The 57,671-nt window shown below is 68.0% G+C and carries 47 protein-coding genes (2 of these 47 cut by a window edge); 16 read left to right on the top strand and 31 right to left on the bottom strand.

What is annotated here, in order from left to right; genetic code table 11:
• The 3 genes in view from C4B30_RS13655 to C4B30_RS13645 are tightly spaced (at most 29 nt apart) and all read left to right on the top strand, a layout consistent with a single transcriptional unit that may run on beyond the window.
• A protein-coding gene (locus C4B30_RS13655; protein WP_027781652.1) for a cytochrome ubiquinol oxidase subunit I crosses the window boundary here: on the top strand, window positions 1–433 show its final stretch. 989 nt of this gene lie to the left of the window's left edge; 433 of the gene's 1,422 nt are visible here — the last part of the coding sequence; its start codon lies beyond the left edge, outside the window; the stop codon is at window positions 431–433.
• A gap of 29 nt (window positions 434–462) precedes the next feature.
• On the top strand, window positions 463–1,470 hold the full coding sequence (gene cydB, locus C4B30_RS13650; RefSeq protein WP_027781653.1) for a cytochrome d ubiquinol oxidase subunit II: 1,008 nt from the start codon (window positions 463–465) through the stop codon (window positions 1,468–1,470).
• Window positions 1,442–1,621 (top strand): hypothetical protein, encoded by a 180-nt coding sequence (locus tag C4B30_RS13645; RefSeq protein WP_027781654.1) that lies wholly within the window; start codon window positions 1,442–1,444, stop codon window positions 1,619–1,621. The genes cydB and C4B30_RS13645 overlap by 29 nt, the downstream gene beginning before the upstream one ends.
• 123 nt (window positions 1,622–1,744) lie before the next feature.
• Here the strand turns inward: C4B30_RS13645 and C4B30_RS13640 are convergent, their stop codons facing one another.
• From C4B30_RS13640 to C4B30_RS13625, 4 genes are all read right to left on the bottom strand, one after another.
• Window positions 1,745–2,029, bottom strand: coding sequence for a helix-turn-helix domain-containing protein (locus C4B30_RS13640; protein ID WP_027781655.1), 285 nt, complete (start codon window positions 2,027–2,029; stop codon window positions 1,745–1,747).
• A gap of 15 nt (window positions 2,030–2,044) precedes the next feature.
• Complete coding sequence (locus tag C4B30_RS13635; RefSeq protein WP_027781656.1) at window positions 2,045–3,361, bottom strand: type II toxin-antitoxin system HipA family toxin; 1,317 nt, start codon at window positions 3,359–3,361, stop codon at window positions 2,045–2,047.
• Window positions 3,362–3,471: 110 nt separating this feature from the next.
• Window positions 3,472–3,666: a YqaE/Pmp3 family membrane protein gene (locus tag C4B30_RS13630; RefSeq protein ID WP_027781657.1), complete on the bottom strand. Its 195-nt coding sequence runs from the start codon at window positions 3,664–3,666 to the stop codon at window positions 3,472–3,474.
• Between the two features lie 159 nt (window positions 3,667–3,825).
• On the bottom strand, window positions 3,826–5,502 hold the full coding sequence (locus C4B30_RS13625) for an alkaline phosphatase family protein (RefSeq protein ID WP_105132599.1): 1,677 nt from the start codon (window positions 5,500–5,502) through the stop codon (window positions 3,826–3,828).
• 249 nt (window positions 5,503–5,751) lie between these two features.
• Here C4B30_RS13625 and C4B30_RS13620 point away from each other — a divergent pair, with 249 nt between their 5' ends.
• Window positions 5,752–5,973: a hypothetical protein gene (locus C4B30_RS13620; protein ID WP_011548933.1), complete on the top strand. Its 222-nt coding sequence runs from the start codon at window positions 5,752–5,754 to the stop codon at window positions 5,971–5,973.
• Window positions 5,974–6,026: 53 nt separating this feature from the next.
• Here the strand turns inward: C4B30_RS13620 and C4B30_RS13615 are convergent, their stop codons facing one another.
• Window positions 6,027–9,863 (bottom strand): DUF748 domain-containing protein, encoded by a 3,837-nt coding sequence (locus C4B30_RS13615; RefSeq protein ID WP_027781659.1) that lies wholly within the window; start codon window positions 9,861–9,863, stop codon window positions 6,027–6,029.
• Between the two features lie 151 nt (window positions 9,864–10,014).
• The gene (locus tag C4B30_RS13610; protein ID WP_027781660.1) at window positions 10,015–11,451 is read right to left on the bottom strand and encodes a DUF1254 domain-containing protein; all 1,437 of its coding nucleotides are present in this window, start codon (window positions 11,449–11,451) and stop codon (window positions 10,015–10,017) included.
• 484 nt (window positions 11,452–11,935) lie between these two features.
• Here C4B30_RS13610 and C4B30_RS13605 point away from each other — a divergent pair, with 484 nt between their 5' ends.
• The gene (locus tag C4B30_RS13605; RefSeq protein ID WP_105132597.1) at window positions 11,936–14,968 is read left to right on the top strand and encodes a heavy metal translocating P-type ATPase; all 3,033 of its coding nucleotides are present in this window, start codon (window positions 11,936–11,938) and stop codon (window positions 14,966–14,968) included.
• A 150-nt stretch (window positions 14,969–15,118) separates the two neighbouring features.
• Here the strand turns inward: C4B30_RS13605 and C4B30_RS13600 are convergent, their stop codons facing one another.
• The 4 genes from C4B30_RS13600 to C4B30_RS13590 form a co-directional block, all read right to left on the bottom strand.
• The gene (locus C4B30_RS13600) at window positions 15,119–15,598 is read right to left on the bottom strand and encodes a GNAT family N-acetyltransferase (protein ID WP_027781662.1); all 480 of its coding nucleotides are present in this window, start codon (window positions 15,596–15,598) and stop codon (window positions 15,119–15,121) included.
• Between the two features lie 136 nt (window positions 15,599–15,734).
• Window positions 15,735–15,890 (bottom strand): hypothetical protein, encoded by a 156-nt coding sequence (locus C4B30_RS35645; RefSeq protein ID WP_011548928.1) that lies wholly within the window; start codon window positions 15,888–15,890, stop codon window positions 15,735–15,737.
• A 175-nt stretch (window positions 15,891–16,065) separates the two neighbouring features.
• On the bottom strand, window positions 16,066–17,436 hold the full coding sequence (locus tag C4B30_RS13595) for a hypothetical protein (protein WP_027781663.1): 1,371 nt from the start codon (window positions 17,434–17,436) through the stop codon (window positions 16,066–16,068).
• A 92-nt stretch (window positions 17,437–17,528) separates the two neighbouring features.
• Entirely contained in the window at window positions 17,529–18,227 is a 699-nt protein-coding gene (locus tag C4B30_RS13590; protein WP_027781664.1) for an MgtC/SapB family protein, read from the bottom strand.
• Between the two features lie 114 nt (window positions 18,228–18,341).
• Between C4B30_RS13590 and C4B30_RS13585 the strand changes: the two genes are divergently transcribed.
• Window positions 18,342–19,451 (top strand): AGE family epimerase/isomerase, encoded by a 1,110-nt coding sequence (locus C4B30_RS13585; protein ID WP_027781665.1) that lies wholly within the window; start codon window positions 18,342–18,344, stop codon window positions 19,449–19,451.
• Here the strand turns inward: C4B30_RS13585 and C4B30_RS13580 are convergent.
• Entirely contained in the window at window positions 19,424–21,043 is a 1,620-nt protein-coding gene (locus C4B30_RS13580; RefSeq protein WP_027781666.1) for a methyl-accepting chemotaxis protein, read from the bottom strand. The two genes, C4B30_RS13585 and C4B30_RS13580, sit on opposite strands and share 28 nt — an antisense overlap.
• Window positions 21,044–21,322: 279 nt before the next feature.
• Between C4B30_RS13580 and C4B30_RS13575 the strand changes: the two genes are divergently transcribed.
• Complete coding sequence (locus tag C4B30_RS13575) at window positions 21,323–21,766, top strand: PaaI family thioesterase (protein WP_027781667.1); 444 nt, start codon at window positions 21,323–21,325, stop codon at window positions 21,764–21,766.
• Window positions 21,767–21,824: 58 nt separating this feature from the next.
• Here C4B30_RS13575 and C4B30_RS13570 read toward each other — a convergent pair whose 3' ends face one another.
• From C4B30_RS13570 to prpB, 5 genes are all read right to left on the bottom strand, one after another.
• On the bottom strand, window positions 21,825–22,877 hold the full coding sequence (locus C4B30_RS13570; RefSeq protein WP_027781668.1) for a CaiB/BaiF CoA transferase family protein: 1,053 nt from the start codon (window positions 22,875–22,877) through the stop codon (window positions 21,825–21,827).
• 194 nt (window positions 22,878–23,071) lie between these two features.
• A complete protein-coding gene (gene prpF / locus C4B30_RS13565; RefSeq protein ID WP_027781669.1) occupies window positions 23,072–24,262 on the bottom strand; it encodes a 2-methylaconitate cis-trans isomerase PrpF in 1,191 nt (396 codons plus the stop codon).
• Window positions 24,263–24,286: 24 nt separating this feature from the next.
• A complete protein-coding gene (acnD, locus tag C4B30_RS13560) occupies window positions 24,287–26,881 on the bottom strand; it encodes a Fe/S-dependent 2-methylisocitrate dehydratase AcnD (RefSeq protein WP_027781670.1) in 2,595 nt (864 codons plus the stop codon).
• Window positions 26,882–26,964: 83 nt separating this feature from the next.
• Entirely contained in the window at window positions 26,965–28,137 is a 1,173-nt protein-coding gene (gene prpC, locus C4B30_RS13555) for a bifunctional 2-methylcitrate synthase/citrate synthase (protein WP_027781671.1), read from the bottom strand.
• Between the two features lie 40 nt (window positions 28,138–28,177).
• Window positions 28,178–29,071 carry a methylisocitrate lyase gene (gene prpB, locus C4B30_RS13550; protein WP_027781672.1) on the bottom strand — a complete coding sequence of 298 codons (894 nt, stop codon included), beginning with the start codon at window positions 29,069–29,071 and terminating at the stop codon, window positions 28,178–28,180.
• 170 nt (window positions 29,072–29,241) lie between these two features.
• Here prpB and prpR point away from each other — a divergent pair, with 170 nt between their 5' ends.
• Window positions 29,242–31,224 carry a propionate catabolism operon regulatory protein PrpR gene (prpR, locus tag C4B30_RS13545; RefSeq protein ID WP_027781673.1) on the top strand — a complete coding sequence of 661 codons (1,983 nt, stop codon included), beginning with the start codon at window positions 29,242–29,244 and terminating at the stop codon, window positions 31,222–31,224.
• Window positions 31,225–31,239: 15 nt separating this feature from the next.
• Here the strand turns inward: prpR and C4B30_RS13540 are convergent, their stop codons facing one another.
• Entirely contained in the window at window positions 31,240–31,875 is a 636-nt protein-coding gene (locus tag C4B30_RS13540; RefSeq protein WP_227789630.1) for a CGNR zinc finger domain-containing protein, read from the bottom strand.
• A gap of 275 nt (window positions 31,876–32,150) precedes the next feature.
• Here C4B30_RS13540 and C4B30_RS13535 point away from each other — a divergent pair, with 275 nt between their 5' ends.
• A complete protein-coding gene (locus tag C4B30_RS13535) occupies window positions 32,151–32,534 on the top strand; it encodes a VOC family protein (RefSeq protein ID WP_027781675.1) in 384 nt (127 codons plus the stop codon).
• Window positions 32,535–32,722: 188 nt separating this feature from the next.
• Here C4B30_RS13535 and C4B30_RS13530 read toward each other — a convergent pair whose 3' ends face one another.
• Window positions 32,723–33,571, bottom strand: coding sequence for an ureidoglycolate lyase (locus C4B30_RS13530; protein ID WP_027781676.1), 849 nt, complete (start codon window positions 33,569–33,571; stop codon window positions 32,723–32,725).
• 663 nt (window positions 33,572–34,234) lie between these two features.
• Between C4B30_RS13530 and C4B30_RS13520 the strand changes: the two genes are divergently transcribed.
• Complete coding sequence (locus C4B30_RS13520) at window positions 34,235–35,056, top strand: IclR family transcriptional regulator (protein ID WP_027781678.1); 822 nt, start codon at window positions 34,235–34,237, stop codon at window positions 35,054–35,056.
• Window positions 35,057–35,232: 176 nt separating this feature from the next.
• Window positions 35,233–35,784 (top strand): hypothetical protein, encoded by a 552-nt coding sequence (locus C4B30_RS13515; RefSeq protein WP_027781679.1) that lies wholly within the window; start codon window positions 35,233–35,235, stop codon window positions 35,782–35,784.
• A gap of 651 nt (window positions 35,785–36,435) precedes the next feature.
• Here C4B30_RS13515 and C4B30_RS13510 read toward each other — a convergent pair.
• The 5 genes from C4B30_RS13510 to C4B30_RS13490 all read right to left on the bottom strand — a co-directional run bounded on the left by C4B30_RS13510 (window position 36,436) and on the right by C4B30_RS13490 (window position 42,176).
• Window positions 36,436–38,793, bottom strand: coding sequence for a GNAT family N-acetyltransferase (locus tag C4B30_RS13510; protein ID WP_027781680.1), 2,358 nt, complete (start codon window positions 38,791–38,793; stop codon window positions 36,436–36,438).
• A 580-nt stretch (window positions 38,794–39,373) separates the two neighbouring features.
• Window positions 39,374–39,670 carry an H-NS histone family protein gene (locus tag C4B30_RS13505; RefSeq protein ID WP_027781681.1) on the bottom strand — a complete coding sequence of 99 codons (297 nt, stop codon included), beginning with the start codon at window positions 39,668–39,670 and terminating at the stop codon, window positions 39,374–39,376.
• Between the two features lie 102 nt (window positions 39,671–39,772).
• Window positions 39,773–40,045 (bottom strand): hypothetical protein, encoded by a 273-nt coding sequence (locus C4B30_RS13500; RefSeq protein WP_063831192.1) that lies wholly within the window; start codon window positions 40,043–40,045, stop codon window positions 39,773–39,775.
• A 61-nt stretch (window positions 40,046–40,106) separates the two neighbouring features.
• Window positions 40,107–40,634, bottom strand: coding sequence for a BON domain-containing protein (locus C4B30_RS13495; RefSeq protein ID WP_027781683.1), 528 nt, complete (start codon window positions 40,632–40,634; stop codon window positions 40,107–40,109).
• 54 nt (window positions 40,635–40,688) lie between these two features.
• The gene (locus C4B30_RS13490; protein WP_105132596.1) at window positions 40,689–42,176 is read right to left on the bottom strand and encodes a sigma-54 interaction domain-containing protein; all 1,488 of its coding nucleotides are present in this window, start codon (window positions 42,174–42,176) and stop codon (window positions 40,689–40,691) included.
• 316 nt (window positions 42,177–42,492) lie between these two features.
• Between C4B30_RS13490 and C4B30_RS13485 the strand changes: the two genes are divergently transcribed.
• Together C4B30_RS13485 and C4B30_RS13480 are read left to right on the top strand one after the other, a co-directional pair.
• Entirely contained in the window at window positions 42,493–43,896 is a 1,404-nt protein-coding gene (locus tag C4B30_RS13485; RefSeq protein ID WP_027781685.1) for a GntP family permease, read from the top strand.
• 309 nt (window positions 43,897–44,205) lie between these two features.
• Window positions 44,206–44,457: a DUF4148 domain-containing protein gene (locus tag C4B30_RS13480; protein ID WP_027781686.1), complete on the top strand. Its 252-nt coding sequence runs from the start codon at window positions 44,206–44,208 to the stop codon at window positions 44,455–44,457.
• Between the two features lie 48 nt (window positions 44,458–44,505).
• Here the strand turns inward: C4B30_RS13480 and C4B30_RS13475 are convergent, their stop codons facing one another.
• A complete protein-coding gene (locus C4B30_RS13475; RefSeq protein WP_027781687.1) occupies window positions 44,506–46,104 on the bottom strand; it encodes a thioredoxin family protein in 1,599 nt (532 codons plus the stop codon).
• Window positions 46,105–46,359: 255 nt separating this feature from the next.
• A complete protein-coding gene (locus tag C4B30_RS13470; RefSeq protein ID WP_027781688.1) occupies window positions 46,360–46,860 on the bottom strand; it encodes a GNAT family N-acetyltransferase in 501 nt (166 codons plus the stop codon).
• Between the two features lie 549 nt (window positions 46,861–47,409).
• Between C4B30_RS13470 and C4B30_RS13460 the strand changes: the two genes are divergently transcribed.
• The 3 genes from C4B30_RS13460 (at window position 47,410) to C4B30_RS13450 (ending at window position 51,452) form a co-directional block, all read left to right on the top strand.
• Window positions 47,410–49,761, top strand: coding sequence for a phosphocholine-specific phospholipase C (locus C4B30_RS13460; RefSeq protein WP_027781689.1), 2,352 nt, complete (start codon window positions 47,410–47,412; stop codon window positions 49,759–49,761).
• A 271-nt stretch (window positions 49,762–50,032) separates the two neighbouring features.
• Window positions 50,033–50,302, top strand: coding sequence for a hypothetical protein (locus tag C4B30_RS13455; protein WP_006480304.1), 270 nt, complete (start codon window positions 50,033–50,035; stop codon window positions 50,300–50,302).
• A 154-nt stretch (window positions 50,303–50,456) separates the two neighbouring features.
• Window positions 50,457–51,452 carry a DedA family protein/thiosulfate sulfurtransferase GlpE gene (locus C4B30_RS13450; protein WP_027781690.1) on the top strand — a complete coding sequence of 332 codons (996 nt, stop codon included), beginning with the start codon at window positions 50,457–50,459 and terminating at the stop codon, window positions 51,450–51,452.
• Between the two features lie 52 nt (window positions 51,453–51,504).
• Here C4B30_RS13450 and C4B30_RS13445 read toward each other — a convergent pair whose 3' ends face one another.
• The 6 genes from C4B30_RS13445 to C4B30_RS13420 all read right to left on the bottom strand — a co-directional run.
• Complete coding sequence (locus C4B30_RS13445) at window positions 51,505–52,986, bottom strand: OprD family outer membrane porin (protein ID WP_105132595.1); 1,482 nt, start codon at window positions 52,984–52,986, stop codon at window positions 51,505–51,507.
• A gap of 165 nt (window positions 52,987–53,151) precedes the next feature.
• Complete coding sequence (locus C4B30_RS13440) at window positions 53,152–54,171, bottom strand: ABC transporter ATP-binding protein (RefSeq protein WP_027781692.1); 1,020 nt, start codon at window positions 54,169–54,171, stop codon at window positions 53,152–53,154.
• Window positions 54,168–55,160, bottom strand: coding sequence for an ABC transporter ATP-binding protein (locus C4B30_RS13435; protein ID WP_027781693.1), 993 nt, complete (start codon window positions 55,158–55,160; stop codon window positions 54,168–54,170). The genes C4B30_RS13440 and C4B30_RS13435 overlap by 4 nt, the downstream gene beginning before the upstream one ends.
• Window positions 55,161–55,245: 85 nt before the next feature.
• The gene (locus C4B30_RS13430) at window positions 55,246–56,148 is read right to left on the bottom strand and encodes an ABC transporter permease (protein ID WP_027781694.1); all 903 of its coding nucleotides are present in this window, start codon (window positions 56,146–56,148) and stop codon (window positions 55,246–55,248) included.
• 13 nt (window positions 56,149–56,161) lie between these two features.
• Entirely contained in the window at window positions 56,162–57,100 is a 939-nt protein-coding gene (locus C4B30_RS13425) for an ABC transporter permease subunit (protein ID WP_027781695.1), read from the bottom strand.
• A gap of 11 nt (window positions 57,101–57,111) precedes the next feature.
• Window positions 57,112–57,671, bottom strand: the 3' portion of a protein-coding gene (locus C4B30_RS13420) for a peptide ABC transporter substrate-binding protein (RefSeq protein ID WP_027781696.1). 1,054 nt of this gene lie beyond the right edge of the window; only the last 560 of its 1,614 coding nucleotides appear in the window; its start codon lies beyond the right edge, outside the window — the gene reads right to left on this strand; the stop codon is at window positions 57,112–57,114.

Raw genomic sequence — 57,671 nt, 5'->3', positions numbered from 1 at the left:
CGGCCTCGGCTTCGCGATGATCGGTCTCGCCGCGCTCGCCTGGCTGCTGCGCCGCCGCGGCCGCCTGTATGAATCGAAGTGGTTCCAGCGCTTCGCGCTCGTGATGGGCCCGACCGGTTTCGTGTCGCTGCTCGCGGGCTGGGTGACGACCGAAGCCGGCCGCCAGCCGTGGGTCGTGTATGGCGTGATGCGCACCGCGCAGGCCGTGTCGCCGCTGTCGGTGCAGCAGGTCAGCCTGTCGATGATGACGTTCGTGATCGTGTACTTCCTCGTGTTCGGCACCGGCGTGTACTACATGCTGAAGCTGATGAAGGCCGGCCCCGCGCTGCCCGACGTCGAGCACGACGCGACGCACGACCTGCCCGACACGCGCCCCGATCACACCGCGCGCCGCCCGATGTCGGCCGTCGACGAGCTGATCGAGACCGTCTGAGCCCACTCCTTTCGCATACGAGAAAACCTATGGACGTCACCGTAATCTGGGCCGCGATCATCGCATTGGGGCTCTTCATGTACGTCGTGCTCGACGGCTTCGACCTCGGCATCGGCATCGTCTTCCCGTTCTTCCCGGACGAGAAGGAACGCGACCTGATGATGAACACGGTCGCGCCCGTGTGGGACGGCAACGAGACGTGGCTCGTGCTCGGCGGCGCCGGGCTGTTCGCGGTCTTTCCGATCGTCTATTCGACCGTGCTGTCGGCGCTGTACCTGCCGCTGATCTTCATGCTGGTGTGCCTGATCTTCCGCGGCGTGTCGTTCGAGATCCGCGCGAAGGCGCGGCGCACGAAGCAGCTGTGGGATCTCGCGTTCATCGGCGGCTCGGCCGGCGCGACGCTGTTCCAGGGCATCGCGCTCGGCGCGTTCCTGCAAGGCATCGACGTGAAGGACGGCGTGTACGCCGGCGGCGCATTCGACTGGCTCACGCCGTTCAGCCTGCTGACGGGCCTCGGCCTGCTCGTGACCTACGCGCTGCTCGGCTGCTGCTGGCTCGTCGCGAAGACCGAAGGCGATCTGCAACGGCGCCTCCATCGCGTCGTGTGGCCGCTGACCGTCGTGCTGCTCGGCTTCATCGCGGTCGTCAGCCTGTGGACGCCGCTGCAGGATCCGGCCATCGCGCAGCGCTGGTTCGATTCGGGCCTGTTCTGGCGTTTGCTGCCGGTACCGTTCCTGGTCGCCGCGTGCGCGGTGTGGATGCGCCGCGCCGTGCGCGACCGGCACGACATGACGCCGTTCGTGCTCGCGCTGGCGCTGGTGCTGCTCGGCTACGTCGGTCTGCTCGTCACGCTGTTCCCGTATGCGATTCCTCAGACGATGACGATCTGGGAAGCGGCGGCGCCGCGTTCGAGCCAGACCTTCACGCTGGTCGGCGCAGCGGTTATTCTCCCGATCATCATCGCCTACACGACGATGGGTTACTGGGTATTCCGAGGCAAGGTGCGCCATGAAGACCAGCATTACTACCACCACTGATTCCGCCGGTCGCCCGCCCGAGGCGCCGCGGCCGCGGATGCGCGGCTGGATGTGGTTCGTCGTTCTTTGGGCGGGCGGCGTGATCGGCGCCGTCACGCTGGGCTATGCGTTCAAGATCTTCATGAACCTGACGCTGTTTGCGGTGAAATAAGCTGCGCGGGGTGCAACGCCCCGCATCCGGCCCTCTCGCCGTACTGCACGCTGCCGTGGCGCCTTGCGACATCGGGCCGGCGATCGGGTGAGCGGCGCCGGACGGCGGCGAATGCGCGACCGGCTACGCGTCCTGCCGCACCACGCCGAGTTTGAGCCCCAGCATGCCGAATATGCGGTTCATCGTCTGCACCGTCCCGTCGCTGCGCCCCTGTTCGATATCCTGAATCGTCTTGATCGACACGCCGGCAAGCGTCGCCATTTCCGCACTCGTCAGCCGCATCGTCTTCTTCAGGTGCCGCACCGATTCGCGCAGCGACCATTCGGGATGTGCGAGAACGCCCTCGATCGCTTGCCGCCGGAGCGAAAGCTGTTCGGGAAGCGGCAGCGCGTTGTAGCGTTTGTCCATCGTGTCGCCCTCCGCCTAGCCCAGCGCATCCAGTTCACCGGCAAGCCGCTCGAGTCCAGGCCGCAGAAACGCATGCACGTCGTCCTCCAATCCGAGACCGGCGCCGTGATCGGCGATTTCCTGCAAACGCGGCGCCATCGCACTCAGCCGCGCCTGCAATGCAGCACGGTCCAGCACGACATGCGTCTCGCCCGTCTGCGGCTCGCTCGACCGAACGACCGCATCAAGCACGCGCGCCCAGTCCGGCCGGCCACCGTCATTTCCTTCCCAACGAATACGCCTCGCAATGCCATCCGGATGCAGATACATCGGTGCAAAGTCGTAAAGCGGCGTCAGCGCGATGCGCCCGTCGAAATCGCGCTGCAACGCGGTGTTTCGCGCATGGTTGTCCTTGTTGCCCAACGCGAGATTCGCGACGTCGCGGCACAGGTATTCAGCCACCTCGGCCTGGGGGTTCGTGCATTGACGCACGAGATGCCGGCATACCTCGTCATGGCTCGGCACGACACCGAAGCCGGCCTTGCCCGTCAACGAAGCCACGCTTTCCTGAGCGAGCCGGACAACGCGACCGCCCACACGCGCACGATCGAAACGCCGGATGAAGAGCGAGCGGTCGCGCAGCACCAGCGGCGCATGCACGCGCAAGCCGAGACGCTGGGCCAATGACATGTAGGGCGCTTCGTGACGCAGGATCTGCGCGAGGCGCGCGTTCGCGCCACGTCCGAACTTGACGATGTAATGCTCGATCGCGCGCTCGTCCGGCAGCGTGTGATCGAGATAGAGCAGCCCGTCGTCGGCGCGGGTCAGCAGCAGCTTCGGCCACTCGCCCTGCACACCCGAAGAGCCCGCAACGAAGAATCCGTGCGCGGCAAGATATTCGCTGAACGCGTCGCCTCGCGCGACCACCTCCTCGTCGGTAAAACCTTGCTGCGGCCCCTGACGCTCGGCAAGCCATTGCGCCGCTTCCTTGACGCGCAGATTCCCGATCGAATTACCGGCCCCCGCGAGCAGCAGCGGCCAGTCGGCATGCTGCTCCGCCGTTTCCGGCAAACCGAGGCGGCGCAACAGTTCCTCGCGGCCGAAGCCTTGCGGCAGCAGATCGATCAGGAAAACAGGCCAATGCGGTGTCTCCAGTGGCTCGAGGCCAACCGGAAAACGGCACGTCATCGCATGCGCGTCGCGGGCAGGCCGATGCCGAATGGCCCACTCGACGTCGTAACCGGTATAAGCACGCGCGCGCCAACCTTCCCCGGGGTCGCCGAACAGGTTGACGACGCCGATGTCGTGCCAGGCACCGTCGGCATGGAGCTGGATCGTGCAGGAGGCGTTCATTTCGGAAGAAATATATATAAATTACCAAGCAGCGAGCAAGTAAAGTATATATTTTTCTACCGAAATGCAAATCTTCTTCGTCGAGTACGCCTGAGCAGGCGCACCTTGAATCAGCTTCTGCGGGTCAGCGCCGCCTCGATCTTGCGATCCGTCTTGTACTGGCTCAGCGCATACACCGACCAGATCGCAGCAGGCAGCCAGCCGATGATCGTGAGTTGCAGGAGCAGGCAAATGATCCCGGCGATCGGACGGCCGATCGTGAAGAACTGGAACCACGGGAGCAGCAGGGCAAGCAGAAGGCGCATGAACGATCCTCTCGGTACGTCGTTGAACGGGTGATGCGCGACGAATATGCCGGTGCATGCGGCGAAATTCAAGCCACACGACGGCAGGCGGCGCCGTCGACCGCCCGGCGCCGCCTGCGTCGCCCGCCTCATGCGGCGGGCGCATTCCCGTTACAGCGCTTAGCGCCCGATACCCAGCCCCGGCAGCACGCCCGTGTTCTCGGCCACCACCGCGTGCAGCAGGCGCGGATCGGCGCCGAGCAGCGCGAGGATCGTCGGCGCGACCTGCTTCGTGCCGACGAGATCGTTCACCGTGCGCGCGCGATGGAGGCCCGGATACGACACGAGCAGGCCGAGGTGGCTGTCGTCCGGTGCGTTGCCGCCGTGCTCCTCGTCCTTCTTCGTGCTCGACGTGTAGATCACGCCCGGATTCGGCTGGACGACGATGTCCGGCGTGCGGCCGTTGGCCGGATCGCCGAAGCGGTCGGCGAGCGCCGCGCCATACAGCACGTACGCCTGCGGGCCGTCCGCGCAGATCCCCGGCGCGTTGCAGCCGAGATTCGCCTTCAGCGTCTGCACGACGGCCGTGCGCTGGCTGCGGTCGCGCAGCCAGATCAGCCCGACGTCGTCGGTCTGCACGAAGCCCGTGCCGACCAGGCCCGAACCGTCGTTCAGGTTGCCCGTTGTCGTGTTGTTCTGGCCGAAGTTGCCGTTCGGATCGATGTAGTTGTTCGCTTCGAGCAGCTTCGTCAGCGTGTCGCCGTTCTTCACGAGCTTCGTGTGATCGGTCGGCGACTGGCCGTGCTTCGACGTGACGATCACGGCCGTCGACGAATACAGGTTGGCCTGCTTCAGCGCCGCGACGACATGGCCGATCGAGTTGTCGACATACGTGATCGCATTCGCGACCTGCCCGTTCGGCGTGAAGTCGGCGTCGAGATAGCCGCCGCCCTTCGCGACCGGCGCCTTCTGCGCGACGCTCAGCGTCTGGAAGTTCGCGCCGAACAGCGTCGGCACCGGCGCATTCTTCGTACCGGTCGAATCGCGGCCGCCGATCTGGTTGATCAGCGCCTGCACGTGGAGGTTGTCGAAGCGCGCGGTGTGCGAATAGACGTCGGTGTAGGCCGTGTTCGTCGCCGGGTCGATCGAATTGATCTCGGTGCGCATCAGATCGTCGACGCCCGTGCCCGATGGGCCGTTCAGCCAGTCGTAGCCCCACGCGTGCTTGTCGGCCCACGCGGTGTGCGCATTCGGCACGCCGGCCTTCACGGCCTCGAACACCGTGTTGGTCTTCACGTAGTTGTGCGGGTAGACCGGCACGCACTGGCCGTTGACCTTCGCATGCGGAATCGCCTGCGGATTGAACGCGCCGCCGCCGTCGAGGTGCACGAGCGCGCCGCCGTTCTGCGCGTCGATGCCGGTCGTCTCGTCGAACACGACGTTCCAGCCCTGCTTGCCCGAGCATGTCGAGTCGCTCGGCGCGTACAGGTTACGGTCGTACGACACGTCGTAGAACAGGCCGGCCGTCTTCGGCGAGCCGCCCGTCACCAGCGCGGCGAGGCCCGGAAACGAATCCGACAGCCCCGGCGTGTATGCATTCGCGTACGTCACGCCGCTCTTCGCGAGCACGGCGATGTTCGGGCACGTATTCGCGCCGATGCAGCGCGCGAGATCCTGCTCGTGCAGGCCGTCGATGCTGAGCAGCAGCACGTGCTTCACGACGCGGCTCGCCCGGCCGTTGCCCTCGCCCTGATCGTTACCGTCCTGTTGCGCCGCATGCACGCCTGCGCTGGCGAACGCCAGCGCGCCCGCCACCATCGCCGCCATCTTCCGCTGTTTACCGAAAAACGAAATCATCACCCCACCTCATCGATTGATGTTGAACTCCGTGACCTGCCATCAGGCGCGCAAAATATCGCCGGATCGTGGGGCGGACGGATGAAGCCAGGCTTTCTGTTCTCTGTCAAACGTAACCAAACGCAAGCGACATGAAGCGGTCGCCATGCGATGCGCGCCGTGCGCCGGCCGTGCGGCCGGATTTTTTTTCGGGTTGGCCGGCGACTATTGGCGTGTGATAAAGGGTTTTCCCTGACCCGGAGCACGAGTATGTCGACCCTGGAAGCTCTCCGGTTCGTGCTGGACGATGCACGTACCCCCGAAATCATTCGCCATCACGTCGTCGACGCGCTGCAGTACGCGTTGCGCAACTACGGACAGGTGTTTACCGCGAAGGAAGTCGAATGGCTGACGCAGTGGGACGACGCGCGTCTGCCGCTGGCCGCGAGGAAGGAGCTGGACAAGCGCGAACCGGCGATCGCCGGGCGCTGAAAAAAACCGCCGCGCCCGGCGGATGCGGGCGCGGCGGCGGATGGCGATGACGCTTACTGCAGCCCGAAGTCGACGCGGGTCGTCGCGCCCTTGTCCGAGATCCCCTTCGCGTCGAGCTTCGGCGCGACGACGAACATGCGGCTCGAGTCGATCTTGCCGTCGAGATACTGGCGCACCGCCTGCGCGCGCTGCTGCGCGAGCGCACGCAGCGCGTTGTCGTCGGCCGGCGCGTGATCGGCGAGCGCCTGCTTCATGTCCGCATCGGGCAGCGTCTTCTGCAGGCCGACGAGGTTGCGCGGCTTCTTGAAGTCGGCGGCCTTGTACGCGCGCGTCAGATACTTCGAGTATTCGGCCTTGTCGACCTTCACCGACATCGGATCGACGCTCTCGCCCTGGCCGACCACGTCCCTCAGCTTCTGCTGGCGCACCAGCCGCTCGACGTACGCGTCGCGCAGCCCCGGCGTGTCCTGCGCGGGATCGACGCGGCCGATCAGGTCGAGGCGGATCGACGGCTTCTCGGTCAGCATCTTCACGACGGTGTCGAGCTTCTTCTGCTGCGCGTCGGTCAACGCGTACGAACCCGGCGCGAACTCGACGTAGCCGAGATCCTCGCCGCCGCTGCCGCCGAACGCATTCGCGAGCAGCGTGAACGGCGACGTGACGGCCTTCGCGATCAGATTCAACACCGCGTGCCAGATCAGCCCGCCGACGCTGAACTCCGGATTCGACAGCGAGCCCGACACCGGCAGGTTCACGTCGATCTGGCCGCGCGTGTTCTTCAGCAGCGAGATCGCGAGCTTCACCGGCAGCTTCGTCGCCGTGTCGTTCTCGACACGATCGCCGAACGTGAGCTGGTCGATGAAGATGTGGTTGTTCGCCGACAGCTGGTCGTTCGCGAGCTGGTAGTGCAGATCGACGTTGAGCTTGCCCTTCGTGATCGGGTAGCCCGCGTACTTCGCCGAATACGGCGTCAGGTTGGTCAGCTCGATGTCGTGCGCGGTCGCCGTGAGGTCGAGCGCCGGTTTCTCGATCAGCGGGTTCACCGAGCCCTTGATCGAGATCGGCCCGTTGCCCGCGAGGTTCGCGGCGACGTCGACCGGCGCGGACGTCGTCGAATCCGTGCCGAACGCGCCGACCGTGCCCTTGATCGCGACGAGATTCGCCGTGTAGTTCGGCTTGATGAAGTTGTCCGTGTACGTGACGCGGCCGTTCTGCAGCAGCAGTTCGCCGAAGTGCATGCGCACCGGGTTCTGCGGCTGCGGCGCGGCCTTCACGACCACCGTCGCCGACGCGGCGGCCGGCACGGACGCCTGCTGCGCGGCCGCGGCCGACGCGGCCAGCGCGGCGGCCGGCGGCGTCACGCCCGGCGACAGCGGCACCGGCTCGCCCTTGCTCGCGTCGCGCGTGAGCGACTGCGCGGGGCCCGACTCCTTCGCGACCACGTCCTTCAGGTTCAGCCGCCCCTGCGCGTCGAGCAGCACGCGACCGTAGAAGTTCGAGAACGTCACGCGCGCGGCGTCGACGTCGGTGCCCTTCTCGTCGTAGTTCGCCTTCAGGTTCGACAGCGCGAGCGAGCGCCAGCCGGCGAACGGGTCGGAGGTCGCCTTGTCGAGCATCCGCACGTCGACCAGCGCGACGTCGCCGCGATAGGTCGCGCGCGGCCTGTCCTTCACCTGCGCGAAGGTCAGGTTGCCTTGCGCGTTGAGCAGCGCGCTCGCGATCGTCGCGTTCAGCGCGCTGCCGAAGTACGGCTCGAACGCGGCCGCGTCGAGGCGGTTGCCGTTGATCTTCAGGCCGAGCTTCAGCGGCTGCGCGGTCACGTCGCCCGACACGTTCAGCGAGCCCTTGCGGTTCAGCGTCGCCTTCAGTTGCACGGGCAGCGGCTTCGTCAGGTCGTCGCTCACCTTCTGCACCGACAGGTCCAGCGGCTTGATCGCCAGCTTCACCGGGCGCGGCGTCGACAGGTCGGTGAAGTTCGCGGACGCGTCCTTCACGTTCAGCGCGTCGATCCGGTAGTGCCACGTCGGCGCGACGGCCTGGGCCTTGCGCGCAACCGTGCGCTGCGGCACCGCCGCCTGCGCGGGTTCGGCCAGCGCCGCGAGGTCGATCTTGCCGTCCTTCAGGCGCTTCACGTCGAGCGCGAGCCCGCTCGCGTCGACGCTCGCGATCTCCGCGGTGCGCGCGGCGACGTCGACCTTCGCGATCTTCGCGCTCGCGTCGGGCAGCACGATCGCGGGCGCCTTGTCGTTCGGCGCGGCAACCTTCAGCGACTTCAGGCTGACCGTGCTGTCCGCGACTTCCGCGGCGAGCGGCGTCTTGCCCCAGTCGGTCTTCGCGTTGACGGTCGCGCCGAGCGTGCCGTCGAGCACGCGCGCGCGCGTCGCCTCGCCCAGGTACGGCTGCAGCGCCGGCAGCGCGAGCGCGGCGACCGTCAGCTTCGTGTCGGCCTGCTTCGCGGCAAGATTGAACGTGCCTTCGGCCCTCACGTCGCCGCCGCGCGACAACGATGTCGACAGCGTGTATTTCGCGGGCGTCTTGCCCTGCAGCGAGAAGCCGTCGAGCGTCGCGGCGAGCTTCGTCAGCGACATCGCGGTCGGCGGCGCCGGCACGCGGTCGTCGACGTTGATCGTGCCGCCGTCGATCGCGAAATGACGAATCGTCAGGTCGAGCGGCGGCGCTTCCTTCGCGGCGGCGCTGCCTTCGGCCTTCGCGGCGCTGGCGCCGCTGGCCGCGGCGACGGTGGCTCCGGAAGCACCGGAAACGGCGACGGCCGACGCGGCCGATGTGGTCGACTTGCCGGCTTCGGCCTTCGGTGCGGCGGCCGGCTGCGCGACGAGCTTCTCGACGTTCAGCACACCCTGCTTGTCGCGCGACAGGTCGACCACCGGCTGGTCGATCCGGATCTCGTCGAAGTGCATCGCGTTGCGCAGCGGCTCGAGGCCGGCCGCCGCGACGTGCACGCCGCGCGCGGCGAATAGCGGCGCCGACGCGCGGTCGGTCACCTTCGCGTCGTTCAGGTCGACGGTGCCCGACACGCGCAGCGCCGGCGTCTCGCCGCTCATCACGAAATTGACCGTCAGGTCGCTGCTCAGCAGGCCGCTCGTCACGGCCACCGGCAGCTTCGCCGGCACGTACGAGATCAGCTTCGGCACGTCGAGGCGGTCGAACTTCAGCGCGATCTCCGATTCGCGCGACTGCGCGAATGGCTTGGTCTTGCCGTCGATCGAGATCGGGCTGCCGTCGAAACGCGCGCGCAGCTTCGGCTCGACGAAGATGTCGGTCTTCGAGGCCAGCGTCGCGATGTACGGAATGCCGAGCGTCCAGTTGTCGACGACGTGCTTTTCGTTCAGCAGGCGATCGTCGAAGTCGATCCGGCCGTCGTTGACCTGGATGTTCGACACCGAGAACTGCGTCGGCTTGCTGTCGGGCTTCGGCGACGGCGACGAGAACTTCTCGATCAGGTCGGTGAAGTTGAAGCGCTGCGCGTCGTAGCGGACGATATGAAAGCGCGGCGCGTCGAGCCGGATTTCGTTGACGATCGGCGCGCCGCGGAACAGCGACGACCACGACGGCCTCACGACGAGCTTGCCGATGTCGATGAAGTCGCCCTGGCCGCCGCGCTCGCCGAGGCGGATGCCGTCGGCTTCGAGGTTCAGCGTGTACGGGTTCAGTGCGATGCGCTGGATCGTGGCCGGACGGTCGAGCTGCTTGCTCAACTGCTGTTCGGCGACATGGCGGATCAGCGGCGGCGCCGCGAAGAAGCCGAGCAGTCCGAATAAAACGATGAAGATCAGCAGGCCGATGCCGATACGCCGGGTCCGGCGCGAGCGTGCAACGCCACCGAGGGCATGGAGGGTCGAGGGTACGGTTTCTTTGTCTGCGCTTGCCATGCTTGAATATCTCGGGAATGGATGACGGGCCGCACCGGAGAACCGGGCGGCCGCGCACGCTATCCCGAAAGTATAGGCTCAGGAGGTGACGGTACGGAGGTCCGGCGCCGCCGCCGCGCCCGCCGGTCGGACAACGGCGGCGCTCAACCGTTCATTTCCGGACGACGGCGGGCGGCATCCACGATCCGTCGCTCGCCTGCGGCTTCGGCGCGTACAGGCGCAACGCGAGCGCGAAATCGGTACGCGGCGCCGGCAGCCAGTTGGCCGCATGCGCGCCGCCCGGCGACACCGACACGACGATGTCGACCGAGCCGTCGCGGTTGCGGCGCAGCCGGTCGCGATCGCCGAGCGAGCGGCGCGCCGACCCGACGTCGGGCAGCGCGCCGTTGGTCGTGTACGGCGTGAGCGTCCAGAACGCGCGCACCGGCGGCAGTGCGCCCGGCGCGAAATGCAGCACGTAGCGGTTCGCGCCGTTCAGCGAATGGCCGTCGCTGTCGACGCGGGTGATCGCGAGCGTCTCGTCGTCGCGCGTCGCGGTGCCGAACTGCGTGTAGGCCGCGTACGCGCGCAGCGCGTAGTCCTGGCCGTACTTGCCGGCCGTGTCGCCGATCCAGTTCCAGCCGTTCGCGCTCAGCAGGTTCGACGGCGGCGTCGCGAGCCGCGCACGCGCCTCGGCAACGCCGGCCGTCGCGGCCGTGAGACGGTCGCCCGTCCACAGCACCGGGTAGCCGGCCGTCACGCCGATGTCGCCGAGCGATTCCTGTGCGTGCGCGTCGTCGGCCGGCGCCGGATTGTCCTGCAGCGCCTGCGCGAAACGCGTGAAGAACGCCTTCGGGTCGAGCGCGGCCACCTGCTCGGCCGGCGTGCCGCCGCCCACCGCTTCGGACGGCGCGCTGCCCGCATGGACCGCGACCGACGCGCCGCGCTCGGCGCCCGTGTAGACCGACAGCGGCACCACGCGGATCGCACGCTGCAGTTTCTTCACGTTCGTCAGGTCGCGCCCGCCGCTCGTCTGCAGCCGCACTTCGAGCCACGCATTGGCGGACGGCACGTCGACGCGCAGCACGCCCTTCGGCAGCGTGCCCTGCCAGTCCTTCGCGGCGAAGGCAATCGTTTGCGATCGCCCGGCGCCACGGGCGCCGCGGGTCGCGACGCTCGACGACGACCACAGTACGTTCGTCCACATGTCGAGCGCGCGCGCGTCCCAGTAGCGGCCGCGCGTGTCGGGCAGCGTGACGATCACGGGTTCGGCGGCGACGTCGAGCCAGCCGGTCGAGTCGAGCGTGTCGACGCCCGGCAGCGGCGGATTGACCGCGCCGACGGGCGGCAGCGCCGCCGCGTGGCGCAGCGTGTTGAGCGGGGCCTGCCCCGGTTGCGCGCCGTCGCCGCCCGTCGCCGCTTCCTTCGCGACGTCCATCAGCACGAGCGGATACGCATAGATATAGGAGTCGGCGACTTCCGCACGCATCCAGCCGGTTTTCCGCTGGATCGCGTCCGGTTGCGACGCGCATCCTGCAAGCAACGCCGCAATGGCCAGCGACGCGCACGCGCGTCGCAGAGAAACTGATTCTCGCTGGTTTTCAATCATCGATTACTGGCCGAATATCGTTCTTTTCAGTCAACGCCCTGTTCGTCTCGTGAACGGCGAAAAAGGCACCCCAGCGTGCCCGGATGACCGTTTCGCTACAGTTCGTAACGGTGGGCGCTGATGTCAGGCCGGTATCATAGCGCCTAAGGGCATCCCCCAATATGCCGAATAAAGGGTAAAACGCTAGCCAACCCGTCAAAAAATCTGAAATATTTCACGGGATTCGGCAAAAAACCGAAACAGACCAGGAAGCATCGGCCCTCAATCGCCTCGCGAGCGCCAGGCTCCGCGCCTGAGCGCGTACGCGCACGCCCGGCACGCTCGCCCGGCTGTCCGTCTGGAAGGCGGGCGCTCACTTTCCATGTTGTGACAACCTGTGTGCATCGACATGCGTCGCATCGTCGCCGGCGCTTGACCTTACCATCATGGGAATGTTGATACTGGAACCATTCGCGGCACGAACCGCGCCTTTGGGGAATCCGACATGACTGAACCACTTGCCTCCGCGGCGCTGCAAACGATCGAGCTGAGCATCGACGGCATGCATTGCGGCGGCTGCACGGGCCGCGTGCAGCGCGCGCTGGCCGCCGTGCCGGGCGTCGTCGATGCGGCGGTCGATCTCGATGCGCATGCGGCAACCGTCACCGCGCAGGAGACGGTCGAGCCCGGTCGGCTCGTCGACGCCGTCCGCGAGGCCGGCTACCGCGCAGCGGTGCGCGAAGCGGCGGTCGAAGCCGTCTCGGCCACGCCTTCGGCGAACGCGCCACGCGCGGCAACACCGCCTGCGCCGGCTGCCGCCGCGACGATCGAACTCGATATCGACGGGATGACGTGCGCGTCGTGCGTGTCGCGCGTCGAGAAGGCGCTCGCGAAGGTGCCCGGCGTCACACGCGCATCGGTAAACCTCGCGACCGAACGCGCGACGGTCGATACGTCGGCCGGCGTTTCCGCCGCGCAATTGGCGGATGCCGTGAAGCAAGCCGGCTATGGTGCGACGCCGACGGTGTCGGACACCGCCGTACCGGCCGTCACCACCGCCCCGCCCGCCAGCATCGAACTCGATATCGACGGCATGACCTGCGCGTCCTGCGTGTCGCGCGTCGAGAAGGCGCTCGCCAAGGTGCCGGGTGTCACGCGCGCATCGGTCAACCTCGCGACCGAGCGCGCGACGATCGATACGTCGGCCGGCGTTTCCGCCGCGCAGCTCGCCGACGCGGTGAAACAGGCCGGCTACGACGCGACACCGGCTGCCGTCGCCACGCCTGCCGTCACGTCCGCTGCCGCCGACGTCGAACTCGACATCGGCGGCATGACCTGCGCGTCCTGCGCCGGCCGCGTCGAAAAAGCGCTGGCCGCCGTGCCGGGCGTCGCGCGCGCGACGGTCAATCTCGCGACCGAGAGTGCATCGGTGCACGGCGCCGGCGCACTCGACGCCGCCACGCTGATCGCTGCAGTCACCACGGCCGGCTACCGTGCGTCGCTTCCCGCCGGCGAAACGACCGGTGCCGACCTACAACCGGCCGGCCCCGCGCAGGCCCCCGACGCACGCAAGCGCCGCGAAGCGATCCGCGAACGCAACCTCGTGATCGGGGCCGCCGTGCTGAGCGCGCCGCTCGTCGCGCCGATGCTCGCCGCGCCGTTCGGCATCGACTGGATGCTGCCCGGCTGGCTCCAGCTCGTGCTCGCGTCGATCGTGCAGTTCGGCTTCGGCGCACGCTTCTACCGCGCGGCCTGGCATGCGGTGAAGGCCCGCACCGGCAACATGGATCTGCTCGTCGCGCTCGGCACGTCGGCCGCGTACGGGCTGAGCCTGTGGGTGCTGCTGCGCGATCCCGCGCATCCCGGTCATCTGTATTTCGAAGCGTCGGCCGTCATCGTCACGCTCGTGCGCTTCGGCAAGTGGCTCGAATCGCGCGCGAAGCGCCAGACCACCGAGGCAATCCGCGCACTGAACGCGCTGCGCCCCGACCGCGCGCGCGTCGTCGAGCACGGCGTCGAACGCGACGTGCCGCTGGCGCAGGTGCGCGTCGGCACGCACGTCAGCATCCGGCCGGGCGAGCGCGTGCCCGTCGACGGCCGGATCGTGACCGGCCGCTCGCACATCGACGAATCGTTGATCACCGGCGAAAGCCTGCCCGTGCCGAAGGACGACGGCGACGCCGTCACGGCCGGCTCGATCAACGGCGAAGGCGCGCTCGTCGTCGAAACCACCGCGATCGGCGCGGAAACGACGCTCGCGCGCATCATCCGCCTCGTCGAATCCGCGCAGGCCGAGAAGGCGCCGATCCAGCGGCTCGTCGATCGCGTGAGCGAGGTGTTCGTGCCGGCGATCCTCGGCATCGCCGTGCTGACGCTGGCCGGCTGGCTGATCGCCGGCGCCGGGACGGAAACCGCGATCCTCAACGCGGTCGCGGTGCTCGTGATCGCGTGCCCGTGCGCGCTCGGCCTCGCGACGCCCGCCGCGATCATGGCCGGCACCGGCGTCGCGGCCCGGCACGGCGTGCTGATCAAGGACGCGCAGGCGCTCGAGCTCGCGCAGCGCACGACCGTGATCGCGTTCGACAAGACCGGCACGCTGACCGAAGGCAAACCGTCCGTGACGGCGTTCGACGCCGTCGGCGTGCCGCGCGACGAAGCGCTCGCGCTCGCGGCGGCCGTGCAGCGCCAGAGCGACCATCCGCTCGCGCGTGCGGTGGTCGCCGCGCATGACGCGGACCTGGCCGCACAGGGCGGCGGCGCCGAGTCGGTCGTCGCGACCGATGCGCGGGCGGTGCCCGGGCGCGGCGTGGAAGCGCACGTCGGCGGGCAGCAGCTCGCACTCGGCAGCACGCGCTGGCGCGACGAACTCGGCATCGCGGTACCGCCGGCGCTCGACGCCCGTGCGGCGGAACTTGAGGGCGCCGGCAACACGATCTCGTGGCTGATGCGTGCCGATGCGCCGCGCGCGGTGCTCGCGCTGATCGCATTCGGCGACACCGTGAAGCCGGGCGCCCGCGACGCGATCGCGGCGTTGTCGGCGCGCGGCGTCGCGAGCGCACTCGTGACGGGCGACAATCGCGGCAGCGCGGCGGCCGTCGCGGCGGCGCTCGGCATCGGCGAAGTGCACGCGCAGGTCCTGCCCGACGACAAGGCACGCGTCGTCGCCGAGCTGAAGCGCACGCACGGCGGGATCGTCGCGATGGTCGGCGACGGGATCAACGACGCGCCCGCGCTCGCCGCGGCGGACGTCGGCATCGCGATGGCGACCGGCACGGACGTCGCGATGCACACGGCCGGCATCACGCTGATGCGCGGCGACCCGGCGCTCGTCGCCGACGCGATCGACATTTCCAGACGCACGTACCGCAAGATCCAGCAGAACCTGTTCTGGGCGTTCGTGTACAACCTGGTCGGCGTGCCGCTCGCGGCGTTCGGGTTGCTGAACCCGGTGATCGCGGGCGCGGCGATGGCGTTTTCCAGCGTCAGCGTCGTGACCAATGCGTTGCTGCTGCAGAGATGGAAAGGCCGCGCGCGGTGATGCGGCAGGCGGTAAATGCCGGATGATCGAACCGGCCGTCCGGCGCTCGACGCTCGATCAACAGGAAGGATCGGTAGGCGTGCCGACGTTGGTCGGCTACCCGGCATGCCGCACCGGCAGCCCGTCACGCCGCATCGCGGGCCAGCGGATTCAGTCCGACACGACCGGTTTGATCAACGTCGTGGTGATCGGCGCGAAGCCGCACGCGCGATACAGCGCACGCGCCGCCGCGTTGTGGTTGAACACCGACAACCCGATCTCGGTGACGCCGTACCGGCGCGCCTCGGCGTCGAGCGCATCGAGCGCGCGCGTGGCCCAGCCCTGGCGACGCCGGGACGGGACGATGTCGAGGTCGTAGATGAACAGTGTGCGGTTCGGCCCTTCGGGGACGATCGCGTACCAGAGGTCGCCCACCGGGTCGCCGCTGGCGCCGTCGATGAGCGTGACGAGGGTCTGGCCGGCGCTCAGCAGGCCGTCCGGCAGCAGCGTGTCGAAACAGGCGCGCGCACGATCGGCCGCGGCTTCGACAGCATTTTGTCCGGAGGAAACGAGATCGCGCGCGTAGCCGTCGATGGCTCGCGTGCGGTACGCGTGGAATTCGCCGGCCGTCATCGGCCGCATCTGCAGCATGGCCCGGTCGCCGTGAACGGAATCGGACTTCCAGTGTAGCGGGACGGTCGCACCGGCGCGCGATGCGGCGGTGGAAAAACGGGCAGGCAGGTGCGGCGGACGCCGCGCCGAATCAGCGAATCAGCGAATCAGCGAATCAGCGACGATACAGAACGATCGGCACGAGGTTGGCACGGCGCACGCGCTCGGCTTCGGCGTGACGTGCGGCGTACGAGTATTCGGCGTCGAGCGGCAGGTGCGGGGACACGAACAGGTCGTCGATTTTTTGCAGCAGGGCGAAGATGAAGCTCATGTGAGACTCCTGACAGATAGGACTAGGGTTTTCCCTTAAATCGCCTCCATTTTAAGGGTTTTCCCTGAATTCCGCCAGTAAGCTGCATCGGTTTGCCGCACGCGCGTAACAGCCGATCACCGATGCGGAACCGCGATCCTTGCTCCGTCACGCTCCCAGGATAGGGTCGAAACGATTAACGCGTGCGACGAACCCGCTTCGCGACGGCCGCCTCGCGGTTCGCGTTGCGCTGAAGTCGGTCGACTTGCGACAGCAGCGCTTCGTGGTGCTCCTCGAGCGTCATCAGCGTGGCCTGCTGCGTCGACAGATCGGCCGCGAGGCGATCGATCCGTTGCTGCTTGGTCGCCACGTCCTGCTTCAGGTGCGCGATCTGCCGCGTTTGCAGCACCAGCGCGACGAGCCCCGCCAGCACGACGACAGCCAGCGCGAGCAGTAAACGGTTGACGCGGCGCATCTCGCGATCGGCCGTGCGCGTCAGGCCGTCCACGTCGGACTGCAGCACGGCGAGCCGGTCGGTCAGCGGGCTCAGGTGCGTGTCCGGATCGAAGGCTGGCGCGGCCGGTTGGGTACGCTCCGACGACGGCTTGGTCACGAACGACGCGGCGGATGCCACCGGCTGCGCAACCGGCGACGGCGAAGCGTCGGGCTGCCGGGCCGTGTCGCGGGGCTTCGTGGAAGGCGGGGCGATCGCCGGTTCGGGCGAAGGTGCCGACCCTGCCGACTGTGCCGGCGTGTGCGGCTCGACCGGCGCGGCGGCGGGCGGCGGGTTCGATTCAACCGCTTCCGGCTTCGAGTCGACGCTCGTCGCAACCGATACGGTTTGCGTCGCCGTCGCTTCGTTGGGTCCGGCAGCCGCCCGGCGCTTGCCGCCCGACGACGAGCGGCGCTCCTTCACCGCGTCGCCCGAAGATTTCCCTTCGCGGGATTTGACGACTGCCGCCTCGACGACAGGCTGCGCGACTTCGCCATCTGCCACTTGCGATTCCGCCGCCAGCGTCACGGCGCCATCGGCGGCTTGCCGCTTCGTCTCCGCGTTCGCGGCGTCGTCACCCCCGGGCACATCGATCCGCGTAACGCCGCCATCGCCCGCCGGCAAATCGGCTGCCTTCGTTGCAAGACCCGCTGCAGATGCGCCATCGACGATCGCGGCCATATCGCGTTCAGGCGTCGAAACGGCCGCGATCTCCCTATCCGTCGCCGCCGTACCTTCGGTTTCAGCATGCGTTGCCGCAACCGCATCCGCAGGCGGGATGAAACCGTCGAGCGTGGCTTGTCGCCCGTCGTCGGCACCGGCCGCCGCATCGGCTTCGTCGACCGCTTCATCGCGCGCCGCAACCGGCATGCGCTCGCCCGGCTCCAGCACCGGATCGCCGAACAGGTCGAGCGTCCGTTCGTCGCGCGGGCCGTCGCCGGCCGGTGCCCCGCCGGATCGTGCCGTCGCCCTTGCGGACGTGCTGCCTGCGGCAGCGGCCGAGCGCTGGCGCGAACGGGCCGACGAACGGGTGGAACGGGAACGGGAGCGTGGCGTGGAAACGGATTCGGTCATGGAAATCGGATAGCGGGGCCCGCAGGCGCGAACCCGGATGTCGAACGGAATCGGTGGTCGGCCATTGTCGCACGCCCCGCAATCGATTCACGCTATTCGTCGCCCGCGAACCCGCTCCCGTCGTCGAAACGCGTGACGCCCGGCAGTGCGCGCAGCTTGTCGCAGATCGCCTTGTATTCGAGTTCCGACACCCGCGCCAGCGCGATGCGCACCTCGTCCTGCTCGCCCGTGTCGTCGGCGCGCTGCACGATGAACTGCTTCACGCGCGCACTGTCGGGACCGAGCGCCGCGTGCAGCGAATCGAACGTCAGCGTGCCGCTCGCAACCGTCAACGCAAGCTGGCGCCGCTGGCGCACCGTGAAATAACGCCGCTCCAGCGGCTTGATGCCGGCCAGGATGATCAGGATGATGATCGTCGCCGAAATCGACGCGACATAGAGCCCGCCGCCCACCGCGAGGCCGATCGCGGCGACCGACCACAGGCTCGCGGCCGTCGTCAGCCCGCGCACGATCTCGCCGCGCAGCAGGATCGAGCCCGCGCCGAGGAAGCCGATGCCCGACACGACCTGCGCGGCGATCCGCGACGGATCGAGCACGACGTGGTCGCTGCTGCCGAGCACGTCGGCGAAACCGAACGCCGACACGATCATGATCAGCGTCGAGCCGACGCACACCAGCATGTGCGTGCGCAGGCCGGCCGCCCACGACAGGCGCTCGCGCTCGAAGCCGATGACGCTGCCGAGCGCCGCCGCGAGAACGAGCCGCATCACGAGTTCCAGGTTGCTGAGCATCCGATTTCTCTCCTTTTTTTGGTGCCGGCCGCGCGGAATGTTTTATCCTTGGCCCCGGCCGCGCCGATTCTCCGGGCCCGCCGATACGTTTCGATCCAAGCGCTCAACCCCGCCATGTCCGTTTCCGACTCCGCTTCCGCTCAGGCCGCCCAACTGCGCCACCATTTCGCGCACGTCGTCTTGCCGATCTGGCGGGGTTCAGGGTTCGACTCAGCCTTGCAACTGCCGTTCGAGGCCGTCGATCCGGCCACCCACGCGCCGCTGCCCGTGACCCGTTATCGCGCAATGGCGTGCGCGAGGCAACTGTTCGTGTTCGCGCAGGCCGGCGACACCGCGCATGCGGCCACGCTGTTCGATGCGCTGTGCCGGCACTTTCGCGACCCGCGCCACGGCGGCTGGATCTACAGCGTCGACGCGCAGGGCGCGCCGCTCGATACGACCAAGGATCTCTATACGCACGCGTTCATCGTGTTCGCGTGCGCCGCATGGCATGCGGCGTCGCGCGACGCCGCCGCGCGGACGGTGGCGGAAGAAACCGCCGCGCTGATCCAGGACCGCTTCGCGCCGCGCCACGGCGACGCGCTGCTCGATGCCGCGCGCCACGCCGATTTCTCGTCATCCGGCAGCGGTGCGCTGCAGAATCCGCTGATGCATCTGACCGAAGCGTGGCTCGCGGCCGCCGATGCATTCGGCGACCCGGCGTTCGACGATGCGCTCGCGCGCACCGCGCAGGCCGTCGAGCACACGTTCGTTGATGCGGCGACCGGCTGCGTGGCCGAGTTGCCGCTCGGGGCGGCCGACAACCGTTTCGAGCCCGGCCATCAGTTCGAGTGGTTCTATCTGGTCGACGCGGCCGGCGCGCAGCTCGCGCAAACCGGGCTCCCCGCCGCGCTGTCGCGCGCGTTCGCGTTCGCCGAGCAATACGGCGTCGATGCGCAAACGGGCGGCGTCTGCGCGGCGCTCGACGCGCAAGGCGCATGCATCGACGGCACGCAGCGGATCTGGGCGCAGACCGAATACCTGCGCGCGCTCGCGACGCACGGCGGCACGCCGGCCTCGGCACCGCTCGCGCGGCAAATCGAGCGCTTCGCCGCGCGCTTCCTGCATCCGCGCGGCTGGTTCGAGTGCAAGACGGCGGACGGCCAGGTGTCGCGCGCCGACATGCCGTCGACGACGCCCTACCACCTCGCGACTGCCTACGCGGCGCTGCCGGTCGGCGCGTAACCCGCATCGGCGAACGACGGCGCCGCGCGTTCGCCGCGTGCGGCGCGTCCATCGCCCAGTTCGAACACCGACACCGCCTGCATCAGGTGCGCGGTCTGGTCGTTCAGTGACGCAGCGGCCGCCGCGACTTCCTCGACCAGCGCCGCGTTCTGCTGCGTGAGCTGATCCATCTGCGTGACGGCCTGGTTCACCTGCTCGATCCCGACGCTCTGCTCGACCGACGCCGCCGTGATCTCCGACATCGTCTGCACGACCCGCGTGATCGACGCCGACACCGTGCGCATCGCGTCGCCGGCGCGCTCGACGAGCTCCGCGCCGCCGTTGATCTGCGCGACCGAATCCTCGATCAGCGCCTTGATCTCCTTCGCCGATTGCGCGCTGCGCTGCGCGAGCGAACGCACTTCGCCCGCGACCACCGCGAAGCCGCGCCCCTGTTCGCCGGCCCGCGCGGCCTCGACCGCCGCGTTCAGCGCGAGAATGTTGGTCTGGAACGCGATGCCGTCGATCACCGAGATGATTTCCGCGATCCGCCCCGAGCTCTGCGCGATGCCGCGCATCCGGTCGATCACGCTGTCGACCACACCGCCGCCGTGGCTCGTCGCTTCGAGCGCCGCGTCGGCCAGCGCGCTTGCCGCACGGGCGCTGTCGGTGTTCTGCCGGACGGTCGCGGTCAGTTCCTCCATGCTCGCGGCGGTTTCCTCGAGCGAAGCAGCCTGCGTGCCCGTGCGCGCCGACAGATCGGCGTTGCCGCCGGCGATCTCGCCCGCGCCGAGGTGGATCGCATCGGACGCGTGGCGCACCGTGCGCACGGTGCCCGCGATGCTCGTCTGCATCGTGGCGAGGCCGCGCAGCATCCGGTCGATCTCGAACACGCCGCCCGCCTGCACGGCTTCGTCGAGACGGCCCTGCGCGATCCGCTCGAAATGGCGGCCGGCCTGCTCCAGCGGCGCGACGACCGCACGCCGCGCGGCCGCGTAGATCGCGGCGCTCGCCGCGAGCATCGCCACCAGCAGCACGATGCCGACCGACTTGAACCACAGCATGCCGCCGTCGATCGTGTCGAGCGCCGCGCGGCTCGAGGTGCCGCCATAGTCGGTGAAGCGATGCAGCTCGGCGATGTACTTGTCCTGGAAGCCCTGGGTCGGCTGGTCGAGGAACGCCTGGATGTTGTCGGCGTCGAGAAACTGCACGAGTTCGCCCAGCGCGCCGCGCAGCGCACGATAGCGCTCGGTGAGCGCCGCGACACGCGCGCGGTTGGTATCGTCGACCGGCTGCGCGGCCGTCAGCACGGCGAACGCCTTGTCCGCTTCCGCGAGCGACGCGCCCGCATGGCGGATGATGTCCTCGGGCTTCGGGCCGCCGCGCACCATCCGCGTGCCGGCACGCGACAGGTTGATGCGCGCGTCGAGCAGTTGCTCGGTCGCCCGGCTGGCCGCGCCGACCTGCGCGATCGCGACGTTCGACAGATCGTCGACGCCGCTGCGCGTCGACGCGAGCGTCCAGAAGCCGAGCGCTTCGATTGCAAGCAGGAAGAGGCAGAACACGGTCAACACGCCGAGCAGACCCGACGCGAGCTTGATTTTTCCGAACATGGGGGATTCCTGGAGAGCGGACGATGAGGCGATGCCCCGGCATTAGCGGCATTTCTTCGTCGGACTTTAGGCGGATTGCCGGCAACGCAGGTCAATCGCTCGGTTCGCGCGCGCATTCGCGCCGAATCGCCCGCAAACGCGGAGATCTTGGGTATTCGACGCAATAATCGCGTCGCATCGCACCGGAATTTGCCCGAAACGCGGACGAATTTCCTTGCTTATCCGAAGCCCCCTTCCTAGAGTTCAGCGCAAGCGGGCACTCATTTCTAAGGAAGTTCAATGACCGACATCACGGACCACGCGCGCGGGGCATTGCGCGCGCAACCGTTCAGCATGCTGCTGGGCACGCAGCTGATGCATATCGGCGACAACGAAGTGTCGCTGTGTCTGCCCGTGCGCGAGGAACTGCGGCAGCAGCACGGCTTCGTGCACGGCGGCGTCATCAGCTATCTCGCGGACAACGCGCTGACGTTCGCCGGCGCGCTCGTGCTCGGCCCGCGCGTGATCACCGCCGAATACAAGATCAACTACCTGCGGCCGGCCGTGAACGGCACGCTCGTCGCCCGCGCGAAGCTCGTCTACGCGGGCCGGCACCAGGCGACGTGCCAGTGTCACGTGTTCGTCATCGACGGCGATCACGAGCGGCTCGTCGCGATCGCGCAAGGCACGATCAATCGCGTCGGCGACGGCAAGGTGCCGGACAGGCCGGAAGAAACGGCGTGAGAACGGCCCGAGCGGCCCGCGCACGATATCGCGGCCGCTTGACGCCCGCGTCGCGCCGCTAGGCCGCGTCGTCCCCCGTCAGCGGCAAAAACCGCGGCGCCACCCGCGCCCGCACGTTCCCGTGCTCATCCGTCCGATAGATTCCGCGTGCCGCGTTGTGCGGATGCACGGCCGCGTCGGCCACGCTCAGCACCGGCGCGAAACACGCGTCGGTGCCTTCGAGCAGCGCGCGCCAGTGCGCGGACGGCTGCTGCGCGAACACTTCCGCGAAACGCGCCTTCAGCGCGGGCCAGCGCGCCCGATCGTACTGCGACGCGGGATCGACGTCGGTCAGCCCGAGCCGTTCGACCAGCAGCGCATAGAACGGCGGCTCGAGCGCGCCGATCGTCACGCATTCGCCGTCCGCGCAGCGATACACGTCGTAGAACGGCGCGTCGTGGAACAGGCTCGGCTGCGTGCCGCCGAGCTGCCCGTTCGCGCGTGCCCACAACGCGAGCGACCCGAGCATCGACACGATATCGACGATCGCGCCGTCGACCACGCGCCCCGGCCCGCCGCCGCGCACGTCGAGCAACGCACAGACGATCCCGAATGCGAGCCCAAGCGCGCCGCCCGCATCGCCGACGACGGTCGGCGGCACGCCCGGCCGGCCGTCGCGCGGCGCGGACAGCGACAGCAGCCCGGTCAGCGCGACGTAGTTCAGGTCGTGCCCGGCCGCGGCCGCGAGCGGGCCGTGCTGGCCCCAGCCCGTCATGCGTCCGTAGACGAGCTTCGGATTGCGGCGCGCGCAAGCGTCGGGCCCGAGGCCGAGCCGCTCCATCACGCCGGGCCGCAGCCCCTCGATCAGCGCATCGGCCCGCGCGATCAAGTCGAGCGCGGCGTCGCGGCCGGCGGGCGCCTTCAGATCGAGTTCGACGATCGTCTTGCCTTCGCGCAGCAGGTCGCCGTCGCGGGCCCGCAGCGCGTCCGGCGCGCTGGTGCGGCCGGACGGGCGTGCGACCAGCGTGATGCGCGCGCCCATTCCGGCGAGCATCCAGCCCGCGAGCGGGCCGGGGCCGAGACCTTCGAATTCGACGATGTGGATGCCGGAAAGCGGCGCGGCGAGTGACATGCGATTCTCCTGTCGACTTGCACAGGCCCCGTGATTCGCGGTCGACCTGCGTCAGCGCGTCGGTTCGATGCCTTGGTCATCGAATGGCTTCCGCCGCGCACCCAGCAAACAAAAATCCCTGCGCAGCGGATTCACTTCGCAGGGATCGGCCCAAGGTTCGGTTGCGCCACGCCGCACGCACGAACCGTCATGCATCAGAACGCATCCCCCGGCACCCGCACCCAGCCTTCCATCAACACGCGCGCGCTGCGGCTCATGATCGCCTTCGTGACGCTCCACTCGCCGTTCTCGTGCCGCGCCTCCGCGCCGACGCGCAGCGTGCCCGACGGATGCCCGAAGCGCACCGCGTTGCGTTCGCCGCCGCCCGCCGCAAGATTGACGAGCGTGCCGGGGATCGCCGCGGCCGTGCCGATCGCGACCGCCGCCGTGCCCATCATCGCGTGATGCAGCTTGCCCATCGACATCGCGCGCACCAGCAGGTCGACGTCGCCCGCCTTCACGTGCTTGCCGCTCGACGCGACGTAGTCGGCCGGCTTCGCGACGAACGCGATCTTCGGCGTGTGCTGCCGCGTCGCGATTTCGTCGAGCGTGTCGATCAAGCCCATCCGCAACGCACCGTGCGCGCGGATCGTCTCGAACTTCTCGAGCGCCTTCGCGTCGCCGTTGATCGCGTCCTGCAACTCCGTGCCCGTATAGCCGATCGCTTCCGCCTCGACGAAGATCGTCGGGATACCCGCGTTGATCATCGTCGCCTTCAGCGTGCCGACGCCCGGCACGGCCAGATCGTCGACGAGGTTGCCGGTCGGGAACATCGAGCCGCCCGCGCCTTCTTCCTCGGCGGCCGGGTCCATGAATTCGAGCTGCACTTCGGCGGCCGGAAACGTGACGCCATCCAGTTCGAAATCGCCCGTTTCCTGCACCGCGCCGTTCACGATCGGCACGTGAGCAACGATCGTCTTGCCGATGTTCGCCTGCCAGATCCGCACGGTCGCGACGCCGTCGCGCGGCACGCGTGCCGGATCGACGAGCCCGCCGCTGATCGCGAACGGGCCGACCGCCGCCGACAGGTTGCCGCAGTTGCCGGTCCAGTCGACGAATGCCTTGTCGATCGCGACCTGACCGAACAGGTAGTCGACGTCGTGGCCCGGCCGCGTGCTCTTCGACACGATCACCGTCTTGCTGGTGGACGACGTCGCGCCGCCCATCCCGTCGATCTGCTTGCCGTACGGATCGGGGCTGCCGATCACGCGCAGCAGCAGCGCGTCGCGCGCGGCGCCGGGCGCCTGCGCGGCATCCGGCAGATCCTGCAGCCGGAAGAACACGCCCTTGCTGGTGCCGCCGCGCATGTACGTGGCGGGAATCCTGATTTGAGGAATGTGAGCCATGTCTGTGTTCCCAATGTGCGCCGTTCAGGCCGCCTGCGACGATTCGAGGAAGTCCTGCGCGAAACGCTGCAGCACGCCGCCCGCCTCGTAGATCGACACTTCCTCGGCCGTATCGAGCCGGCACGTCATCGGCACCTCGACACGCTCGCCGTTCCTGCGGTGAATCACGAGCGTCAGGTCGGCGCGCGGCGTGCGCTCGCCGATCACGTCGAAGGTCTCGGTGCCGTCGATGCCGAGCGTCGTCCGGTTGGTGCCGGGCTTGAACTCGAGCGGCAGCACGCCCATCCCGATCAGGTTGGTGCGGTGGATCCGCTCGAAGCCTTCGGCGGCGATCGCCTCGACGCCCGCGAGCCGCACGCCCTTCGCGGCCCAGTCGCGCGACGAGCCCTGGCCGTAGTCGGCGCCGGCCACGACGATCAGCGGCTGCTTGCGATTCATGTACGTCTCGATCGCTTCCCACATCCGCATGACCTTGCCTTCCGGCTCGACGCGCGCGAGCGAGCCCTTCTTCACCGCGCCGTCGACCACCGCCATCTCGTTGATCAGCGTCGGATTCGCGAAGGTCGCGCGCTGCGCGGTCAGGTGGTCTCCCCGGTGCGTCGCGTACGAGTTGAAGTCTTCTTCCGGCAGGCCCATCTTCGCGAGGTACTCGCCGGCCGCGCTGTCCAGCAGGATCGCGTTCGACGGCGACAGGTGGTCGGTCGTGATGTTGTCGCCGAGCACCGCGAGCGGGCGCATGCCCTTCAACGTGCGCTCGCCGGCAAGCGCGCCTTCCCAGTACGGCGGACGGCGGATGTACGTGCTCTGCGCGCGCCAGTCGTAGAGCGGCGCCGCGCGCTCGCCCGCGTCGGCGCTGCGCGCGAACATCGGCTCGTAGACCTTGCGGAACTGCTCGGGCTTCACGCTCGACGCGACGATCGCATCGATCTCCTCGTCGGTCGGCCAGATGTCCTTCAGCGTGACGGGCTGCCCGTCGGGGCCGTGACCGAGCACGTCCTGCTCGATGTCGAAGCGGATCGTGCCGGCGATCGCATACGCGACCACGAGCGGCGGCGACGCGAGGAACGCCTGCTTCGCATAGGGATGAATGCGGCCGTCGAAGTTGCGGTTGCCGGACAGCACGGCCGTCGCGTACAGGTCGCGATCGACGATCTCCTGCTGGATCTTCGGATCGAGCGCGCCCGACATCCCGTTGCAGGTCGTGCACGCGAACGCGACGATGCCGAAGCCGAGCTTCTCGAGTTCGGGCAGCAGGTTCGCTTCTTCCAGATACAGCTCGACCGCCTTCGAGCCCGGCGCGAGCGAGCTCTTCACCCACGGCTTGCGCGTGAGGCCCTTCGCATTCGCGTTGCGCGCGAGCAAGGCCGCCGCGATCACGTTGCGCGGGTTGCTGGTGTTCGTGCAGCTCGTGATCGCGGCGATGATCACCGCGCCGTCGGGCATCTCGCCCGGCTTCTCTTCCCACCGGCCGGCGATCCCGCGCGCGGCCAGATCGGACGTCGGCAGCCGCTTGTGCGGGTTCGACGGGCCGGCCATGTTGCGCACGACGCTCGACAGGTCGAACGTCAGCGTGCGCTCGTATTGCGCGTGGGCCAGCGTATCGGCCCACAGTCCGGCCGCCTTCGCGTAGGTCTCGACGAGCTTCACCTGCTCGTCGCTGCGGCCGGTGAGGCGCAGGTAGTCGATCGTCTGGCCGTCGATGAAGAACATCGCGGCCGTCGCGCCGTATTCAGGCGCCATGTTCGAGATCGTCGCGCGATCGCCGAGCGTCAGGCTCGCCGCGCCTTCGCCGCGGAACTCGAGGTACGCGCCGACCACCTTTTCCTTGCGCAGGAACTCGGTCAGCGCGAGCACCACGTCGGTCGCGGTGATGCCGGGCTGGCGCTTGCCGGTCAGCTCGACGCCGACGATGTCCGGCAGGCGCATCCACGACGCGCGGCCGAGCATCACGTTCTCGGCTTCGAGCCCGCCGACGCCGATCGCGATCACGCCGAGCGCGTCGACGTGCGGCGTGTGGCTGTCGGTGCCGACGCAGGTGTCCGGATACGCGACGCCGTCCTGCGCCTGGATCACCGGCGACATCTTCTCGAGATTGATCTGGTGCATGATGCCGTTGCCCGGCGGGATCACGTCGACGTTCTCGAACGCCTTCTTCGTCCACTCGATGAAGTGGAAGCGATCCTCGTTGCGGCGATCCTCGATCGCGCGGTTCTTCGCGAACGCGTCCGGATCGAAGCCGCCGCATTCGACGGCGAGCGAGTGGTCGACGATCAATTGCACCGGCACGACCGGGTTCACCTTCGCCGGATCGCCGCCGCCGTCCGCGATCGCGTCGCGCAGGCCGGCGAGATCGACGAGCGCCGTCTGCCCGAGGATGTCGTGGCACACCACACGCGCCGGGAACCACGGAAAATCGCGTTCGCGCTTGCGCTCGATGATCTGCTTCAGCGACTCGGCGAGGATCGCCGGATCGCAGCGGCGCACGAGGTTTTCGGCGAGCACGCGCGACGTGTACGGCAGCGTGTCGTAGGCGCCGGGCGCGATCGCGTCGACCGCGGCACGCGCGTCGAAATAGTCCAGCGACGTGCCGGGCAGGGGTTTGCGGTTGGCGGTATTCATGATGTGGGGCGGGAATTCGGGGGATGACGTGCCGCGCGCGCAGGCCGCCCGCATCACGGGCGCCGGTGCGCGCGACAGGCGTTTCAACGCTTCTCGATCGGCACGAACTGCAGGTCTTCCGGGCCCGTGTAGTTCGCGCTCGGGCGAATGATCTTGTTGTCGATGCGTTGCTCGATGATGTGCGCGCTCCAGCCCGACGTGCGCGAGATCACGAACAGCGGCGTGAACATCGCGGTCGGCACGCCCATCATGTGATACGACACCGCGCTGAACCAGTCGAGGTTCGGGAACATCTTCTTCGCGTCCCACATCACCGCTTCGAGGCGCTCGGCGATGCCGTACAGCTTCAGGTCGCCCGCTTCCTTCGACAGCTTGTGCGCGACGCCCTTGATCACCTTGTTGCGCGGATCGGAGATCGTGTAGACCGGGTGGCCGAAGCCGATCACGACTTCCTTGTTCTCGACGCGGCGGCGGATGTCGGCTTCGGCGTCGTCCGGCGAGCTGTAGCGGCTCTGGATTTCATACGCGACTTCGTTCGCGCCGCCGTGCTTCGGCCCGCGCAGCGCGCCGATCGCGCCGGTGATCGCCGAGTAGATGTCCGAGCCCGTGCCCGCGATCACGCGGCCCGTGAACGTCGACGCGTTGAATTCGTGCTCCGCGTACAGGATCAGCGACGTGTGCATCGCCTCGACCCACGATTTCGACGGCGTCTTGCCGTGCAGCAGGTGCAGGAAATGGCCGCCGATCGAGTCGTCGTCGGTTTCCGTCTCGATGCGCTTGCCGTTGTGCGAGAAGTGATACCAGTACAGCAGCATCGAGCCGAGCGACGCCATCAGGCGATCGGCGATGTCGCGCGCGCCCGGCAGGTTGTGGTCGTCCTTCTCCGGCAGCACGGTGCCGAGCACCGACACGCCCGTGCGCATCACGTCCATCGGGTGGGCCGACGCCGGAATCTGTTCGAGTGCGGCCTTCAGTGCGCTCGGCAGGCCGCGCAGCGCGCGCAGCTTGGTCTTGTAGGCGGCCAGTTCGGTCATGTTCGGCAGCGTGCCGTGCACGAGCAGATGCGCGATTTCCTCGAATTCGCACGATTCGGCGACGTCGAGAATGTCGTAGCCGCGATAGTGCAGGTCGTTGCCGGTCTTGCCGACCGTGCACAGCGCGGTGTTGCCGGCCGTCACGCCCGACAGCGCCACCGACTTCTTCGGCTTGAATGCGCCTGCGGCGGCCGGTGCTGCTGCGTCTTTCGTCTCGCTCATGTTTTCCTTCTCCAATGGGTATCGGGGGGCGCGGGCCGCGTTACTTCTTGCCCTGCGCGAACAGTTCGTCGAGCTTGCGCTCGTATTCGTGATAGCCGAGGAAGTCGTACAGCTCGGCGCGCGTCTGCATCGTCGGCACGGCTGCCTTCTGGGTGCCGTCGCGGCGCAGCGTTTCGTAGAAGTTCAGCGCGGCCTTGTTCATCGCGCGATACGCGCCGCAGCAGTACAGCGCGATGTCGACGTTCGCCTCGCGCAGCTCGTCGACCGTGAACAGCGGCGTCGAGCCGAATTCGGTCAGGTTCGCGAGGATCGGCACCTTCACGGCCGCCTTGAAGCGGCGGTAGTCGTCGAGCGTCTTCATCGCTTCCGGGAAGATCATGTCGGCGCCGGCTTCGACGTACGCGACCGCGCGCTCGATCGCCGAGTCGATTCCCTCCGCGGCGGCCGCGTCGGTACGCGCCATGATCACGAACTGATCGTCGGTACGCGCATCGACCGCGGCCTTCACGCGATCGACCATTTCCTCGATCGGCACGACTTCCTTGCCCGGGCGGTGGCCGCAGCGTTTCTGGCCGACCTGGTCCTCCAGGTGCACGGCCGCGACGCCGGCGTTGATGAACGAGCGGACCGTGCGCGCGATGTTGAATGCGCCGCCCCAGCCCGTGTCGATGTCGACCAGCAGCGGCAGGTCGGTCGCGTTGGTGATTCGGGTCGCGTCGATGAGCACGTCTTCCATCGTGCTGATGCCGAGATCGGGAATGCCGAGCGAGTTCGCGGCGACGCCGCCGCCCGACAGGTAGACGGCCTTGAAGCCGACGGCCTGCGCCATCTTGGCCGCGTACGCGGTGATCGCGCCGACCACCTGCAGCGGCTGCTCCGCCGCGACTGCCGCGCGGAACTTCGCGCCGGCGCTCTGAAGATGCGTATTGCTCATGAACGGCCTCCTGATGGAATGCCCGATAACAGCAAGGACCGGGCCAGCTCGCGAAACGCCGCTAACCCACTGATTCTTAAGCACCCGGCCCGAGCGAGGCGGCGCCGGGATATTTCAATTCAGCAATTTCATGTTTCAAAAATGAAATCGCGCGCGCATAATCGGCCGTCATGGACCTCTCTTCGACCAAGCCCGTCGGTCCGGCCGACCGCACGGTGCGCCCGCGCATCTGGGCGATGGGCATCAGCCGCCTGCGCGACCTGTTTCGCGAGATCGCCGGCGAGTTCGACGAACGCGCCGACGTGCGCATCGTGACGCGCGCGTACGAGGATGCGCTCAGCGCGATCGCCGAGGCCGGCACCGCGCGGCCCGACGTGATCGTCGCGGCCGGCTCGAACGGCGGCTTCCTGAAAACGCGCGCCCAGGTGCCGGTGGTGGTCGTGTCGCCGACCGGCTTCGACGTGATGCAGGCGCTCGCGCGCGCCCGGCGCGATGCAGCGCGGATCGCACTGGTCAGCGCCGGCGAAACGCCGCCCGAAGTGCGCCGCTTCGTCGCCGCGTACGGCCTCGACGTGCAGTTTGCGTCATATCAGTCCGCGCAGGAAGCGGAAGCCTGCGTGCACGACCTGCGCGATCGCGGCATCCAGACGATCGTCGGCCCGGGCCTCGTCACCGATCTCGCGGCCAGCGCCGGCATGGGCGCGGTGTTCCTGTATTCGCATGCGTCGGTGCGCAAGGCCGTCGAGACGGCGCTCGAAGTCGCGTATGCGACGCACGCCGAGGCATTCCGCCGCCAGCGGCTCGACACGCTGCTGCAGCACCTGCGCGACGGCGTGGTCGCGCTCGACGCGCGCGGCCGCGTCGAGGCGATCAACGAACGGCTCGCGTCGGCGCTCGGGGTCGAACCGGCGGCGGCCGTCGGCCGCGCGCTCGTCGACCTGCGGCCCGAGCTGCGCACGCTGCGCGGCGAGGACGGCGATGCGCTCGCGACCGTACGCGGCGTGCGCTACGTCGTGCATCGCGGGCCGCTGGTCGATCGCGGCGTCACGTCGGGCAGCGTACTGACGTTCCAGGAATCGCGCGCGGTCGAACGACTCGATCGCGCGCTGCGTTCGCAACCGACCACGCAACAGTTCGCCGCACGCTACGCGCTCGACGACGTGGTCGGCGCATCGGCGCCGATGACGCGCGTGCGCGAGCTCGTGCGCCGCTACGCGAAATCCGACGCGACCGTGCTCGTGCTCGGCGAAAGCGGCACCGGCAAGGAAATGATCGCGCAGAGCCTGCATGCGCTGTCCGCGCGGCGCAGCTATCCGTTCGTCGCGGTCAACTGCGGTGCGTTTCCGGAAGCGCTGCTCGAGAGCGAACTGTTCGGCTATGAAGAAGGCGCGTTCACCGGCGCGCGGCGCGGCGGCAAGACCGGCCTGTTCGAGGCCGCGCACCGCGGCACGCTGTTTCTCGACGAGATCGGCGAGATGCCGCCGTCGCTGCAGAGCCGGCTGCTGCGCGTGCTGCAGGAGCGCGAGGTGATCCGCCTCGGCTCGACCGAGCCGATCCGCATCGACGTGCGCGTGATCGCCGCGACGCACCGGCCGCTGCTCGCGGCCGTCGAGGCCGGCACGTTCCGCGCGGATCTCTATTACCGGCTCAACATCCTGAACGTCGGCCTGCCACCGCTGCGCGAGCGCGCGGCCGACATTCCCGCGCTCGCGGCGACGCTGCTCGTGCAGGCCGCGCGGCGCGAGCCGCGTCTGGCCGAACGCGTGCGCGACACCGACGATGCACTGCGCGTGCTCGACGCGACGCAAGCGACGCTCGCGCGCTACCGCTGGCCCGGCAACGTGCGCGAACTGCAGAACGTGGTCGAGCGGATCGCGGTCGAGCTGGCCGAGGAAGTCGATGAAAGCGATCCGGGCGCCCCGTGCACGGCGCTCGCCCCCGGCGCGCTGCAGGTGATCGCACCCGAGCTGTTCGTCGCGCCGCCCGACGCGGCCGACGCCGATGACGCGCAAACGCTGCACGCGCGCCGCCGTCGCGCGGAAGCCGACGAGATCCGTGCGGTGCTCGACGCGTGCGGCGGCGACCGCGACCGCGCCTGCGCGATGCTCGGCATCAGCAAGACGACGCTGTGGCGGAAGTTGTCGGCGAAATAGGTTCGGGTCGCCCCGTCATTCGGCCTTGTGATAGTGGCGATACGCCTTCGCGCGATTGCCGCACGAAGACATCGAGCACCAGCGCCGGCTGCCGTTCTTGCTGTCGTCGATGAACAGCCACTGGCATGCATCGTTCGCACAACGCTTGACCTTCGCGAGCCGCGCGCCGCCGAGCAGGTCGATCGCCGACCACAGCACCGGGCTCAATAGCCCCGCGAGCGTCGCACCCGACGCGTCGATCCGCCACGCATAGCGGCCGTCGACGCGCGCCAGCGCAACGCGCGGCGACGCTTCCGCCAGAAAGCCGCCGAGCAGCGCGAGATCGGCATCCCGCGGCTCGCGCTGTTCCGCCTGTGCATTAAACAGCCGGTATAGCGCCTCGCGCAACGCGAGCGCCTGCGCGAGCATTGTCGGCTCGTCGTCCTTCTCCTTCTCTTTCTCTTCGTCGGGCACGCGACATGCGTCGGCCAACTCGCCCGGTACGCCCGCCTGTTCGCGACACCACGCCAGCAGGTCGTCCATCGTGCCGAAGGTTTCCGTCGGCGGGTCGCTGCCGCGCCAGTACAGCGTGTTCGCGAAATCGAGGCTCAGCGTGTCGGGCGGCGCCGGGATCAGGCAGTCCGTCGTGACGGAAGGTTGCATTTTTCTCATGATCCGATCGTATCTAACCACCATGCCGGTTGACAAGCACTCGAGCGATTTCTAACATAACCGGCAAGGTGGTTAAAAACAGGTTTGCCGCACCGACGCCCCTTCAATTCAAGGAGACACAGATGATCGATCGTCTTTCGTTCAACGTTATCCACACCGCCGCCGGCCGCACGTACGACGACACCACGCTCGGCGCGCTTCGCTACAAGCGGCTGGCATGGTGTCTATGAGCAGGTTTGCCGCACTGACGTCCACATCAGTTCAAGGAGCCACAGATGATCGATCACCTTTCGTTCGGCGTTGCGCACATCGGCCGCAGCCGCACCTTCTACGACAGCGCGCTCGGCGCACTCGGCTACAAGCGTCTGTATAGCGACGACGGCGCCATCGGGTACGGCACGACCGAGCCCGAGCTGTGGTTGCAGCACGCCGCTCGCCCCGTCGTCGCCGATCCCGATTCGGGGCTGCACCTGTCGTTCAAGGCCGCGTCGCCGGTCGAGGTCGACGCGTTCTACCGCGCCGCCCTTGAGCACGGCGGCAAGGACAACGGCGGGCCCGGCAAGCGCGAGCATTACGGCCCCGGCTATTACGCGGCGTTCGTCGTCGACCCCGACGGGTATCGGCTCGAAGCGCATTGCGAACTCGACAACGTCGTTTGATCCGCTTCGTCCGCACGCGGACGAGCAACAAAGGCCCGGTTCCGCATCGCGCGGAACCGGGCCCCTGATTTCGGCTACATCGTCGTTCGGTACGCGCCGCTCGCGGCGACGGTCATGCCGACGGATCGGGCAGCATGGCCGGCGCGCGGGTGGCTGCGTCCTCCAGTCGGCCCGCGCCGCTCACGCGCTCATTGCGCGTTGCGCGTGCTCTGCAACTGCTCGCCGAGCCCTTCGATCCCGAGGCGCACCATCTGGCCGGCCTTCAGGAACACCGGCGACGGCTTGATGCCCATGCCGACACCCGGCGGCGTACCGGTCGTGATCACGTCGCCCGGCTGCAGCGTCATGCAGGTCGACAGATACGCGATCAGTTGCGCGACCGTGAACACCATCGTGCGCGTGTTGCCGCTCTGATAACGGTGGCCGTCGATTTCGAGCCACAGGTCGAGACGCTGCGGATCGGGTACTTCGTCGCGCGTGACGAGCCACGGGCCGAGCGGGCCGAACGTGTCGAAGCCCTTGCCCTTGTCCCACTGGCCGCCGCGCTCGATCTGCCATTCGCGCTCGGACACGTCGTTGACGACGCAGTAGCCCGCGACGTAATCGAGCGCGCGCGCCTCGTCGACGTCCTTGCACTTCGCGCCGATCACGACACCCAGCTCCACTTCCCAATCGGTCTTGACCGACCCCTTCGGGATGTCGATGCCGTCGTTCGGGCCGCAGATCGAACTCGTCCACTTGCCGAACACGACCGGCTCCTTCGGCACCGCCATGCCGGCTTCGGCTGCGTGGTCGGCGTAGTTCAGGCCGATGCCGATGAACTTGCCGACCTGACCGACGCACGCGCCGATGCGCGGCTCGCCGGACACGAGCGGCAGCGTGGCCGGATCGATGGCGCGCAGCCGCGCGAGACCCGCGTCGGACAGCACCTCACCGGCAAGATCCTGCACATGCGCGGACAAGTCGCGAATCCGGCCGGCCGCGTCGAGGACGCCGGGCTTTTCCTGGCCGGACGGGCCATAGCGAAGCAGTTTCATCGTGCTTAACCTCTGTTGTCGAATGGGACAGGATACCGGCCGCCGTGGCCTTTCGCGGCCGCGCGCCGGACGGGTTGTCGATCGTCGAGTGCACGCGTCGGCGCCGCATGCGGCATGCCGTCGACGCGCGAGAGTCGCGCGGGCGCAGCGATCGCGGCGCCGTACGACGGTACGGCGCGCATCGAACGGGCGGCCGCCGGTCTGCGCATCGGCGACGACGGCCCGGCATCCGCGACGCGTGCCGGGCCATGCCGGCCGGCTGCACGCGCGGCCGCGCCGTCGCTGGCCCGCAAGCCTTTGTACCATCGGCCGCGCGCCGTGAAATGACGCGCGACGGATACCGACTATTGGTGCGCCTGCCGACACTGCGGCGCAGCATGCGCGGCCCCACCGTCGATCGATCGGCAGTCGTGCGCGGCCGCGCCTGCCATCGGCACATGAATACTGGCTATTCGGGGTGCCCCTGTCATCGAAAACGTTTGCTTATCCGTTCTTGTTCGGTAACGATCGGTAAAAAGACGCTGCATTGCACACTGGATGTTTATTGCTAAGCTCGTACGGATGGCTTTCATAGCCATACGCGGAGCCGCCCTATACGCGTGCAGAACCGGCCAGCGTGCGTCGCCAACCGATCGACGGCAATCCCCCAACCTCACACCGACAATGCAGACAACCAACGACCCGCTTCCCGGCAGCGACGCACGGGAATCGATGGCCGCTATCGACCGCTATCGCGCACCCGCGCTCGACAAGGGCCTCGACATCCTCGAACTCCTGTCCGAGCAGAAAGAAGGACTCACCCGCACCGAAATCACGAAGGAACTCGGCCGTAACGCGAGCGAAATCTACCGGATGCTCGAACGCCTCGTCGCGCGCCGCTACGTGATGCGTTCGACCGGCGGCGACCGCTACACGCTCAGCCTCAAGCTGTTCGCGCTTGCGCACCGGCATCCGCCGATGAACCGGCTGATCGCCGAGGCACTGCCGCCGATGCAGCGCTTCGCCGATGCCGCCGAGCAGTCGTGCCACCTGTCCGTCTACGATCGCGGCAACCTGCTCGTGATCGCGCAGGTGGACGGGCCCGGCCCGTGGGGCGTGTCGGTCCGGCTCGGCTCGCGCGTCGGCCTCGCCGATACGGCATCGGGGCGCATGATGTTGGCGTTCCAGGGCGCCGAGCAACGCGCGCACATGCTGGCCGAGCACCACAAGGTCAGGGGCGAGGCGCCGCTGAACGAACAGGAGCTCGCGAATGCGTGTCAGTCCATCCGGCAGTCCGGCTATCTGCGTCAGGACAGCCGGCAAGCGTACGGCGTGACCGACCTGACCGTGCCGATCCTCGGGCCGGCCGGCCACGCGATCGCGGTGCTGACGTGCCCGTACATGCGCCGGATCGATGCGCACATGGCGCCGTCCGTCGACGGGGTCGTCGGCGCACTGCGCGACACGGCCGCCCATCTGTCGATGTGCCGCACCGAGACCTGCTGACGCGCGGGTTACCCGGCAAAGTGCAGCGGGCACGGCACAGCGGCGCCGGCGCCGGGTGTATGCGACGCCCGTGCGGTGCCCGATGCGCGATGCCGCATCGGGCACCCGCGGCGCTACGCTAGAATAGCGGCCCTCTCAAAAACTACGGCGGCCGGTTGTCGCGGCCGTCGTGTCCGATGGATGTCATGGCCAAACTTCTGAACGATCAAGAATTCCAGCGTTTCTCCGAACTTCAGCAGAAGCAGGCAAGCTTCACGATCACGCCCGAGGAAGCGGACGAGTTGCGCGATATCGTCGCGCGCGCGCAGAAAAAGCGCGACGATCGTGCCGCCGCCATGCAGGCGATCGAAAACTACATCGAGCAGTTCGACATCACGCCTGACGAACTCTTCTCGCCCGAGCAGATCGGCGACGCGGCCCGCACCTACGGGCTCATCACGGCGACCAAGAAGGAACGCACTCTGCCGCCGTCGATCACGTTCAACGGCAAGCCGTACCAGTGGACCAAGACGCTTCCGGACGACGTGCGCGGCGCACTGTTCGACGCGTTCACGTCCGGCGAGTCGGTCAAACGCTTCATCGCGATGCCGAAAGACACCGCGCGCTGCGCGCTCACGATCGCCCGCCTCGAGCGCGAAACCGGTGCCATCTATGCCGATTCGCACCTCGAGGAACTCGCGATTTCGCGCGACCAGGTGAACGACGCGGCATCGAAGCTCGCCGCGTGAATGTGATCGCGGGCACGGTTCCTGCGTGCCCGCACCCGCGCGTCACGCCGGCATGGGCCGGCGCCGCGCCCCTGGGAGCCATGCGTTCGCATGCTCCCGAAAAAGCTCACCTCGGCATCCTGCAAGCGCTCACCACGGTCTCCCGAAAAGCCTCACCCAAGGCTCCCGGAGACACTCACCGACGCCTCCCGAACGTCCTCACCAATCGCTCCCGCAAGTGCTCACCGAGGCCTCCCGGAAAGGCTCACCGGCCTCTCCCGCAGGTGCTCACCAACCGTTCCGGGAAAGCTCACCGAACGCTCCCGTATCGGCTCACCACGCTGTCCCGAAAAAGCTCACTCGCCGCTCCCGAAAAGTCTCACCTTGGTGACGGCTCTGAAAATGCGAGGCCGGAATACGGTAGCGAATGCCTGCACGCACATCGGTTGAAACGGCTGCGGCGGACGAATATCGCAGCACGGCGTGAGCATCGCCGGACGCCATGCGTGCGTTACGGTATCGCTTCGACCGACAGGTCCGACACGTTGACAGACGCTTTGCTTCGAGACAGGCTCGAACGCTTTGCATTCCTTATTTAGCATCCGACATGGCGAAACGTTCGGACGCATCGACACCACGCTCTGCCCCAAGCGCCAGACCTGAAACCGACGCCTACGGCTGCAACTTCATCCTGAAACCCACGACGCCGGGCTCCTCCGTCGTCGACACCGCAAACCCGCACGATTTCGCGAGCGAGATCATCGCCGAATTCTCGCGCAGCGCCTCGCCGACCATCCAGGCAGTGCCGCGCGAGCGCGCGTAGTCGATGATGCGGGTCATCATCAGCCGGCCAAGCCCCTTGCCCTTTTGATCGGGCCGTACCGCGATCGCGAACTCCGCCGTCTCGTTGTCGGGATCGGCGACCGCACGCGCGACCGCGAGCGTGTGGTCGCGCCCCGACACATCGGTGAACGACACGATGAAAGCCATCTCACGGTCGTAGTCGATCTGCGTCATGCGCGCCACCTGCGAATGGTCGAAGCTGCGCACCGCGCCGAAGAAACGCATCCGCAAATCTTCCGGCGTCATCGCACCGAGCAGTTCGTTGTGTGCGGCCTCGTCTTCCGGACGGATCGGACGGATCGTCACCGTCTCGCCACGCCACTCGAGCGTCTGCTCGAGGTGCCGCGGATACGGCATGATCGCGAGCCGGCTGCGCCCCGACGCCAGCGTGATGCGCGGCGCGACCACCCATGCGCGATCGGACAGCACGCGCAGCGTGACCGACATCGCGACGACTTCGCGCACGTCGCAGACGACCTGCGACAGTGCCGTCAGCGCGTCGAGCGTCGGCTCGACGGACGTCCTGCGCGCATACGGCGAGCGCTCCATCACCGCGCGGGCGAGCACCGTGTTCAGCGGCGGCAGGCCGTAGACGACGAACGGCGCCGATACGCCATCGGCCGGCGGCACGGCATAGCGAAACACCGGACCGAAATTCGAATCGTCGTACATGTCGACCGTGATGTCGACGACCTTCTTGCCGGCCGGTTCGTTGGGCTGCTCGCCCTGCAGACCGAAACGGGACAACCAGCGCAGCGCGGCTTCGCCGGCCAGTTCATGCTGACCGGCTTCGACCATGCGGCGTGCGTCGGCCTGGGCGGACGCCACGCACTCGGCCGGCTGCAGCGGCGTGCCCTCCGGCGTCTGCATCAGCAACTGGCGCCCGAGGTTGTAGTCGACGAGACGCGCATACGCGCGTGCGAGCCGCTGCGGCGTCGTGTGCACCGGGATGCCGTTCGCGTGCAGCGCATCGCGGGTCGCCGCGTCGACCGCCCCGAAGAAACACGCGAGGATGCCGCGATGCGCATACTGCCGCGAGTCGATCAGCGTGCGCGCGACCGAATCGGCCGGCGCGCTGTGCGAAGTGGAATGAACGACGAACAGCGTGCCCGTCTGCGGAAACGGGGCGAGCGCCTTGATTGCCGCGGCAAAGTGCTCGGGGCGCGCATCGTCGCCCAGCGTAAGCGGATTGGCTGGCGCCGCGAGATGCGGCAACGCGGCCGCGACGGCCGACGTTGCCGCGGGCGACCAGTCGGTCAGCACGTCGCGCACGTCGGCCACCGCATCGACCGCGAGTTTCGCCACGCCCGCATCGCTCGTCACGAGCGTCGCCGCCCCCCGTGCGGTGACGCGGCCGACGCCGAGCGTCTCGATTTCGTCGAGCAGATCGTCGAGCGCATCGACGCGCACCATGCCCGCGCGCTGGAACGCCGCCGTGTAGAGCGCGTCGCCGGGATCGGCACGGCCGGTGCGCAGCGCGAGCACCGGCTTGTTGCGGGCGGCCGCGCGCGCCGCTGACATGAACTTGCGCGCCGCGCGCACGGTATCGAGTTCGAGCAGGATCGCGCGCGTGCCGGGATCGCTTGCCAGATAGTCGAGGACGTCGCCCGCATCGACATCGGATTCGCTGCCGAGCGCGACGACATGCGAAAAGCCGAGGCCCCGCGCATCGGCCCAGCCAAGCACCGCGTTCGTCAATGCATTCGATTGCGACACCCATGCGACGCCGCCCGACCGCGCCGTATATGCAGGCGCGCCGAAATGCGCATGCCGCGCGGGCGACAACACGCCGAGACTGCCCGGCCCGACGATACGGAGCACGAACGGCTTCGCCGCCTTCAGCGTGCGATCGACCGCGGCGCGATCGGCCTCGGTGCGCGCCTCGCCGACGATCACCGCGACGCGCGTGCCCAGCTCACCGAGCTTGCGCACGATGCCGGCCCAGGTCGCGGGCGGCGTGCAGATCACGGCAACCGACGGCGGCGCGGGCAGCCGGTCGACATCGGAGACGACCGTATGCCCGTCCAGCTCGCGATATTTCGGATTGACCGGCCACACGGGCCCCTGGAACGCACCGTCGAGCACACGCGACCACACCATCGCGCCGATACTGCCCGCGCGCGACGACGCGCCGACGACCGCAACGGACTTGGGCTGGAACAACGCATCGAGATGGCGAACGGTCACATCGGCTCCCTGCGGTGACGAAAGACGACACGATCGGCATGCGGCCACGCAGGCCGTGCGCCGATCGACGCGAACCCCAAGCATAGGCGAAGCGCCTGCGACTGCCTATATGCCGAACGGCCGACTGTTCGACGAGCGTCAATGCTCGCACCATGGACTGCAACCCACGCGGGCAGGCATCGCCGCGCCGCTCGCACGATGCACGCAACGCGGCACGACGCTGCAGCCGCTTTCTCAGAGGTGAGGATTTACAGGAGCCATGGTGAGTATCTTCGGGAATCGCACGACACACTGCGCAAACACGCGAAAGGTGATGAAAATCCGCGTCGGGCATGCACCGCGAAAAACGCGAATGCCAATGCGCGTGCATTGCGCCATTACGCGGTTGTTTACGGGAATTCCCCGCAATATGCGGCCGGATCGCAGCGAATTCGCAAAACGGAATCCGTCAATTGCGCGGCATCGCACTTCCATTCGCCAGGGAAAATCGCATGACGATTGCGCCAAAACAAAACGGTGCGAACGCCGCATGGCCGTTCGCACCGTCAGTCGGCACACGAAAGGTGAGGATTTTCGGGAGTCAGTCCTTGATCAGGAAACGTCCGCGATTCTTGCCCAGCCATGCCGGCGCCCGCCCGCGGCCGCTCCAGGTTTCGCCCGTCTTCGGGTTCAGGTACTTCGGCGGCAAGGTCCGCTTCGGCTTCGCGGCGGCGGCCGATCCTGCCGGGAGAAAACCGAGCTCTTCCGGCGTAATGTCGTATTCGTCGATTTTCGCGCGGATATCCGCAATCGCGTCGGCAATCGCCTTTTCACGTTCCTTGTCGATTTTTTGCTGGAGCCGTTCGAGCTGCGCGCTCAGTTGCCTGTAGGTCGCCATATGGATGGGACTCCGTGAGTGTTATTCGTGAAAAACAAGTGACTCAAAGCAAACAGAAAAGCGCTTCCCCGATCGTGGTCTCCTCAGCCGGTCATTTCGGGATCAATAGCCGCTCTTCTTCTTGCATGCGAAGAGAAGATTTCGCACGGCGTCATCCGTCGATTGCTGGATCACTTCGAAATCGCCGTTGCACATGGCCCGGGCATTGTCCGTGCAATTGCTCCAGTCGCTGCCGGTGCATTGCACCTGAGTGGTCGGGCGCCCGTCCGAAGTGAACAGCGGAGCACTGCCACCGCACCCGCCGAGCCCTGCAACCAGAGCCAACATCACGGCCGCCCGAGGCCACCGACAGACCGACGCAAGCATGTGTTTCATTGTTCTTCCCGTCAACCTTTTTTTGAATGTCGCGAGTATGCCATGGGCAGCCCTTCGGCCGTCAGTCCGGCGTGCGGTCGGGTTGCCCGCGCGCCTTGTACGGCAAGCGCTTGCGCGGATCATCGGTGATGCGAACGAAAACCTGCTCGACGTCCGGAAGCGCCTCGAATTCGCGTTGCAGCGCCTGGCTATCGAACGTCGTATTCGCGCATCCTTCGACGTAGATAAACCGTCGCTGCACGGTGATCCACAGGCTCGTGCCGCGCAGGCGATCGGAACCGGCGAAGCGCGCCTTCGCCGCCTCGGCGATCGACGCGTCATACATATACGAGTTCGGCTTCGTGCAGCGATGGGCGAGCCAGCAGGTCGTGCCGCGTTCGGCGCGGTAGTGCGCATCGTCCGTCATCTCGGCGCGCGTCATCCACGGGCCGAGCGGCAACGGGCATTCGGCCACGTCCTGCGACAGCGCGACGAACGGATCGTTGTACCAGTTGCGCCGCGCTTCGGGCGCATCGGCGTCGCCGGCCTGAGCGAGTACGGAACTCGCCAGCAACATGGTGAGCCATCCTGCAATGCCGATCCGCTTCATCGTGACCTCCTGTTCGATGCGTTACGTCGAGCCGCATCGGCATCGCCGATCGGCCTACCGGTCGATACCGAGCGCCGCCAGTTTCTTGTACAGCGTCGCGCGGCCGATCCCGATACGCGCGGCCGCTTCAATTACCTTCCCGTCACAGGCCGCCAGCGCATCGGTCAGGAACTGGCGCTCCCACGCCGCCAGTGCATCGGCATACGACGCGGCCGACGCACCGGATGCCGTCGACGCATCGCCCGCGCGCTGCTCGGCCGGCACCGCGGCAACCCGCTGTGCCGGCCCCGCGCCGTCCGGCGAGACACGCACCGGCCCGAGAAACGGCGCGAGCGCGCGCGCATCGATCACCGAACGGTCCGACAGCATCAGCGCGCGTTCGAGCGTATTGCGCAACTCGCGCACGTTGCCGGGCCACGGATACGCGCACAGCATCCGCAGCGCATCGTCGGTCAGCTCGCAGTGCGCGGCGCGCCCGTGCTGGGCCGCCAGCTCCTCGAGCGTCGCGTAGACGAGCGCCGCGATGTCGGAGGCGCGCTCGCGCAACGGCGGCGCATGAATCGTCAGCACGTTCAGCCGGTAATAGAGATCCGCGCGAAACCGCCCGGCCGCCACGAGCGCCGGCAGGTCGGCCGACGTGGCGGCAATGATGCGCACGTCCGCGCGCACGAACCGGTTCGAGCCGACCGGCTCGAACTCCTTGTCCTGCAGCACACGCAGCAGCTTGCCCTGCAACGGCAGCGGCATGTCGCCGATCTCGTCGAGAAACAGCGTGCCGCGATCGGCCAGCTCGAATTTTCCGACGCGCCCCTTGCGATCGGCGCCGGTGTACGCACCGGGCGCCGCGCCGAAGAATTCGGTTTCGAGCAGCGTGTCGGGAATCGCGGCGACGTTGACGGTCACGAGCGGCTGGAGCGCACGCGCCGACGCCGCGTGAATCGCGTGGGCGAGCAGCTCCTTGCCGGTGCCCGTCTCGCCGAGCAGCAGCACCGGCGAATCGACCTGCGCCGCGCGGCGCGCCTGGCGCTTGGTCTCGAGGCTCGCGGCACTCGTGCCGACGAAGCTCGCGAACGTGTATTTCGCGCGGCGCGCCTGGGCGAGCGAGCGCTGCGTCGCGATCAGTTGCTGCTGAAGCTGCGCGTAGCGGGAAAAAATCGGCGTGAGCGTCTTCAACTGGTCGAACAGCGCGAAGCCAATCGCACCGACCGTCTCGCCGGCCTCGTTCTTCAACGGCAGGCGCGTGACGACGAGCGGCTCGCGGCCCGTCTCCATGATGTCGAGCAGGATCGGCTGCCCGGTCGACACGACCTCGCGCATCAGGCTGTTCGGGATCACGGCCTCGCAGTCGAGGCCGACGGCCTGCTGCGGATCGGCGAAACCGAAGCGTGCCGCGTAACGCTCGTTCATCCACACGACGCGCGCGTCGCGATCGACGACCACCGTGCCCGCACTCGAATCCTCGAAGGTCCGGAACAGCGACTCGGCAGCGCGCCGCAGCACGTCGCCGTAGTTCACGGGCAGGCGGATCCAGTCGTTCATCATCGTGTCTTCGTCTCCATGTATCGTCGGCCGGATGTCTCCGGAACGAGACGGATTATCTCACTCTGGAGACTCGCCGCAATGCGTTGTCCGGGAAAGCCCGGCACGATTTCGACGGGTGACCGGACGGCTAAAACGTCTCCAGATGGAGACGTTTTATGTAGAATCGTCAGACCTGCACCGGCGCGGGCCCGCCGGCTGCCGGCGGACCCCTGTCCGGCGGCGCAATCCGGCCGATGGCACGAAACCTGCACTAACCTGAGCTGGTCCGCGACGCACCGCGCGATCGAACAACAACCAAAGCCATTAGGAGACTCCCTTGTCTTTCGTGATCGTCCTCGCCGCGCTGGCGTTCCTGATGTTTGCCGCGTATCGCGGCTACAGCGTGATCCTGTTCGCGCCGATCGCCGCGCTCGGCGCGGTGCTCCTGACCGAACCCGCCGCCGTCGCACCGGTCTTCTCCGGCATCTTCATGGAGAAGATGGTCGGCTTCGTCAAACTGTATTTCCCGGTCTTCATGCTCGGCGCCGTGTTCGGCAAGGTGATCGAACTGTCCGGGTTCTCCGAGTCGATCGTCCATGCGGCGATCCGCTACATCGGCCGCTCGCGCGCGAATGCGGTGATCGTCGCGGTGTGCGCGCTGCTCACCTATGGCGGCGTATCGCTGTTCGTCGTGGTGTTCGCGGTCTATCCGTTCGCGGCCGAACTCTATCGTCAGAGCAACATCCCGAAACGGCTGATGCCCGGCGCGATTGCACTCGGCGCGTTCTCGTTCACGATGGATTCGCTGCCCGGCACGCCGCAGATCCAGAACATCATCCCGACCACGTTCTTCAAGACGACTGCCTGGGCCGCGCCCGCGCTCGGCACGATCGGCTCGCTGTTCATCATCGTCATCGGCCTCACGTATCTCGAATGGCGCCGCCGTTCGGCGATGGCGAAGGGCGAGGGCTACGGCACGTCGCTCGTCAACGAGCCGGAGCGCGTCGAGGCAAAGGCGCTGCCGCACCCCGCGCTGGCGATCCTGCCGCTGATCCTCGTCGGCGTGTCGAACTTCGCGTTCACGAAGCTGATCCCGCAGTGGTACGGCGCCGCGTCGTACACGGTCGCGCCGGAAGTGCTGCCGGGCGTGCATGCGCCGATCACGACGTCGATCAAGACGGTCGTCGCGATCTGGTCGGTCGAGGCCGCGCTGCTGCTCGGTATCGTGCTGGTCTTGCTGACCGCGTTCAAGCGCGTCAGCGGCCGCTTCGCGACAGGCTCGAAGGCCGCCGTCGCCGGCGCGCTGCTCGCCGCGATGAATACCGCGTCGGAATACGGCTTCGGCGGCGTGATCGCCGCGCTGCCGGGCTTCCTCGTCGTCAGCGACGCGCTGAAGAGCATCCCGAACCCGCTCGTCAACGCAGCCGTGTCGGTCAGCTCGCTCGCGGGCATCACGGGCTCCGCGTCCGGCGGCATGAGCATCGCGCTCGCCGCGATGTCGGACCTGTTCATCAAGGGCGCGCAAGCGGCCAACATCCCGATGGACGTGCTGCACCGGGTCGTCGCGATGGCGAGCGGCGGCATGGACACGCTGCCGCACAACGGCGCGGTCATCACGCTGCTCGCCGTCACGGGCCTCACGCACCGCGAGTCGTATCGCGACATCTTCGCGGTCACCGTCATCAAGACGCTCGCGGTATTCTTCGTGATCGCCGTGTACTACGCGACGGGGCTCGTGTAAACATTGGCATCAGGGCGGCGTTTCGCGCGCCGCCTTCTCGTCTTTCGAGATCGGACCGCATGCGCACCGGAACGGATTCCGGCACGCGCATCCGGTCCGATTTCATTTCCCTACGCCAAATCGACACGCCGGCAGTCGTCCGAGCCGTCACTCGCCCGGCCGCCACCCATTGTTGCCCGCAGCAAAACACTGCGTTGGGCGCGATCGCATTTTTCGCACGCCCGCGCCGGCCTACACTGGTTTCGACATCGCGCGACGCTTCGACGAACGACGCGCCGCGATTCACCGGAAATCGTGGAGGTCCGCATCATGAAGCGCCTGATCCAAGCCATTGCCATCGCCCTGGCCGTCTCGGCCCCGTTCGCCGCGCAGGCCCAGTCGAACCCGCCGCTCACACGCGCGCAGGTCCACGCCGAAGTCAAGGCGCTCAAGCAGGCCGGCTTCCAGTCGAGCGACTGGTTCTATCCGGCCAGCATCGTATCCGCCGAAGCGAAGATCGCCCGTCAGCACGATGCCGGATACGGCAGCGATCGCGGCGCGTCGTCGGAGTCGGGCCGCTAATCCGGCGTCGGCCCGCTCGACGCTCCCTCGGCCCCCCTCGGCGCGCCGTTACGCCTTCACGGGCTGGATCAGCTTCGCGCACGCCGCCGCCTGCGGATCGCCCGTCGGCAGCTTCCCGCACACGCCGTCGAACTGCTTCACGACCGACCTCACCGACGCATCGTGCGCGCCGCTGCCACGCCAGCGGTTCAGCTGCGTGACGACCTTGGTCAGCGCGCGCAGGTTCGCACCGTAGAACGCGTCGCGGGTCTTGTCGGCCTGCGCGAGCACACTGGCCGCAATCCCTTCGATGCGCGCCGAATCGTCCGGCGCCAGTTCGACCGCATTCGCAAAGTAAGTCGCGCCCCAGCGCAGCTTCGTCGCCGGCCCGCTCGCCGCGTCGTACGCCTTGCGATACCAGTCGAGCGCGGCCGCCTTGTCGCCGCGCGCCTTCGCGTTCGCGGCGAGCCCCGACATGAAGTAGTACGGCGTGGACGAACGCGGCAGCTCGGCCTTCAGCAACGCATCCGATTCGTCGTACAGCCCCGCGTCGGTGAGCGTGTCCGCGCCTTCGCTGACGAGCGCCTGCCGCTCGTACGCGTTCGCCGCGCCCTGCACCGACGCGGCGATCTGTTTGCGCGCGGTTTCGGCGAGCGCCGGTGCGGCGGGCGGTGCGCCCTTGCGGGCGTCGCCGCGCGCGAGCAGCACGCGGCCGTGCAGCGCCATCAGCCGGTCGATCGACGACAGCGTGCCGTCGGTCGACAGGCGCGCCAGCGCCGTGTCGTACGCGCCGCGCAACTTCGTGCGCTGCGCGTCGCCGCCGCCGCCGAGATACGCGACCACGCGTGCCGGCGCCGCGACCAGCACGTCCGAATCAGCCCGCGACAGCGCGGGATCGTGCAGCACCGCGCGCAGCGAATCGGCCAGCGCGGCCTTGTCGAGCGCACCGGCCTGCGCCGGGTCGTCCGACGCGGCGACCACCGCCGACTTCAGCGCGAAGCGCGCCGATTCGGCTTTCGCCCCCACCGCCCGTGCGCGTTGCGCGAGCGACTGCAGCGTCTCGGCGACGCGATCGGCCGGCACCGGCAGCGCACCGTCGGTATCCCATGAATAGTCGGCCAGCAGGCGCCATTCGTCCGGCGTCAGCGACGCGCCGTTCTTCAGCGCCGTCGCGAGCGTCTGCCGCACCGGATGCGCGGCCGTCATCCCGAGCGACAGCGCCTGCATGTAGCGGTCGAGATCGGCTTCGCCCGGCAGCCGCGTGACTTCGGTGCCGTCGGGGCGGAACAGGATCATCGTCGGATAGCCGTGCACCTTGAACCGCTCGCCGAGCTTCTGCGCGCTTTCGGTATCGCCGTCGAGATACACGGGCACGAAGAACGACGAACGTGTCTTGAATGCCTGCTGGCTGAAGATCGTCGACTTCACCTGGTTGCACGACGGACACCATACCGCGCCCCAGTACAGCAGCAGCGGCTTGCCCTCGCGCTTCGCGAGCGCGAACGCGGCATCGACGTCGCCGTGTTGCCACGCGATGCCGGGCGGCAGATGCGCACCGTCGGGCGATGCGTTCGCCACCGGGGCGCCGGTGGGCGCGGCAGCGGCAAGCGCCGCACCGGCGGCAGCGAACAGGCAGGCGGCGGTGAGATTGCGGAGTACGGTTTTCATCGAAGCGGGTTCCGTTGAAAAAGACGGTTTCAGGGGATGCCGCGTACGCAACGAGGGCCGTGATGCGACGACGATGAAGCCGGCCGACATGCGGTGCCGCGCATGCATCGATACGGAAAACGAAGCCGGCCGCGGCGACCGGCAAATCGTTCGACGATACGACGGGTACAGCCGAAGGAAAACGAACGAATTCTCGATTGAATATGACGCGCGGCGTCGCGGCCGCGTGCCGTCACGTCCGCGACGGCCAGCCCTTCATTGCCGCGCCTTGATCCGGGCCATGTGATACACGGACGCATGCACGCCGTCGCGCAACGCGTAACCCGGCGATTCGCCTTCGATGCGGAAACCGTGTTTCTCGTAAAGCGCGATCGCCGCGCGGTTGTCGACAAACACGGTCAGCTCGAGACGCGTGATGTTCAGCCAGTTCTCCGCGAGATCGATCGCGGCCGCGAGCAGCCGGCCGCCGATGCCGCGCCCATGACGAGTCGCGTCGACCATCATGCCGAGCGCCGCCGCGTGGCGCCGGCGGGGATTCGGCTCGGGATGCAGGCCGAGATGGCCGACCACCGTGCCGTCGATGTCGGCGACGAGGCTCACGCCGTGCTCGCGCACGTCGTCGAGCCGCTTCCGCCATTTTTCGAGCGACGGAAAAGGAAGCTGCAACGTATTCATGTACACCGCGGGATGCGCGGCGATCTGCCGGATCGCGTCGACGTCGTGCGTCTCGCTGTGCCGGATCCTGATATCGGTCATGGGTGGGCCGGTTCCGAAAAGTCGCGCCACAGGCGCGGACTGCGCAGGCGCGCAGCAATGCATCGAGCTTAGCCGATTTCACGCATTCGAAACACGGGTGTCACACCGCCGCCCGTCAGGTTGCATCCGCAACGAAACGCGCACGCGCCACCCCCGCAAAATCCGGAAAATTCTGACCGATCACATCTGCGAAGATCGGTAATTTCTTACCATTTTCGACCTCGCATTCGCCCTTGAGCGAATCGTTGCGCGCGCAACGTCACGTACGCGACATGCGATGTCATTTCTTCATCATGTCGACGTCATGCCGCCTCCCTAGACTGGGCGCCGCCCCAGCCCGGCATACGCCGGCCCGATGTGTGCCGCCCCTGGCCCGCGCATCACGAGCGTGCGGTGCGCAGGATCGCGACGGCGAGGCCGCTGCATCCGCGCGACGCGCAGCCGATGCCCCGAACGCGCACGCATCGCGAATCGTCCCGGGGCGGGACGACGCCCGGGCGCCGCCAGACGAACTCACGAACGCTCCCACCCTCACAGGATCCGAACGCCATGACGTCACGCCGCAAATTCCTTCAGCAGACCGCCGGCTCCGGCCTCGCCGCCGCCGCGCTGTCCGCGTTTCCGCCGAGCATTCGCCGCGCGCTCGCCATTCCCGCCTTCCACGAAACGGGAACCATCCAGGACGTCAAGCACGTCGTGCTGCTGATGATGGAGAACCGCGCGTTCGACAGCTACTTCGGCACGTTCAAGGGCGTGCGCGGCTATGGCGACCGTTTCGCGGTGCCGTCGCCGAACGGCCGCGACGTGTTCCATCAGGCGTACACGAAGGCGACGCCCGCCGCGATCGTGACACCGTATCACCTGGACGCGCGCCAGGGCAACGCGCAGCGCGCGGGCGGCACGCCGCACACGTGGGCCGATGCGCAGGCCGCGTGGGATCACGGCCGGATGAACCGCTGGCCCGACGCGAAGACGCCGCTGTCGATGGGCTATTACGACGCGGCCGAAGTGCCGTTCCAGCGCGCGCTCGCCGATGCGTTCACGCTGTGCGACCACTACCACTGCGGGATGCACACGGGCACGATCGCGAACCGCCTGTTCTACTGGAGCGGCACCAACGGCCCGAACGGCGTCAGCCCGGCCGACGGCAACCGCGTGAAGATCGCCGCGCTGAACAACCAGTTCAACGGCGGCAACGACATCGGCCCGTCGAGCCAGGGCTGGACCTGGACGACCTATGCCGACCGGCTGCAACAGGCGGGCGTGAACTGGAAGGTCTACCAGAGCCTGATCGACAACTTCGGCTGCAACGAGATGATGAGCTTCCGCCACTGGCGCGCGGCGATCGAGCAGATGCCGGCCGCGCGCCGGCCCGCGTACGTCGCGTCGACCGATATCACGCAGCCGGTGACGGCGGCCGGCGCGTTCTACGACCCCGCGATCGACGATCCGCTGAGCCCGCTCGCGAAGGGCTTCGGCAACACGATGCCGTACGGCTTTCTCGAAACGTTCCGCGACGACATCCGCGACGGCAAGCTGCCGGAAGTGTCGTGGATCATCCCGCCGTCCGCGTACAGCGAGCACCCGGGGCCGTCGAGCCCCGCGCAGGGCGGCTGGTACGTGCAGGCCGTGCTCGACGCGCTGACGGCGAACCCGGAGGTCTGGAGCAAGACCGTGCTGCTGGTCAACTACGACGAGAACGACGGCTTCTTCGACCACATGCCGTCGCCGGCCGTGCCGTCGCGCAACGCCGACGGCACGCTCGCGGGCGGCCATACGCTGTCGGCCGCCGACGTCGCGGTCGAGTACCACGACTTCACGCCGGCCACGTCGAGCCAGCCGGCAGCCGACGGCCGCCCGTACGGCCCCGGCCCGCGCGTGCCGATGTGGATCGTGTCGCCGTGGAGCCGCGGCGGCTGGGTCAACTCGCAGGTGTTCGACCATACGTCGACGCTGCGCTTCCTCGAGACGCGCTTCGGCGTCGCGGAGCCGCAGATCAGCGCGTACCGCCGCGCGGTGTGCGGCGACCTGACGAGCGCGTTCAATTTCCGCACGCCGAACGACGAGCCGCTGCCGACGCTCGCGGGCCGTACGACGAAAAGCCAGGTCGACGCGCTGAGCGCCGCGCAGCAAACCGCGCCGAAGATCGTGCCGCCCGCCACGCCCGCGCTGCCCGCGCAGGCAACCGGCGTGCGCCCGTCGCGCGCCCTGCCGTACGAACTGCACGCGAGCGCGCGCACCGATGCCGGCGCCGGCACGGTCACGCTGAAGTTCGCGAACACCGGCCGCGCCGCCGCCGTGTTCCACGTCTACGACAAGCTGCACCTCGACCGGCTGCCGCAACGCTACGTCGTCGAGCCCGGCAAGACGCTGCACGGCGACTGGGCCGCGCGCGCCGACGACGGCGGTAAATATGACCTGTGGGTGCTCGGTCCGAACGGCTATCACCGCCGCTTCACCGGCGACCTGAGCCGCCTGGCCGGCGCTCGCGCGCCGCATCCGGAAGTCCGCGTCGGCTATGCGGGCGCGAGCGGCAACCTCCACCTGCGGCTGCGCAACGACGGCGGCGGCACGGTGCGTTTCACGGTGAAGTCGAACCAGGTCTACGGGCCGCTGTCCGGGCGCGGCGGAAACGACGGCCACGGCCATGGCCACGACAATGAAAACGATCACGCCCAGGACCAGGGCAACGGCCATGGCACCGGCACCACGTGGACCGTCGCGGTGCGCGCCGGCGACCAGTCCGAACTGCACTGGAAGCTCGACTCAACCGGCCACTGGTACGACTTCATCGTCACCGCCGACAGCGACGCGAGCTTCTCGCGCCGCGTGGCCGGCCGCGTCGAAACCGGCCGCCACTCGGTCAGCGACCCGGCGATGGGGCTCGCCGACCGCTTCTGACGCCGCCGCGGCGACGCGCGGCGCAGCGCGTGTCGCCGCCCGCGTCGGCGTGGCCGCGAACGCCGCTCGGGCACCGGTTTCGGCCGGCGCCCGATCCGGCGCAGACGCCCGCCCGGCGCGGCTCAAACATCAGAAGGATCGGTGGTTCAGCCCTCATTTCACCCCCTCGAAAATGCTCCGTTTTGCGGCCTGTTCGCGTTAAACTGCGTCAAGCTGTATTCAACAAAGACATCCTTGCCGCCAAGGCACCCACGACACGAGGATAGGTTCGATGCGCACTACCGGCTCATCCGGGGCAATGACCCTGCTCACCGAACACGACGCGGCCGACGGCCGCGAACTGCGCTCGCTCCGGCTCGAAGCGACCGGCGACGGCAAGAGCGTGCTGCTGATCGAGATCGACGAACGCAAGCCCGGCATCCACCGCGAGGTCCGCTACGAGATCACGCCGGCCGAACTGATCGCGGCGATCCGCTCGCACGGCGCCGAGCTGCCCGGCGAAAACCACGGCGCCGCATCGCTCGCCCGCACGCCCTCGTGATTCCGAACGGTGAGCCGCGCGCCATGCGCCGGCTCACCCGCATCTCCCTGCCGCCGTCAGGCGCTTTGCATCATTCCCGCCGCTGTGTCGAAAAAGGCCGATAATCGGCCCATCTGCATTTCCCGCCCACGCGTTTCCTTTTCGGCCAGCCGTCATGCTCCTACGTGACCTCGTCGCCCAATACGGGCCGCTTCTCGTGTTCGCCAACGTGCTCGCGGCGGCGATCGGCCTGCCGGTGCCCGCGATGCCGACGCTCGTGCTGTTCGGCGCGATGTCGGCGATGCATCCGGCGATGATCGGCTCGCAGCTCGTGACGGTCGTGGTGCTGTCGGTGCTCGGCGCGCTGATCGGCGACACGGTCTGGTACGTCGCCGGGCGGCGTTACGGCGGCACCACGCTGAAGACGATCTGTCGGCTGTCGCTGTCGCGCGATACCTGCGTGAAAAAGACCGAACGCTTCTTCGGCCGCTACGGCGTGCGCGTGCTCGCGGTCGCGCGTTTCATTCCGGGATTGTCGCTGGTGTCGGTGCCGATGGCCGGTGCGCTCGGCACACGCTATCGCACGTTCGCCGGCTACGACGCGCTCGGCGCCGCGCTGTGGACGATCGTCGGGCTGCTGGCCGGCCTCGTGTTCTACCGGCAGATCGACTGGCTGTTCGCCGGCGCGAGCCGTCTCGGCCGTGCGGTGCTGCTGATCATCGTCGCGCTGCTCGCAATCTATGCGGCCGTGCGGTGGATGCGCCGCCGTGCGCTGATCCGCCAGCTCGCGAACGCGCGGATCGGCGTCGACGAGCTCGACGTGCTGCTGCGCGACACCGCCGCCCCGGTGGTGCTCGACGTCCGCTCGCCCGAGCACCGCAAGCTCGACCCGTTCACGATTCCCGGTGCGCAGTTCGCCGACGAGCGCCGGATCGCCGACATCGTCGCGCGCTATCCGCTCACGCAGAAGTTCGTCGTGTATTGCTCGTGCCCGAACGAGGTGACGGCCGCACTGATGGCGAAGCGCCTGCTCGATGCAGGGTTCACCGACGCGCTCGCGCTGCGCGGTGGCCTCGACGCATGGCGCGATACGGGTCGCCAGCTCACGTCGCTCGTGGAGGAAACGCCTGCCGCGAGCGAGCCGGTCGCGGGATGGCACAAACCGGCCTGATCGCACCGATCGCGGGCCGGCTGCGAGACAGGGGGCATTGCGCCCCCTTCCATCAGAACGCGTGCAGCGGCAGGTTCACGACCAGACGGTACTCGGTGTTCGTCGCGTCCGAGTAGTGCGCCGAACCGGCGTGCCACATCGCGATGAACGTGACCTTCGTGTTCTTCAGCTTGCCGCTCTGGAACGTGTACGACGGGATGAAGCCGAACTCGTGGTGACGGCCCTGCACCGGCGCACCGTTGCTCCAGTAGATGCTCGACTTGCTCGGGTCGTTCGCCGCGCCGGCGCTGCCGTCCGCACCCCAGCCCGTCACGCCCCACACCATCGCCTTGAAGCCCGGCAGGCCCGCTTCCTTGCCGTAGAACGTGTAACGCAGCTGCAGCGATTTTTCGTGCGGCGCGTTGTAGTCGACGTCCATCGAGTTGGTCAGGAAGATGCCGTTCGTTTCGTTCAGGTAGTCGAAGAACTGATCGCCGAGCACCTGCTGGAAGCCGAGCAGCAGCTCGTGCGGGCCGTGCTGCGCGGCCAGCGACAGGCTGTACGCGTTGTTGTTGATCTTGCCCTGCAGCGCATCGCCCGTGTCGTGCGTCGAGTAGACGTTGCCGAAGCCGGTCCACTTGATCGTCTGCGGGCTGCCGATGCTGTGCTTCACCGACGCGTAGTACTGGTGCCACACGTCGTCGGCCTGGTTCGCGTACAGCGCGACTTCGCCGTTCGGCGAGTAGTCCCACGTGCCGCCGACGTAAGTCAGGCGATTGATGCGCGTGCCGCCGTATTGCGTCGTCAGGTTGGTGAGCGTCGTATGGCCGCGCGCGTCGGTCTTTGTGAAGCTGCCGCCCTCGAGCATCACGTTCTTGAATTCGTTGCTGACGATCGTCGCGCCGAGGAACGTCGGCGGCAGCGCGCGGTTGTCGTGCTGCTCCATGAACGGGTTGTCGACGGCCTGCAGACCGTACTTGACCACCGTGTTCGAGATGCGCGCCTTGATGTCGTAGATGCCCGGATAGGCCCACGCGAGCTGGTTGCCGCCGCCGCCACCCTTCGCGATGTGCACCATGCTGCCGGCGCCCTGCCCGCCGTCGAGCTTCAGCGCCGCATACAACGACGCATCGAAGCCGATCCCGATCAGGCCGGTCGTATAGCCAGACTCGAAGTTCGCCATCGCGCCCTGGACCCACGCATGGCGATGCGGCCCGCCCTTGTTGTCGAGCACGTCCGCATAGTTGCGGAACAGGAAGTCGAGATGGCTGTCGGCAATGAAGCCGTTCGATTTCGACTGCGCCGACGGCTCGTCGGGTGGCGTGACGGCCTGGGTCGCCTCGGCGTTGACAATGGCGTTCGGGGTCGTTGCCTGCGCAACGGTTGCGCCCGATCCGGCGGCCGGCGCGGCCGGCGCGGCCTGCGCGACCGTCAGCGGCGCCGGCGCCGCGTCGTCGGCGTGCGCGACGCCCGTCAGCGACACGCCGGCGAGCGCCGGTAGTCCCCATGCAAGCAGCATCTTCGATGCCGTCCCGATCGTCTTCTGCTTTTTCATCGTGATTCTCGTCTTGTGTTGATGTCGTCCACGCCGGTTGCGATCCGCTTCCAGCCCCCCGGCGAGCCCGGCTAAGGACGCGCCTGTACCCGCGGCGCGAAGATCGTTCGCGCCGCACCTACCCCTGTTGACCTGCCTTGGTTATGTTTGCTGCGTCACTTCAAATCACGCCGCGCCCGCGCGGATACACGCGACGCGCGCCGCCGACCCCTGCCGCACTTCCGGCAGCGGCACGTCCTGCGCGCACGCGTCGATCGCGACCGGACAGCGCGTGCGGAACGCGCAGCCGGACGGCGGGTTGAGCGGCGAGGGCATCTCGCCCGCCAGCAGCATCGGACGGCGAGCACGCTCGCGCGCCGGCTCCGGCGTCGGCGCCGCATCGAGCAGCGCCTTCGTGTACGGGTGTTGCGGCACGCCGTACACGTCATGCCGCGTGCCGAACTCCATCACGCGGCCGAGATACATCACGAGCACGCGCTGGCTGATGGCCTTCACCACCGCCAGGTCGTGCGCGACGAACAGATAGGACAACGACAGGTCGCGCTGCAGATCGCGCAGCAGGTTCACGATCTGCGCCTGGATCGACACGTCGAGCGCCGATACTGGCTCGTCGCAGATCACGAGCTTCGGCTCGCCGATCAGCGCGCGCGCGATGCCGACGCGCTGGCACTGCCCGCCGGAAAATTCATGCGGGTAACGCAGCAGGTGATGCGCGTTCAGGCCGACGCGTTCGAGCATCGAGACCACGCGGCGGCGCACTTCGGCGCGGCCGAGGCCGGGCTGGTGCGTGACGAGCGGCTCCGCGACGACCTGCTCGATCGTCATGCGCGGATCGAGCGACGCGAGCGGATCCTGGAAGATCATCTGCACTTCGCTGCGCATCGCGGTGCCGCGCAGGTGATCGGGCGCCACGGCCTGGCCGCGCCATTTCACGGTGCCGGCCGTCATCGGCACGAGGCCGATCAACGCGCGAGCGAGCGTCGATTTCCCGCAGCCCGATTCGCCGACGAGCCCGACCGTCTCGCCGCGCCTGACGTCGAACGACACGCCGTCGACCGCGCGCAGCGTGCCCTTCGGCGACCACGGATAGCCGCCGAGCGGCACGCGAAAATGCACCTTCAGATTCTCGACGGACAGCAGCGTGTCGTCCGTCGCGCCGGCTTGGCGGCGTTCATCGACGCTCATCGCAGACCTCCCGTCAGATCGGCCACGGGCCGGTGGCACGCGCGCACCGCGCCCACGGCGCCATAGGTTTCGAGCGCGGGGCGCGCGGCGCCGCAGCGTTCTTCCGCATACGTGCAGCGCTTCGCGAACGCACAGCCGGCCGGCGCGGTGCCGGGCATCGGCGGGTTGCCGGGAATCGCGACGAGCGGCGCATCGTCCGCGTCGGTCAGGCGCGGCAGCGCGTTGAGCAGGCCGATCGTGTACGGATGCGACGGCGCCGCGAAGATCGATTCGGCCGGCGCGTATTCGACGGTGCGGCCCGCGTACATGACCATCACGTCGTCGGCGAGGCCGGCGACCACGCCCATGTCGTGCGTGATCAGCACGATCGCGGTGCCGCGCTCGCGGTTCAGCTCGCGCAGCAGGTCGATGATCTGCGCCTGCACGGTCACGTCGAGCGCGGTGGTGGGCTCGTCCGCGATCAGGATTTCCGGCTCGGACAGCAACGCCATCGCGATCATCACGCGCTGGCGCATGCCGCCCGAGAACTCGTGCGGATACATGCGGATGCGGCGCGCCGCGTCGGGAATGCGCACCGATTCGAGCGCCTCGATCGCGCGCTTGACGGCTGCCTTGCGCGACAGCTTGCGATGCAGCTGCAGCGTTTCGGTCATCTGCCGCTCGATCGTCAGGAACGGATTGAGCGACGTCATCGGATCCTGGAAGATCATCGCGATCCGGTCGCCGCGCACCGCGTTCAGCGCGCGCGTATTCATGTCGAGCAAGTTGTCGCCGCGATAGCGCGCGGTGCCGGTCGTCGTGCCGTTGGCGGCCAGGAGGCCGAGCATCGCCATCACGGTCTGGCTCTTGCCCGAGCCCGATTCGCCGACGATGCCGAGCGTCTTGCCGGCTTCGACCGAGAACGACACGCCGTTTACGGCATCGATCGGCGGGGCGTCCTTGCGCGTGAAGCGCACGCCGAGGTTGTCGACTTCGAGTAGTGCGGTCATGTCAGTCTCCGCCGGGCCGCCCCAAGGAGGCTGACCGCCCCTTCCGGGGGCAGCGAGCAACGTGAGCGTGGGGGTTGTTTCATAGTCAGCGATCCTTCGGGTCGAGCGCGTCACGCAGGCCGTCGCCGACGAAGTTCACGCAGTAGAGCGTCACGCACAGCATGACGGCCGGGGCCAGCAGCAGCCACGGCATCGATTCCAGTTTCTGCGCGCCGTCCTGGATCAGCACGCCCCAGCTCGTCATCGGTTCCTGCACGCCGAGGCCGAGGAACGACAGCACCGATTCGGTCAGCACGATATTCGGCACCGAGACCGTCGCGTACACGACGACCACGCCGAGCAGGTTCGGCACGACGTGGCGCCGCACGATCGACGCCGGCGACACGCCGATCGCACGCGCCGCATCGACGAACTCGCGATTGCGCAGCGACAGCGTCTGGCCGCGCACGACGCGCGCCATGTCGATCCACGAGAACGCGCTGATGGTCAGCACGACCAGCATGAACGAGCGGCCGAACAGGGTCATCATCAGGATCGCGATCAGCAGGTACGGGATCGCGTACATCATGTCGACGACGCGCATCATCACGGAGTCGACGCGGCCGCCCGCGAAGCCCGCGGTCGCGCCCCACGCGACGCCGAACAGGCCCGACACGAGCGTGCCGAGCAGGCCGACCTCGATCGATACGCGGCCGCCGATCAGCGTGCGCACCAGCAGGTCGCGGCCGAGCTCGTCGGTGCCGAACCAGTGCTGGTTCGCCCAGGTCGGCGGCAGGCTGATCGAGCCCCAGTCGCTCGCGGCGGGATCGGCCGCGAGCAGCCACGGGCCGGCGAAGCAGGCGAGCGTGATCAACGCGAGCAGCACGAGGCTGAACACGGCCGCGCGGTTGTGAAGGAAGCGCGCGAACGCCAGCTCGAGCGGCGAGCGCGAACGCGGCGGCGAATCGGTCTGCACGGGCAGACCGACGACGGGAGTGGTCGGAGTCATCGCTATGCCTCGCTCAATAACGGATGCGCGGGTCGAGCCACGCGTACGCGAGGTCGACCAGCAGGTTGAACAGCACCGCGAAGACGGTCGTCAGCACGACGAGGCCGAGCACCAGCGTGTAGTCGCGGTTGATGGCGCCGTTCACGACGAGCTGCCCGAGGCCCGGCAGCGCGAACACCGATTCGGTGACGACGGCCGCCGTGATCGACGTGATGCAGACCGTGCCGAACAGCGACACGACCGGCATGAGTGCGGGCTTCAGCGCGTGGCGCAGCACGATCGTCGAGCCCGGCAGGCCCTTCGCGCGCGCGGTGCGGATGTAGTTGCTCGACAGCGTCTCGATCATCGAGCCGCGCATCACGCGCGCGAGCAGCGACACGTTGATGAAGGTGAGCAGCACGATCGGCAGCAGCCGGTACTGCCAGCCGCCATCGCCCCAGCCGCCCGCCGGCAGCCAGCCGTTGCCGGCCGACGTCTTCAACAGGATCGCGAAGATCCACACCAGCACCGGGCCGAGCACGAACGGCGGCACGACGTTGCCGAAGTTGCCGATCAGCATCACGAAGCGATCGATCACGCTGTCGCGGCGCACGGCCGCGACGGTGCCGAGCAGCACGCCGACCACGATCGAGATCGGGATCGACACGCCGCCCACGCCGAGGCTCACGGGCAGCGCCTTCTTCACGAGATCGTTCACCGACCAGTCGACGTAGCGGAACGACGGGCCGAGATCACCGTGCAGCAGCGAACCGAGATACAGCAGGTACTGCTTCCACAGCGGCTCGTCGAGGTGGTACTTCGCGTTCAGGTTCGCGAGCGTCGCGGCGGACAGCTGCTTCTCCGTATCGAACGGGCCGCCGGGCGTGAAATGCAGCAGCAGGTAGCAGACGGTGATGACCGCGAGGATCGTCGGCACCGCCCACAACGTGCGCCTCAGTGCGTAGGCCAGCATGATCGCTCCGCTCAGTGCTTGATCAGGTACAGGTCCTGCGAAGCACGCATGTCGATCACGTTCTTCAGCGAATAGCCGCCCACGTAGGGCTTCACGAGACGGTCGGCCGAATACTGGAACAGCGGCACCATCGGCGTGTCGTTCATCGCCATGTCGTGCGCCTGCGTGAGCAGCGCGGCGCGCGCCTTGTCGTCGAGCTTCTGGTTGCCTTCGTCGACGAGCGCGTCCATCTGCTTGTTGCAATAGCCGACGGTGTTCTGCGAGCTGCCGCAGCGGATCAGGTCGAAGAAGGTCATCGCGTCGTTGTAGTCGGCGAACCAGCCGTCGCGCGCGATCTGCACCTTGCCGTCATGCCGCTCCTTCATCAGCACCTTGAATTCGACGTTCTCGAGTTTCGTGGTGATGCCGAGCTTCGTGCGCCATTCCGAGGCGGTGAACAGCGCGACCTTCTTGTGCAGGTCGTTGGTGTTGTACGTGAGCGTGAACGACAGCGGCTTCGCGTCCGAATAGCCGGCCTGCTTCAGCAGGTCCTTCGCGGTCGCAATGCGCTTGGCCATCGGCCACGACGCCC

It is taken from the genome of Burkholderia sp. BE12, assembly GCF_002959955.1.
Classification (GTDB): domain Bacteria; phylum Pseudomonadota; class Gammaproteobacteria; order Burkholderiales; family Burkholderiaceae; genus Burkholderia.
The sequence above is the reverse complement of the archived record's forward strand: the minus strand, read 5'-3'. Positions and strand labels throughout refer to the sequence as shown.

Excerpts from the sequence above, each read along its gene's own strand:
- C4B30_RS13610 (WP_027781660.1), bottom strand. The coding sequence starts at position 11,451 with ATGATTGAAAACCAGCGAGAATCAGTTTCTCTGCGACGCGCGTGCGCG.
- C4B30_RS13445 (WP_105132595.1), bottom strand. The coding sequence starts at position 52,986 with ATGAAAAAGCAGAAGACGATCGGGACGGCATCGAAGATGCTGCTTGCA.
- C4B30_RS13460 (WP_027781689.1), top strand. The coding sequence starts at position 47,410 with ATGACGTCACGCCGCAAATTCCTTCAGCAGACCGCCGGCTCCGGCCTC.
- prpC (WP_027781671.1), bottom strand. The coding sequence starts at position 28,137 with ATGAGCGAGACGAAAGACGCAGCAGCACCGGCCGCCGCAGGCGCATTC.
- C4B30_RS13505 (WP_027781681.1), bottom strand. The coding sequence starts at position 39,670 with ATGGCGACCTACAGGCAACTGAGCGCGCAGCTCGAACGGCTCCAGCAA.
- C4B30_RS13615 (WP_027781659.1), bottom strand. The coding sequence starts at position 9,863 with ATGGCAAGCGCAGACAAAGAAACCGTACCCTCGACCCTCCATGCCCTC.
- C4B30_RS13435 (WP_027781693.1), bottom strand. The coding sequence starts at position 55,160 with ATGACCGCACTACTCGAAGTCGACAACCTCGGCGTGCGCTTCACGCGC.
- C4B30_RS13605 (WP_105132597.1), top strand. The coding sequence starts at position 11,936 with ATGACTGAACCACTTGCCTCCGCGGCGCTGCAAACGATCGAGCTGAGC.
- C4B30_RS13575 (WP_027781667.1), top strand. The coding sequence starts at position 21,323 with ATGACCGACATCACGGACCACGCGCGCGGGGCATTGCGCGCGCAACCG.
- C4B30_RS13530 (WP_027781676.1), bottom strand. The coding sequence starts at position 33,571 with ATGAAACTGCTTCGCTATGGCCCGTCCGGCCAGGAAAAGCCCGGCGTC.
- acnD (WP_027781670.1), bottom strand. The coding sequence starts at position 26,881 with ATGAATACCGCCAACCGCAAACCCCTGCCCGGCACGTCGCTGGACTAT.
- cydB (WP_027781653.1), top strand. The coding sequence starts at position 463 with ATGGACGTCACCGTAATCTGGGCCGCGATCATCGCATTGGGGCTCTTC.
- C4B30_RS13455 (WP_006480304.1), top strand. The coding sequence starts at position 50,033 with ATGCGCACTACCGGCTCATCCGGGGCAATGACCCTGCTCACCGAACAC.
- prpB (WP_027781672.1), bottom strand. The coding sequence starts at position 29,071 with ATGAGCAATACGCATCTTCAGAGCGCCGGCGCGAAGTTCCGCGCGGCA.
- C4B30_RS13480 (WP_027781686.1), top strand. The coding sequence starts at position 44,206 with ATGAAGCGCCTGATCCAAGCCATTGCCATCGCCCTGGCCGTCTCGGCC.
- C4B30_RS13585 (WP_027781665.1), top strand. The coding sequence starts at position 18,342 with ATGTCCGTTTCCGACTCCGCTTCCGCTCAGGCCGCCCAACTGCGCCAC.
- C4B30_RS13430 (WP_027781694.1), bottom strand. The coding sequence starts at position 56,148 with ATGACTCCGACCACTCCCGTCGTCGGTCTGCCCGTGCAGACCGATTCG.
- C4B30_RS13520 (WP_027781678.1), top strand. The coding sequence starts at position 34,235 with ATGCAGACAACCAACGACCCGCTTCCCGGCAGCGACGCACGGGAATCG.
- C4B30_RS13600 (WP_027781662.1), bottom strand. The coding sequence starts at position 15,598 with ATGCTGCAGATGCGGCCGATGACGGCCGGCGAATTCCACGCGTACCGC.
- C4B30_RS13645 (WP_027781654.1), top strand. The coding sequence starts at position 1,442 with ATGAAGACCAGCATTACTACCACCACTGATTCCGCCGGTCGCCCGCCC.
- C4B30_RS13425 (WP_027781695.1), bottom strand. The coding sequence starts at position 57,100 with ATGCTGGCCTACGCACTGAGGCGCACGTTGTGGGCGGTGCCGACGATC.
- C4B30_RS13535 (WP_027781675.1), top strand. The coding sequence starts at position 32,151 with ATGATCGATCACCTTTCGTTCGGCGTTGCGCACATCGGCCGCAGCCGC.
- C4B30_RS13475 (WP_027781687.1), bottom strand. The coding sequence starts at position 46,104 with ATGAAAACCGTACTCCGCAATCTCACCGCCGCCTGCCTGTTCGCTGCC.
- C4B30_RS13490 (WP_105132596.1), bottom strand. The coding sequence starts at position 42,176 with ATGATGAACGACTGGATCCGCCTGCCCGTGAACTACGGCGACGTGCTG.
- prpF (WP_027781669.1), bottom strand. The coding sequence starts at position 24,262 with ATGGCTCACATTCCTCAAATCAGGATTCCCGCCACGTACATGCGCGGC.
- C4B30_RS35645 (WP_011548928.1), bottom strand. The coding sequence starts at position 15,890 with ATGAGCTTCATCTTCGCCCTGCTGCAAAAAATCGACGACCTGTTCGTG.
- C4B30_RS13630 (WP_027781657.1), bottom strand. The coding sequence starts at position 3,666 with ATGCGCCTTCTGCTTGCCCTGCTGCTCCCGTGGTTCCAGTTCTTCACG.
- C4B30_RS13595 (WP_027781663.1), bottom strand. The coding sequence starts at position 17,436 with ATGACCGAATCCGTTTCCACGCCACGCTCCCGTTCCCGTTCCACCCGT.
- C4B30_RS13635 (WP_027781656.1), bottom strand. The coding sequence starts at position 3,361 with ATGAACGCCTCCTGCACGATCCAGCTCCATGCCGACGGTGCCTGGCAC.
- C4B30_RS13590 (WP_027781664.1), bottom strand. The coding sequence starts at position 18,227 with ATGCTCAGCAACCTGGAACTCGTGATGCGGCTCGTTCTCGCGGCGGCG.
- C4B30_RS13580 (WP_027781666.1), bottom strand. The coding sequence starts at position 21,043 with ATGTTCGGAAAAATCAAGCTCGCGTCGGGTCTGCTCGGCGTGTTGACC.
- C4B30_RS13500 (WP_063831192.1), bottom strand. The coding sequence starts at position 40,045 with ATGAAACACATGCTTGCGTCGGTCTGTCGGTGGCCTCGGGCGGCCGTG.
- C4B30_RS13540 (WP_227789630.1), bottom strand. The coding sequence starts at position 31,875 with ATGAGAAAAATGCAACCTTCCGTCACGACGGACTGCCTGATCCCGGCG.
- C4B30_RS13515 (WP_027781679.1), top strand. The coding sequence starts at position 35,233 with ATGGATGTCATGGCCAAACTTCTGAACGATCAAGAATTCCAGCGTTTC.
- C4B30_RS13440 (WP_027781692.1), bottom strand. The coding sequence starts at position 54,171 with ATGAGCGTCGATGAACGCCGCCAAGCCGGCGCGACGGACGACACGCTG.
- C4B30_RS13495 (WP_027781683.1), bottom strand. The coding sequence starts at position 40,634 with ATGAAGCGGATCGGCATTGCAGGATGGCTCACCATGTTGCTGGCGAGT.
- C4B30_RS13450 (WP_027781690.1), top strand. The coding sequence starts at position 50,457 with ATGCTCCTACGTGACCTCGTCGCCCAATACGGGCCGCTTCTCGTGTTC.
- C4B30_RS13570 (WP_027781668.1), bottom strand. The coding sequence starts at position 22,877 with ATGTCACTCGCCGCGCCGCTTTCCGGCATCCACATCGTCGAATTCGAA.
- C4B30_RS13470 (WP_027781688.1), bottom strand. The coding sequence starts at position 46,860 with ATGACCGATATCAGGATCCGGCACAGCGAGACGCACGACGTCGACGCG.
- C4B30_RS13640 (WP_027781655.1), bottom strand. The coding sequence starts at position 2,029 with ATGGACAAACGCTACAACGCGCTGCCGCTTCCCGAACAGCTTTCGCTC.
- C4B30_RS13620 (WP_011548933.1), top strand. The coding sequence starts at position 5,752 with ATGTCGACCCTGGAAGCTCTCCGGTTCGTGCTGGACGATGCACGTACC.
- prpR (WP_027781673.1), top strand. The coding sequence starts at position 29,242 with ATGGACCTCTCTTCGACCAAGCCCGTCGGTCCGGCCGACCGCACGGTG.
- C4B30_RS13625 (WP_105132599.1), bottom strand. The coding sequence starts at position 5,502 with ATGATTTCGTTTTTCGGTAAACAGCGGAAGATGGCGGCGATGGTGGCG.